The 57671-nt window shown below is 35.7% G+C and carries 56 protein-coding genes and 1 pseudogene (1 of these 57 running past the window's edge); 15 read left to right on the forward strand and 42 right to left on the reverse strand.

The genetic code is table 11. The features are described 5' to 3' along the window. Positions 1–119: 119 nt before the first annotated feature. Positions 120–3608 carry a DUF2723 domain-containing protein gene (locus ASG31_RS09705; RefSeq protein ID WP_056031438.1) on the reverse strand — a complete coding sequence of 1163 codons (3489 nt, stop codon included), beginning with the start codon at positions 3606–3608 and terminating at the stop codon, positions 120–122. Between the two features lie 223 nt (positions 3609–3831). Between ASG31_RS09705 and ASG31_RS09710 the strand changes: the two genes are divergently transcribed. The 5 genes from ASG31_RS09710 (at position 3832) to ASG31_RS09730 (ending at position 10284) form a co-directional block, all read left to right on the forward strand. Then, on the forward strand, positions 3832–4869 hold the full coding sequence (locus ASG31_RS09710) for a PLP-dependent cysteine synthase family protein (protein ID WP_056031441.1): 1038 nt from the start codon (positions 3832–3834) through the stop codon (positions 4867–4869). 106 nt (positions 4870–4975) lie between these two features. Beyond that, complete coding sequence (locus ASG31_RS09715) at positions 4976–6238, forward strand: aminotransferase class I/II-fold pyridoxal phosphate-dependent enzyme (protein WP_056031444.1); 1263 nt, start codon at positions 4976–4978, stop codon at positions 6236–6238. A 448-nt stretch (positions 6239–6686) separates the two neighbouring features. Next, positions 6687–7151: a glucosaminidase domain-containing protein gene (locus ASG31_RS09720; RefSeq protein ID WP_056032553.1), complete on the forward strand. Its 465-nt coding sequence runs from the start codon at positions 6687–6689 to the stop codon at positions 7149–7151. A gap of 128 nt (positions 7152–7279) precedes the next feature. After that, complete coding sequence (locus tag ASG31_RS09725) at positions 7280–8626, forward strand: hypothetical protein (RefSeq protein WP_056031447.1); 1347 nt, start codon at positions 7280–7282, stop codon at positions 8624–8626. Continuing rightward, entirely contained in the window at positions 8623–10284 is a 1662-nt protein-coding gene (locus tag ASG31_RS09730; protein WP_056031450.1) for an MBOAT family O-acyltransferase, read from the forward strand. The genes ASG31_RS09725 and ASG31_RS09730 overlap by 4 nt, the downstream gene beginning before the upstream one ends. Positions 10285–10305: 21 nt before the next feature. Here ASG31_RS09730 and ASG31_RS09735 read toward each other — a convergent pair whose 3' ends face one another. Beyond that, positions 10306–11625: a GDSL-type esterase/lipase family protein gene (locus ASG31_RS09735; protein WP_056031453.1), complete on the reverse strand. Its 1320-nt coding sequence runs from the start codon at positions 11623–11625 to the stop codon at positions 10306–10308. A gap of 93 nt (positions 11626–11718) precedes the next feature. Here ASG31_RS09735 and ASG31_RS09740 point away from each other — a divergent pair, with 93 nt between their 5' ends. Then, positions 11719–13905 (forward strand): B12-binding domain-containing radical SAM protein, encoded by a 2187-nt coding sequence (locus ASG31_RS09740; RefSeq protein WP_056031456.1) that lies wholly within the window; start codon positions 11719–11721, stop codon positions 13903–13905. Between the two features lie 219 nt (positions 13906–14124). Here ASG31_RS09740 and ASG31_RS09745 read toward each other — a convergent pair whose 3' ends face one another. The 3 genes from ASG31_RS09745 to atpD form a co-directional block, all read right to left on the reverse strand. Next, on the reverse strand, positions 14125–14955 hold the full coding sequence (locus tag ASG31_RS09745; RefSeq protein ID WP_056031459.1) for a hypothetical protein: 831 nt from the start codon (positions 14953–14955) through the stop codon (positions 14125–14127). Positions 14956–15041: 86 nt separating this feature from the next. Beyond that, on the reverse strand, positions 15042–15323 hold the full coding sequence (locus tag ASG31_RS09750; protein WP_056031463.1) for a FoF1 ATP synthase subunit delta/epsilon: 282 nt from the start codon (positions 15321–15323) through the stop codon (positions 15042–15044). Between the two features lie 82 nt (positions 15324–15405). Next, positions 15406–16914: a F0F1 ATP synthase subunit beta gene (atpD, locus tag ASG31_RS09755; protein WP_056031466.1), complete on the reverse strand. Its 1509-nt coding sequence runs from the start codon at positions 16912–16914 to the stop codon at positions 15406–15408. Positions 16915–17120: 206 nt separating this feature from the next. On the opposite strand from atpD, the gene ASG31_RS09760 reads away from it, so the two are divergent. Further along, the gene (locus ASG31_RS09760) at positions 17121–18041 is read left to right on the forward strand and encodes a bifunctional riboflavin kinase/FAD synthetase (protein ID WP_056031468.1); all 921 of its coding nucleotides are present in this window, start codon (positions 17121–17123) and stop codon (positions 18039–18041) included. A 14-nt stretch (positions 18042–18055) separates the two neighbouring features. Here ASG31_RS09760 and ASG31_RS09765 read toward each other — a convergent pair whose 3' ends face one another. After that, entirely contained in the window at positions 18056–18409 is a 354-nt protein-coding gene (locus ASG31_RS09765; protein ID WP_056031471.1) for an MmcQ/YjbR family DNA-binding protein, read from the reverse strand. Between the two features lie 157 nt (positions 18410–18566). On the opposite strand from ASG31_RS09765, the gene ASG31_RS09770 reads away from it, so the two are divergent. Beyond that, positions 18567–19073, forward strand: a complete 507-nt coding sequence (locus ASG31_RS09770) for a DUF4920 domain-containing protein (protein WP_056031474.1) — start codon at positions 18567–18569, stop codon at positions 19071–19073. 55 nt (positions 19074–19128) lie between these two features. On the opposite strand, the gene ASG31_RS09775 is transcribed toward ASG31_RS09770, so the two are convergent. After that, entirely contained in the window at positions 19129–20235 is a 1107-nt protein-coding gene (locus ASG31_RS09775) for a M14 family zinc carboxypeptidase (RefSeq protein ID WP_056031476.1), read from the reverse strand. Positions 20236–20760: 525 nt separating this feature from the next. Then, positions 20761–20895 carry a hypothetical protein gene (locus tag ASG31_RS19065; RefSeq protein WP_262483843.1) on the reverse strand — a complete coding sequence of 45 codons (135 nt, stop codon included), beginning with the start codon at positions 20893–20895 and terminating at the stop codon, positions 20761–20763. A gap of 191 nt (positions 20896–21086) precedes the next feature. Between ASG31_RS19065 and ASG31_RS09780 the strand changes: the two genes are divergently transcribed. Then, positions 21087–21620 (forward strand): helix-turn-helix domain-containing protein, encoded by a 534-nt coding sequence (locus tag ASG31_RS09780; protein ID WP_056031479.1) that lies wholly within the window; start codon positions 21087–21089, stop codon positions 21618–21620. 91 nt (positions 21621–21711) lie between these two features. Here ASG31_RS09780 and ASG31_RS09785 read toward each other — a convergent pair whose 3' ends face one another. From ASG31_RS09785 to udk, 23 genes are all read right to left on the reverse strand, one after another. Continuing rightward, positions 21712–22878, reverse strand: coding sequence for a proline dehydrogenase family protein (locus tag ASG31_RS09785; protein WP_056031482.1), 1167 nt, complete (start codon positions 22876–22878; stop codon positions 21712–21714). A gap of 63 nt (positions 22879–22941) precedes the next feature. Continuing rightward, complete coding sequence (locus ASG31_RS09790) at positions 22942–23871, reverse strand: UbiA family prenyltransferase (protein ID WP_056032556.1); 930 nt, start codon at positions 23869–23871, stop codon at positions 22942–22944. An 11-nt stretch (positions 23872–23882) separates the two neighbouring features. Then, complete coding sequence (locus tag ASG31_RS09795) at positions 23883–24809, reverse strand: mevalonate kinase (RefSeq protein ID WP_056031485.1); 927 nt, start codon at positions 24807–24809, stop codon at positions 23883–23885. Between the two features lie 73 nt (positions 24810–24882). Continuing rightward, complete coding sequence (locus tag ASG31_RS09800; protein WP_056031488.1) at positions 24883–26361, reverse strand: MFS transporter; 1479 nt, start codon at positions 26359–26361, stop codon at positions 24883–24885. A 520-nt stretch (positions 26362–26881) separates the two neighbouring features. Next, entirely contained in the window at positions 26882–28060 is a 1179-nt protein-coding gene (locus ASG31_RS09810; RefSeq protein ID WP_056031494.1) for an acetyl-CoA C-acyltransferase, read from the reverse strand. A gap of 98 nt (positions 28061–28158) precedes the next feature. Next, positions 28159–28539 (reverse strand): hypothetical protein, encoded by a 381-nt coding sequence (locus ASG31_RS09815; protein WP_056031497.1) that lies wholly within the window; start codon positions 28537–28539, stop codon positions 28159–28161. A gap of 170 nt (positions 28540–28709) precedes the next feature. Continuing rightward, entirely contained in the window at positions 28710–29792 is a 1083-nt protein-coding gene (locus ASG31_RS09820) for a hypothetical protein (RefSeq protein WP_131725530.1), read from the reverse strand. Between the two features lie 76 nt (positions 29793–29868). Then, positions 29869–30552, reverse strand: coding sequence for a hypothetical protein (locus tag ASG31_RS09825; RefSeq protein WP_056031502.1), 684 nt, complete (start codon positions 30550–30552; stop codon positions 29869–29871). Next, the gene (locus ASG31_RS09830) at positions 30518–31072 is read right to left on the reverse strand and encodes an RNA polymerase sigma factor (protein WP_056031504.1); all 555 of its coding nucleotides are present in this window, start codon (positions 31070–31072) and stop codon (positions 30518–30520) included. Before ASG31_RS09830 ends, ASG31_RS09825 begins: the two co-directional genes overlap by 35 nt. 109 nt (positions 31073–31181) lie before the next feature. Continuing rightward, positions 31182–32156: a zinc metalloprotease gene (locus ASG31_RS09835; protein ID WP_056031507.1), complete on the reverse strand. Its 975-nt coding sequence runs from the start codon at positions 32154–32156 to the stop codon at positions 31182–31184. A gap of 216 nt (positions 32157–32372) precedes the next feature. Continuing rightward, on the reverse strand, positions 32373–33755 hold the full coding sequence (locus tag ASG31_RS09840) for a nucleoside permease (protein ID WP_056031509.1): 1383 nt from the start codon (positions 33753–33755) through the stop codon (positions 32373–32375). 16 nt (positions 33756–33771) lie between these two features. After that, on the reverse strand, positions 33772–34371 hold the full coding sequence (locus ASG31_RS09845; protein ID WP_056031512.1) for a bifunctional nuclease family protein: 600 nt from the start codon (positions 34369–34371) through the stop codon (positions 33772–33774). 188 nt (positions 34372–34559) lie between these two features. Continuing rightward, positions 34560–35507 (reverse strand): electron transfer flavoprotein subunit alpha/FixB family protein, encoded by a 948-nt coding sequence (locus ASG31_RS09850; protein WP_056031515.1) that lies wholly within the window; start codon positions 35505–35507, stop codon positions 34560–34562. Positions 35508–35627: 120 nt separating this feature from the next. Beyond that, complete coding sequence (locus ASG31_RS09855; RefSeq protein ID WP_056031518.1) at positions 35628–36374, reverse strand: electron transfer flavoprotein subunit beta/FixA family protein; 747 nt, start codon at positions 36372–36374, stop codon at positions 35628–35630. A gap of 140 nt (positions 36375–36514) precedes the next feature. Then, positions 36515–37222, reverse strand: coding sequence for an SDR family oxidoreductase (locus ASG31_RS09860; RefSeq protein WP_056031522.1), 708 nt, complete (start codon positions 37220–37222; stop codon positions 36515–36517). An 80-nt stretch (positions 37223–37302) separates the two neighbouring features. Then, on the reverse strand, positions 37303–38340 hold the full coding sequence (locus ASG31_RS09865; protein ID WP_056031525.1) for a T9SS type A sorting domain-containing protein: 1038 nt from the start codon (positions 38338–38340) through the stop codon (positions 37303–37305). Positions 38341–38473: 133 nt separating this feature from the next. Next, a complete protein-coding gene (locus ASG31_RS09870) occupies positions 38474–39853 on the reverse strand; it encodes a dipeptidase (protein ID WP_056031528.1) in 1380 nt (459 codons plus the stop codon). Positions 39854–39984: 131 nt separating this feature from the next. Then, positions 39985–40257, reverse strand: a complete 273-nt coding sequence (locus ASG31_RS09875) for a hypothetical protein (protein ID WP_056032559.1) — start codon at positions 40255–40257, stop codon at positions 39985–39987. A 123-nt stretch (positions 40258–40380) separates the two neighbouring features. Continuing rightward, positions 40381–41532 carry a class I SAM-dependent methyltransferase gene (locus ASG31_RS09880; RefSeq protein WP_410493190.1) on the reverse strand — a complete coding sequence of 384 codons (1152 nt, stop codon included), beginning with the start codon at positions 41530–41532 and terminating at the stop codon, positions 40381–40383. Between the two features lies 1 nt (position 41533). Next, on the reverse strand, positions 41534–41947 hold the full coding sequence (locus tag ASG31_RS09885) for a hypothetical protein (RefSeq protein WP_131725531.1): 414 nt from the start codon (positions 41945–41947) through the stop codon (positions 41534–41536). Between the two features lie 147 nt (positions 41948–42094). After that, the gene (locus ASG31_RS09890) at positions 42095–43258 is read right to left on the reverse strand and encodes a methylmalonyl-CoA mutase family protein (protein WP_056031536.1); all 1164 of its coding nucleotides are present in this window, start codon (positions 43256–43258) and stop codon (positions 42095–42097) included. Between the two features lie 113 nt (positions 43259–43371). Beyond that, the gene (locus ASG31_RS09895) at positions 43372–43728 is read right to left on the reverse strand and encodes an FtsB family cell division protein (protein WP_056031539.1); all 357 of its coding nucleotides are present in this window, start codon (positions 43726–43728) and stop codon (positions 43372–43374) included. 10 nt (positions 43729–43738) lie between these two features. Next, on the reverse strand, positions 43739–44353 hold the full coding sequence (udk, locus tag ASG31_RS09900) for a uridine kinase (protein WP_056031542.1): 615 nt from the start codon (positions 44351–44353) through the stop codon (positions 43739–43741). A gap of 212 nt (positions 44354–44565) precedes the next feature. On the opposite strand from udk, the pseudogene ASG31_RS18915 reads away from it, so the two are divergent. Together ASG31_RS18915 and ASG31_RS09905 are read left to right on the forward strand one after the other, a co-directional pair. Continuing rightward, positions 44566–44760, forward strand: a pseudogene (locus ASG31_RS18915) (type II toxin-antitoxin system RelE/ParE family toxin); the annotation flags it as partial. Positions 44761–44845: 85 nt separating this feature from the next. Next, on the forward strand, positions 44846–45130 hold the full coding sequence (locus ASG31_RS09905) for an addiction module antidote protein (protein ID WP_056031544.1): 285 nt from the start codon (positions 44846–44848) through the stop codon (positions 45128–45130). Between the two features lie 111 nt (positions 45131–45241). Here ASG31_RS09905 and ASG31_RS09910 read toward each other — a convergent pair whose 3' ends face one another. The 9 genes from ASG31_RS09910 to ASG31_RS09950 all read right to left on the reverse strand — a co-directional run bounded on the left by ASG31_RS09910 (position 45242) and on the right by ASG31_RS09950 (position 52637). Continuing rightward, positions 45242–45547, reverse strand: coding sequence for an ATP-dependent Clp protease adaptor ClpS (locus ASG31_RS09910; RefSeq protein ID WP_056031546.1), 306 nt, complete (start codon positions 45545–45547; stop codon positions 45242–45244). Positions 45548–45557: 10 nt separating this feature from the next. After that, positions 45558–46919 (reverse strand): hemolysin family protein, encoded by a 1362-nt coding sequence (locus ASG31_RS09915; RefSeq protein WP_056031548.1) that lies wholly within the window; start codon positions 46917–46919, stop codon positions 45558–45560. Between the two features lie 300 nt (positions 46920–47219). Beyond that, positions 47220–48083: an ATP synthase F1 subunit gamma gene (gene atpG, locus ASG31_RS09920; RefSeq protein ID WP_056031550.1), complete on the reverse strand. Its 864-nt coding sequence runs from the start codon at positions 48081–48083 to the stop codon at positions 47220–47222. A 72-nt stretch (positions 48084–48155) separates the two neighbouring features. Next, a complete protein-coding gene (gene atpA, locus ASG31_RS09925; RefSeq protein WP_056031553.1) occupies positions 48156–49733 on the reverse strand; it encodes a F0F1 ATP synthase subunit alpha in 1578 nt (525 codons plus the stop codon). 72 nt (positions 49734–49805) lie between these two features. Then, positions 49806–50345 carry an ATP synthase F1 subunit delta gene (gene atpH, locus ASG31_RS09930; protein ID WP_056031555.1) on the reverse strand — a complete coding sequence of 180 codons (540 nt, stop codon included), beginning with the start codon at positions 50343–50345 and terminating at the stop codon, positions 49806–49808. Positions 50346–50347: 2 nt separating this feature from the next. Next, a complete protein-coding gene (locus tag ASG31_RS09935; RefSeq protein WP_056031557.1) occupies positions 50348–50842 on the reverse strand; it encodes a F0F1 ATP synthase subunit B in 495 nt (164 codons plus the stop codon). Positions 50843–50939: 97 nt separating this feature from the next. Further along, positions 50940–51158 carry an ATP synthase F0 subunit C gene (locus ASG31_RS09940; RefSeq protein ID WP_056031560.1) on the reverse strand — a complete coding sequence of 73 codons (219 nt, stop codon included), beginning with the start codon at positions 51156–51158 and terminating at the stop codon, positions 50940–50942. 47 nt (positions 51159–51205) lie between these two features. Continuing rightward, positions 51206–52321, reverse strand: a complete 1116-nt coding sequence (atpB, locus tag ASG31_RS09945; protein ID WP_056031563.1) for a F0F1 ATP synthase subunit A — start codon at positions 52319–52321, stop codon at positions 51206–51208. Positions 52322–52403: 82 nt separating this feature from the next. Continuing rightward, positions 52404–52637: a hypothetical protein gene (locus ASG31_RS09950; protein WP_185113206.1), complete on the reverse strand. Its 234-nt coding sequence runs from the start codon at positions 52635–52637 to the stop codon at positions 52404–52406. A gap of 134 nt (positions 52638–52771) precedes the next feature. On the opposite strand from ASG31_RS09950, the gene ffh reads away from it, so the two are divergent. From ffh to ASG31_RS09970, 4 genes are all read left to right on the forward strand, one after another. Beyond that, the gene (ffh, locus tag ASG31_RS09955; protein WP_056031569.1) at positions 52772–54133 is read left to right on the forward strand and encodes a signal recognition particle protein; all 1362 of its coding nucleotides are present in this window, start codon (positions 52772–52774) and stop codon (positions 54131–54133) included. A gap of 374 nt (positions 54134–54507) precedes the next feature. Further along, a complete protein-coding gene (locus ASG31_RS09960) occupies positions 54508–54687 on the forward strand; it encodes a hypothetical protein (RefSeq protein WP_131725533.1) in 180 nt (59 codons plus the stop codon). A gap of 274 nt (positions 54688–54961) precedes the next feature. Continuing rightward, entirely contained in the window at positions 54962–55852 is an 891-nt protein-coding gene (locus ASG31_RS09965; protein ID WP_131725534.1) for a hypothetical protein, read from the forward strand. A 57-nt stretch (positions 55853–55909) separates the two neighbouring features. Beyond that, positions 55910–56203 carry a hypothetical protein gene (locus ASG31_RS09970; protein ID WP_056031577.1) on the forward strand — a complete coding sequence of 98 codons (294 nt, stop codon included), beginning with the start codon at positions 55910–55912 and terminating at the stop codon, positions 56201–56203. Between the two features lie 263 nt (positions 56204–56466). Here the strand turns inward: ASG31_RS09970 and ASG31_RS09975 are convergent, their stop codons facing one another. Continuing rightward, positions 56467–57096, reverse strand: coding sequence for an outer membrane beta-barrel protein (locus ASG31_RS09975; protein ID WP_056031580.1), 630 nt, complete (start codon positions 57094–57096; stop codon positions 56467–56469). A gap of 211 nt (positions 57097–57307) precedes the next feature. Next, positions 57308–57671: the 3' portion of a hypothetical protein gene (locus ASG31_RS09980; RefSeq protein ID WP_056031583.1), read on the reverse strand. The gene runs 143 nt beyond the window's last position; the window shows 364 of its 507 coding nt (coding positions 144–507); the start codon falls outside the window, past its right edge; its stop codon occupies positions 57308–57310.

Genomic DNA, 57671 nt, shown 5'->3' on the forward strand with positions numbered 1-57671 from the left:
GATTTTGATTATAATGCTTAAAATTCATAAACAACTGTCTGATTATCAGATATAAATATACGAAATCCTGCAATAATTACCAAAAAAACCGCCTCAGTTGTGAGACGGATTCTAAAGTATTACTGAATAGCTTTAATCAACTGATCGTTAATTTGCTGCTCTTTCTGTCTGGCAAAATTAGAATCAATGGGCTCAATCACATCCATTAAATAAGAATAATATGAAGTAATTTTCTGAGCATTGTTCTCTATTTCATTCTTCGCCTTATCCTTACCCATAGACTGAGCTTTTTTTACGAAGGCATTGAATTTCTTATCAATTGGCTCCATAGACTTTAGAAGGTAATTGTACGCTTTCTGATTCTGACCTAATTTTTTGTAGGCATCTGTCACCGCCGTTACCACAAGAGAATATTCAGCAGGTTTTGATCTCATCTGTCTGCCGAGGTTTCTCTGTTCCGAAGCATTCATAGCAAGGTAATAATCATATTCTTCGAAGATGTCTTTCTTTAAATTTTCAGCTAAATCTAAAGCTTTTTTCTCCTCCCCGACCATAATGTAACCATTCACCATTGAACTTAAAGATCTCGGATCATTGTATTTAGAGGCAGGAATTTCTCTCGAAGCCAAATCAAGAATTTCCAAAGCTCTTTTCCTGTCACCTTTTAAAGCCAAGGCTGCGGCGGCTCTGCTCGCTGCACTTCTGTAACCGATGATATTGGAAGTAGCAGTTTCATCAAAATGAACATTCAGGTCTTTAAAATTGCCCCATCTGTAATTTTTTACAATGTTGTAGAGAGAGTTTGCATCTACTCTTCCCATCTCACCATCCTGACCTCTGCGTGTTTTAATAGGAACCAGTCTGTAGCTGAAACCGTCAAACTGCAGATAGTCGTCCAGGAAGAAGATGTTTTCACTTTCGTAAATACCGCCTGTTGAAAAGTTCAGCGTTCTTTTCCAATTAAAATTGGCCAGAATATCAAACATAATCAGATTTCCTTTGTACAAAGTATTGGCTTTGTAATCTACAGTAATGTGATCAACTACATTGGGTAAATCTGCTGCTGTTACAGTTCCGGATTTTACAGCATTAGCTTTATTTACAGGAATTACAAATTTGCTTACCGGTAAGAAATTGTATTTTTCATATTTATCTCCACCAAAGATTTCTTTTAAAACTTCATCTTTTTCGGGTGACTGAATTTTTATAAATTCTACGGCCTCTTTTACTGTCATTGAATCCTTTTCCAGATATCCCTGAAATGCTTTGAAAACACTGTCACCAGTTCCTTTCTCCTGTAAATTGGCAAAAACATTTTTCCAGTCGCTGGGTTTCATAATGTAAATCTGATCATTCACTCCGTCACGGTAGTCTTCATGCTTCAGCTGTCCCGGTACAGGCATTGCGTTGTACGTTCTTCTTTTTACCTGATCAATATTCCAGGGTGTTGAAAGAAGAGTGAAATTCACTACTTTAACATCATCTCTGAATCTTTCTGTTTCCTGCATCGCCCAAACCGGATATGTATCGTTATCTCCGTAAACAAATAAAATATCGTCCTTAGGCAGAGATTTTAACATGGAATAAGAATAATCGTAAGCCGTGTAACGACCGCTTCTATCATGAACATTATAGTTCTGAAAGCCCATCATCAAAGGAATTCCCAGTAAAACAACACCAAAACCGATATTGGCTAAATTAGATTTCACTTTAGACTGAAGGTACCATAAAATTCCTCCAGCTCCAAGACCTATCCAGATTGCAAAAGCGTAGAAGGAGCCTACAGTTGCGTAATCTCTTTCACGCGGTTCGTAAGGTTTCATCCCTGTGTAGAAAACAATTCCGATACTTGTTAAAATAAATAAAGATAATAAAGCATAGAATCTTCCGAAATCTCTGTTCAGCTGAAAATAACATCCTAAAACTCCCAACAGCATCGGTAGGAAAAAGAATGCCACCGTACTTTCATTTCTGAATTTTGCAGGCATTGCATCCTGATCACCATACAAGGTATTATCGATAAAAGGTATTCCTGAAATCCAGTTCCCGTTTGTATCTTCACCATGTCCTTCAAGGTCATTCTGTCTACCGGCAAAATTCCAGAAAAGGTATCTTACAAAATAATATCCGTTTTGAAATGTGATAAAATAATGCATATTATCCACAAACGAAGGCCTCTGAACTTTAATTAAATTATAAGGTCTCACTTTCAGGTAATCTGAAACTGTAATGTCTTTGTTGTCGTATTTTGCTCTCAGCTCATTATAAATTTCCTGAGCTTCTGGACTATCTGCAACGTCTGGATTATCAAAATTAAATGCAAAATCCGGCGCACCGTACATAGACATATAATTAGACATCACAGCTTTGTCCTCATTAAACATTCTCGGCATAAGGCTTACATGATCCTTATTGAAAACGTAATTGAATCTTTCTCCGGTCTTTCTGTACGTACCGGTCTTTTCGTCCTTTTCGTAGATCTCTCCGGTCTTGGTGGTTTTAAAGCTGTTGTCTTCATTCTTCTCGATACCGTTAGCATCCAGAAATGCAGTGTAGTTCTGACCGTAAATCGTTGGCCAGTCACCATATTGTTCTCTGTTGTAATAATCCAGCATACCGATAGCAGTATCCGGATCGTTAAGGTTCATCGGCGGGTTTGCATTCGCTCTTACAGGAATTACCATCCAGCATGAAAATCCAATCACCATAAATACCGCAGAAAGTGCAATCGTCTGATAAATTTTCTTTTTGGCTCTTCTTGCATACTTAATGATGAAGTAAGAAACCGCAACCATAACCAGAAATCCTACGATTGTTCCTGAGTGGAAAGGCAATCCCACACCATTCACCATAAAGATTTCAAGCTTCCCAAACATGGTCATGATAAATGGGAAAATAAGTTTAAAAACTATGATTAAGATCAGCAGCGTAACTCCGTTGGCAACCAGAAAATTCTTCCAGGTAAATTGATAATGTCTCGCATAATACACCAGACACACTGCAGGAATTGCCAGCATACACATCATGTGAACTCCTACTGAAAGCCCCACGATGAAGAATATTAAAACAATCCAGCGGTCAGAATCTGCGGCAAGATATTCGTTTTCCCATTTTGTGATCAGCCACACCAACAGTGCGATAAACATGGAAGCCATAGAATACACCTCACCTTCCACAGCCGAAAACCAGAATGTGTCTGAAAATGTGAAACACAGAGAACCAATTACACCAGCAAAAAGAATAGCAATCTCCTGATGTTTGTTAATCTCTTCGAATTCTTTATTCAAAAGTCTTCTCACAAAATGAGTAATTGTCCAGAAAAGAAAGAGAATAGTAAAAGCACTGAAAAGTGCAGACATTCCATTAATCACAATAGAATAATTTTCGCCTTTACCGAAAGCAAAAATTCCTGCCACAGCACCAACGATTTGAAAAAGTGCGGCACCCGGAGCGTGCGTTACTTCAAGTTTTACGGCAGAGGAAATATACTCTCCACAATCCCAAAAACTAAAGTTGGGTTCTATAGTTGAGAGATACGTGATAAATGCAATGGCGAATATCACCCATCCGAGAACGGTATTCCATTGCCTGAAAGTCCAGTTTTTCATAGTAATAAATCAATCATGCGAAAATAAGATTTTTAGATGATTTTATGCTGTTTTTAACAAAATTTAAAAAAAATGGCGTAAATTTTGGGTGCGAAATCAGAAAACAGTAAAATCTGCAAAAGAATTTTAACCCTCATTGCTGTAGTTTCAAACAAAAGTTTAGAGATTATTTATTTTTTTGTATTTTTGCGGTCAGATTTTTTATTGAAAAATTAATAAAATAATGAGTAATGTTTACGATAATATTCTTGGCCTTATAGGAAACACTCCTATGGTGAAGCTTAATAATGTCACAAAAGACATCCCAGCAACCGTATATGCCAAGTTAGAATCTTGTAATCCTGGACATTCAACCAAAGATAGAATTGCTCTTCATATTATAGAAAACGCAGAGAAAAAAGGTTTATTGAACAGTGAATCTGTAGTAGTGGAAACCACTTCCGGAAATACCGGGTTTTCTATTGCTATGGTTTGTATTATTAAAGGATATAAATGTATTCTCGCAGTAAGTGATAAAACGAAAGCAGAGAAAATTGCTTACCTGAAATCTTTGGGAGCGCAAGTTTATATATGCCCAGCGAATGTTCCGGCAAATGACCCGAGATCATACTATGAAGTTGCAAAAAGAATTGCAGCAGAAACACCCAACTCGGTTTACATCAATCAGTATTTCAATGAGCTTAATGTAGATGCCCATTATCAGACCACCGGTCCTGAAATCTGGGAGCAGACTCAGGGAAAAATTACACACCTTTTTGCCTGCACGGGAACGGGAGGAACTTTATCTGGATCTGCAAAATTTTTAAAGGAGAAAAATCCAGACATCAAAATTATCGGTGTGGATGCTGACGGTTCTATTTTGAAAAGCTTCCACGAGACTGGTGAAATTCACAAAGAAGACGTACATCCTTATCAGATTGAAGGAATGGGAAAAAATTTAATTCCTTCTGCCCTTTTATTCGATAAAATTGACGAGTTTGTAAGGGTAAACGACGAAATGTCTGCCTACAGAACCAGAGAAATCGCTTTGAAAGAAGCCATTATGGGAGGATACACTACAGGGGCGGTTACACAAGGACTTATTCAGTATGCCAACTCTCATCAGTTTGCAGAAAATGACCTTGTTGTCTTAATTTATCCCGACCACGGCTCAAGATACATCACAAAAGTATATAGCGACAAGTGGATGGAAGAACAGGGATTCATCAACAATTGCTTTCATAATTATGATGAAGTTTTCAAAACAGAAATCATTAAATAAGAAATAAAATAAAAGCCTTTTGAAAAAAAACAAAAGGCTTTTTTCATTCTATATAATTTAACTAAATTTGTTCGTTAAAATTTACAATTAAACCCTTTATTTAAAAATGGTAGATATATTTGAAAGAATAAAACAAAATCCGGGACCACTGGGTCAGTTTGCAGATTACGCAGAAGGATATTTTGTTTTCCCAAAACTGGAAGGACCTATTGGCCCAAGAATGAAATTTCAGGGAAAAGACGTTATTTTCTGGAGTGCCAACGATTATCTGGGACTGTGTAATCATCCTGAAGTTTTGGAAGCTGATGCAAAAGCAGCGGCAGAATTCGGAATGTTTTATCCGATGGGAGCAAGAGCAATGTCAGGTGAAACCCAGCAGCACCAGCAGCTGGAAAAAGAGCTGGCAGAGTTTACACAAAAAGAAGCTGCTTATCTTTTGAATTTTGGGTATCAGGGAATGGTTTCTTGTATCGATGCGTTGGTAACGAGACACGACGTCATCGTTTATGACGCAGACTCTCACGCCTGTATTGTTGACGGTGTACGTCTTCACATGGGAAAAAGTTTTACTTTTAAACACAATGATATTGAAAGTTTAGAGAAAAACCTTACAAGAGCAACAAAAGTAGCTGAAGAAAACGGCGGCGGAATTTTAGTAATTACCGAAGGGGTTTTCGGAATGAGAGGAATGCAGGGTAAACTGAAAGAAATCTGTAATTTAAAATCTAAATTCAATTTCAGACTTTTGGTGGATGACGCACACGGTTTCGGAACTTTGGGTAAAACCGGAGCTGGAGCTGGTGAGGAACAAGGTTGTCAGGATCAGATTGATGTGTACTTCTCTACTTTCGCCAAATCAATGGCTGGTTTCGGAGCATTTTTGTCAGGAGATCAGAAAATTATTCAGTTTTTAAAATACAATCTTCGTTCTCAGATTTTTGCTAAATCTTTAACAATGCCAATGGTAATCGGAGGTTTGAAGAGACTGGAATTATTAAGAACCCGTCCGGAAATTAAAGACAAGTTATGGGAAAACGTAACTAAACTTCAGAACGGATTAAAAGAAAGAGGTTTCAACCTTGGAAATACGGATACCTGTGTAACGCCGGTTTTCATTAAAGGAACAACAATTGAAGCAACACTTTTAGCAAAAGATTTAAGAGAAAATTACGGGGTATTTACTTCTGTGGTGGTATATCCGGTGATTCCAAAGGGTATGATTTTATTGAGATTAATACCTACTGCATCGCATACCGATTCAGAAATCAACGAAACTTTGGCAGCTTTTGAAGGCATCAAAGAAAAACTGGAATCTGGTGTTTACGCAGAAATGGAAAAAGAAATGAACATCGAGTACAAGCAAAACTAAACTTGATTTTTCATCAATATAAATGACCATCGGAGTTTCCGGTGGTTTTTTTTATCTGAATGAAATTTAGGATAACAAAACCTAATTTATTTAATATCAACTGGTTTTACATGATTAATGACAGTAAAATTTGAACAGAATGATTAAAATTCTGACATAGAATAAAGAATGAATTTCTAAAATTTTGAAAAAGCTGAAATATCACAAAATCAGTTAAATTCATTACAAAAATTATTTATATAATAATATTCAATTAAAAATAAAATTATATTCACATAAATTCAATTTTATTAAGTAAAAATTTTAAATATTTAACAAAACCTAATTTTTAACATTTTTTAACTAATAATGTTCACAGGACGGCGATTGGGCGTTATATTCTGTTAAAAATTAGGCTGTTAGTTGTGGTAGGGGTAAATTTGCAACCATGATTTCAAAACATACAATTATGAAACACAGTTTTACGTACTTAAGAATTGTACTTTTGAGTTTGGTATTCAGCTTTGTATCTTTAACTGCCAACGCACAGACACAGGGTTACATACAAAATAACAAAACTCTCGCAGAAAAATTATCAACAAAGTACGGCATACCAAGCTCTGTAATACTTGCAATAGCATTCGTAGAAACAGGAGGCGGAACCAGCAGAAATTCCAAAGCATTAAATAATCATTTTGGGATTGTAGGCAAAAACAGCATTGGATCCAGATACAAGCAATTTGAATCAAAGGAAGAAAGTTACGAAGCATTTTGCAAACTGATCGTAAAAAAGAAATACTACACCGCCCTGAAAGGTACCGAGGATTTTGGAAAATGGGTAAAAGCAATTGCTAATGCAGGATACTCTACACAGCCCGGAGAATGGATGAGAAGAATTAATTCTATCATTCACAAATACAAACTCAAGGACTAAATTCTCAAAATCTGAGATTGAAAAAGAAAAACTAAAGCTTCAAAAATATTTGAAGCTTTTTTTTATTTCATCTTGTAAGGAATACGGAATCTGATTAAATTAGCATCCTCAATTTCCCCTAAAATTTTATGTTTGAAAATAAAAATTGGCGGGTGGTATCTTTGATTACCATTTGCTTTGCTGTATACTTTGCCGTCTCGGTTATCTGCCTTGCCTTTGGGTGGAAATGGGAACCTTTAGACAAAGTAAATTTAATCACCGATGTATTTAAAATTGATGAAAATACAGAAAAAACTGCCCAAAAATCTACAGTAAAAAATTCCGGTAATCAAAACTTACCAACTGATTTTGAGCTTTATAAGAAGCCGGATCTGATTACCCGGTTTTATAAAGACCAGAACGTCACTGCCCTCGCCCACCTTGCTGAAAAACTGCATCAGCTGAAAGCAACCGGAAAGGGAAAAATACGTATCGCTTATTTCGGCGACAGCATGATTGAAGGTGATATGCTTACCCAAACTTTGCGCAGGCTGATGCAGAAAGAGTTTGGAGGTTATGGTGTGGGATTTCTTCCTATTCACACCAATGTGGGAAATTTCAGACAGACTGCATCCGTTACGGGCAATGGCTGGAACACTGTTAATTTTATGGATAAAAGTGTCAAAAATATGTACATTTCCGGGTTTGCCTTCAGCGGAACCGGAAATTCAAAATTTGTTGATAAATCTGTGAACGCAGGTTCTTCCCTTCAAAAATTCCTGCTGTATGGAAATTCAAACGGAGCAAGTGTTAACTTCAATGGATCTAATATTTCACTTAAAGGAAATTTTGCGGTCAATTCTCAGATGCTTTCTTCAGATACTTTGGCGACCGTTAATTTTAAAAGCAATTCTGCAAATCTCCCTTTGTACGGGATGAGTTTTGAATCTGAAAACGGAATTATTCTCGACAACTTTTCTTTCCGGGGAATTACGGGAATTGAATTTAAAAAAATTAATGAAGACTTTTTAAAAGCTGTTCAGAATGCCAATCATTACGATCTCGTTGTGATGCAATATGGCGTAAACCTTCTCTGGAAGCCTGATACAAAAGATTTCTCTTTCTATACCAAAAATATGAATCCTGTTCTGGAAAAATTCAACAGAGCTTTCCCCAATACCGATATTTTGATGGTAAGCAGCGCAGACAGAGCGTTTATGTACAACGGCAGCTGGCAAACTGCAACCGGACTGCCAAATGTTCTTGAAACTCAGGCAAAACTTGCATTTGATAATCATCTGGCGTTTTTTAATCTATTTGAAACAATGGGTGGTGAAAATTCAATCGTAGACTGGGCCAATCAAAATCCACCATTGGCCAATAAAGATTACATCCATCCCAATGCCCGCGGAACCGATATTTTAGCAGATAAAATTTTTAAAGCATTAATGAAAGACTATAAAAAATACAAACCAAAAACACAGACTGAGAAATGAAACAATTAGAAAATCTTTTTACTTCATTTGACTGGAACGCATTTCTAAGCCAGTTTCTGTATGATCCAAAAAATCCTTTACTCTTCAATAATGGTTTTTTCGTGTATTTTTTCACTCTTTTTATTCTGCTTTTTTTCCTCCTGAAAAATCATCATACCGCAAGAAGATATGTTTTCACATTTTTTTCCCTTTACTTTTTTTATAAAGCAAGTGGATGGTTTGTAGGTTTGGTGGTGGTTTCGGCACTGATCAATTTTGCATTGTCTAATATGATCTACAGAACCAAAGGAAAATCATGGAAAACTTCGCTTTTGGTTTTAAGCATCGTTGTTAATCTCGCCATCCTGTTTTATTATAAGTACACCAACTTTTTCATTACAGTTTCCAATGAGATTTTCAGTACAGAATTTAATCCGCTGCATATTATTTTACCGATTGGAATTTCCTTTTTCACGTTCGAAAATTTAAGTTATACTATTGACGTGTACCGGGACGAATTTGAACCTGCCAAAAAGTTTACAGATTATCTGCTGTTTCTCTCATTTTTCCCAAAACTGATGATGGGTCCGATTGTAAGGGCGCACGATTTTGTTCCGCAGATCAATAAACCCTACATCATTTCTGAAAGGGACTTTGCCATGGGATTTTATCTGATTATTTCAGGTCTGATTAAAAAACTGGTGATTTCAGATTACATTACTTTAAATCTTGTAAACTATATTTTTGATACACCTTCGCTTCATGCCGGGCTTGAAAATCTATTTGCCGTCTACGGTTATGCAATGGTCATTTACTGCGATTTCAGTGGTTACAGCGATATTGCGATAGGAATTGCACTTTGGTTAGGTTTTAAAATTCCTGCCAATTTTTTCTCTCCTTATCAAAGTACAAGCATCACAGAATTCTGGCGAAGATGGCATATTTCGCTCTCCTCATGGCTGAAAGATTATCTTTATATCCCTTTGGGAGGAAACAGAAAATTCTCAGTCGGTTCATTTATTTTTGTGACGTTGTTTTTAACCGGAGCGTTTTTAATGTCAGTCAATCTTTTTAAGCTGAATTACTTTTACTCTGCCGGAATTTCTGGTGTTCTTTTATTGATTTTTATCCTTCCGGCGATGATTACAAAAGATTCCAAAGGGATTGCAGCGAATTTTAACCTTTTAACAACCATGCTTTTGGGCGGCTTCTGGCACGGAGCCAGCTGGAATTTTATTATTTGGGGAGCAATCCACGGAATCGGACTTGGACTACACAAAATCTGGATATTGCTGACAGGAAAAGCACTCTCCGGAATCAATAATTCTTTGGTTTACAGGATCATTATGGGAATTTTCACATTCCATTTTGTATGTTTTGGATGGATATTTTTCAGAGCTGAAAACTTTGATGCTGCAATGACGATGATTAATCAGATTATCTACAATTTTGACGCAGACGTTTTTGGTCCGTTTTACGAAAACTACAAAAAAGTAATCTGGATGATCGTTTTAGCGATGATCATTCACCTTATTCCGGATGATGTTGCTGAAAAGGCTGTTGTTAAAATAAAAACAATACCTCTTGCAGCATATATCATTGTGTTTTTTGGATTTCTGATTTTGTACGGATATTTCAAGTCTGCCGAGCAGGTTTTACCAATCTACCTTCAGTTTTAAAAATAAAAAAAAACTGCAGAATCAATTCTCTGCAGTTTTTTTTATCGCTTTCCAAATGGCTTCAGCCTGTTTTTCGTAACCGGGTTTCAGATAATGAACGCCATCGGCACTTGCCTCTTTTCTTGACTGCGCTTTTTTAAATGAACCTTTTCCACCTGTTGCTTCAAAGAGATTAAAAAAAGCAGTGTTGTTTTGTCGCGCACTTTCTTCAATCCAGCTGATCACCTCAATAGTTCTGCTTTCTTTAGGCGAATTATCCGGCGGACCAATCAGCAGAATCGGCAAATTTGGATTTTCATTTCTGAATTTTAAGATCACATCGGAAACATTTTTTTGAAATTCTTCTTTTTCAATTTTTCCGAAAGCCTCGTTTGTTCCCAAAGCAATGATGAGAACATCAGATTTCATTTTTGAAAGCTGCTCCAGCTGGAGTGGGAATTTTAAAAAGTCAGAATAAGTGGCTCCGTTCACGCCGACCGTATTGAAAACAATTCCTTTTTTTACATTTTTAAGGAACTGAAAACCATAAAATGTATTCCCCTGAGGATTATTTGTTTTAATTAAAAATATATTCTGAGGACTTTTAAAATCAATTTCAGTTTTATAACTGTCAAATTTATATGAAGCAATTTCTTTTATATTTTGTTCGAAATCAGGATTATAGTTTAAATAATTTCTTTCAACCATATAAACTGAGCCTGCTTTCGGATTTAAAATTTTGTCGCCGTTCAATGCACGCAATTTTGTAGTAGTTGTATTGTATTGAGAAACAATTTCATGAAAAGTTTGATTCTCTGAAGCCGTATGACTCATTCTTTCAGATTTTTTCTGAACAAAATCTTTTAGCGGCTTATTTTCATTAAACAAAAAAAAGCTTCCGCCTTTCATTTTAGCATCATTGTAAATCAACACTTTATCAAAACTGTCTTCAGGATTTTTAAAACTGATTTCTAAAAAAGAATCTGCTTTATTTCCAATCACAAATCCGGCAGCTCCAATTTGTGGAAAAACCTTTTGTTCATGCACCAATCGAAATGTTTCCCAGGGTTGGTTGCTCACAGATGAAAAATCTTCAGCACCATTGGTATTGGCAACCTGATAAGGAAAAACCAAACCGCGACCTGCATTTCCATGTTGATCCTGAAAGTTCTTCCGAAGGTAACCCGTCAGATGATCTGCCTGAATGTGTGAATCTCCTATAAAAAGAATCTGAGTAACCTGATTTTTATTTAAATTGTCAAAGAAAGGTTTTAAAACTATTTCATTTTCAATGTTTTGCGCCATAACACCAACTGAAAACGCCAAAAAAGCTGAGGATAAAATCGTAAGAGAAAATTTCATGTTGTGAATTTAGAAATTTTTTAATGAAATTTATTCTATCTGAAAGGAATATGTATGTTTCATTTTAAACCGTAAATTTGCAAAAAATTTTTGTTGAAAGATCTCCTTCTAATTACTCCGCCTTTTACGCAACTCAATACGCCGTATCCTGCAACAGCTTATATCAAAGGTTTTTTAAATACGAAAAACATTTCGAGCTACCAGACGGATTTGGGTATTGAGGTAATTCTGGAATTATTTTCGAAAAAAGGTCTGACAAAAATATTCAGTGAGGAAATTTCAATTCAGTCTCTTTCAGAAAATTCGCAGCGGATTTTCAGTTTAAAAGATGAGTACATCAAAACCATCCATCAGGTAATTTCTTTTCTTCAGGGAAAAACTCCAACCTTGGCAAGACAGATCTGTTCGATGAATTTTTTACCTGAAGCTTCAAGATTCAGTCAGCTGGATGATATGGAATTTGCTTTCGGGAATATGGGACTTCAGGACAAGGCTAAACACTTGGCTACTTTATATTTAGAGGATTTATCTGATTATATAGTTGAAGCTGTCGATTCTGATTTTGGTTTCAGCAGATATGCCGAAAGATTGGGTAAATCTGCCAATTCTTTTGATGAATTGTACGCTAAAATTTCAGGCGAAAAAACTTTTATCGACAAAATTACTTTAGAAATTTTGGATAAAAAACTGAAATTTGCAGAGCCCAAATTAGTCTGTTTTTCAATTCCGTTTCCTGGAAATCTGTACTCTGCGTTTCGGTGTGCAAAGTTCATTAAAGAAAAATATCCTCACATAAAAACTGCCATGGGCGGCGGTTTTCCGAATACGGAATTGAGGGATATAAAAGACAAAAGAGTTTTTGAATTTTTCGATTTCATCACTTTGGATGACGGAGAAGTTCCTTTGGAATTGCTATGTGAAAATTTAGATAAAACAGAAAATTTAGAATTCAAAAGAACTTTCCTAATTGAAAATGAGGAAGTTATCTATAAAAACAATTCCAAACGCCACGACTACAAACAGGCAGACATCGGAACTCCCGATTACACTGATTTACAGTTAGATCAATACATTTCCGTGATTGAAATTGCCAATCCGATGCACAGTTTGTGGAGCGACGGACGATGGAATAAGCTCACGATGGCACACGGCTGCTATTGGGGAAAATGTACTTTTTGCGACATTTCTCTTGATTATATTAAAATTTACGAACCTATCTCAGCTAAAATTCTTGTCGACAGAATGGAAGAACTGGTTGCTCAAACCGGTGAAACGGGATTTCATTTTGTGGATGAAGCTGCTCCACCCGCTTTGATGCGTGAAGTTGCTATTGAAATCCTGAGAAGAAATCTGGTGGTAACCTGGTGGACAAATATTCGTTTTGAAAAAAGTTTTACCCGCGACTTATGTTTTTTATTAAAACTTTCAGGTTGTGTTGCTGTTTCAGGTGGCCTTGAAGTCGCAAGTGACAGACTTTTAAAATTGATCGACAAAGGAATTTCTGTGGAACAGGTTGCCAAAGTGACAAGAAATTTCACGGAAGCTGGAGTTATGATTCATGCTTATCTGATGTATGGTTACCCCACTCAAACGGTTCAGGAAACTGTTGATTCTCTGGAAATGGTTCGCCAGCTTTTTGAAATGGGAATTCTGCAAAGTGCATTTTGGCATCAATTTGCAATGACGGCACATTCTCCGGTTGGGCTCAACCCTGAAGAATTCGGAGTGACACCAATCAAACAGGAAATTTTGTTTGCCAATAACGATATCGATTTTACAGACAAAACCGGGATCGATCATGGGAAATTCAGTTTTGGACTAAAAAAATCCTTGTTCAATTATATGCATGGAATTAATTTTGAAATTCCTCTGCAGGATTGGTTTGATTTTAAAATTCCAAAAACGACTGTTCATCCAGATTATATTCATGACTGTTTGCTGGAAGAAGAGGATTTTAAATTTAAAAGCAATTCAAAGGTTCTATTTTTGGCGAAAAATGTAATTGCTGAGAATCGTTTAAAGAAGAAAAAACAAACTGAATATCCGTACACCAAAATTACAGTCCATCTGAAAACAAATGTTGTAAGTCTCGATCTGGAGCCTGATCACGCAAAATGGCTGATGAAAATGATGCAGGAAAATTATGTAGATCAGTCGCAAAAGATTACACTTCAGCAACTTAAAAATCAGTTTGAAGAAAATTTTGAAGACTTTGAATTATTCTGGTTTTCAAAACAGATGCAAATGTTGAAAGAAAATGGTGTGATCTTGAGTTTGTAAGCTACGATCTAAAATTCAAGATTTAAGGTTTAAAATAATTAAAGTATTTTCATTTCTAATTTTTATAATTAGATTAAAAATAATTTTAAGATTCGTGCTGAATTACAGAAAAAAATTGTGAAGAATGTTCTCAGAATTTTTTATTTTGCAGAAGCTCAATACTTTGTTTGTAATCGAATGGAGTACTATCTACATTTATTCAGTTGAATTAAAAACTAATTATTTTTTATCTTTCTCAATTCCATCTCTCACCACTTCGCCTACCGTTACTTTTTCCTGAATTTTTATAAAATTGGGATCCATGATTGCCATTCTTTCGGCGATGGCTTTGTAAGTGGGAAATTTCAAAATTGATGCCCGGCCAGACATTTCTCTGTATAAAGTAAAAGTTTTTCCGCCTGCACTTTTGAGTTGTTTTGTCGTTGTAATGTATTTTCCGATATACTTGCTTTTGGCATCGTAAATTTCGATATCTACAAATGTTTTATCTGAAATGGTCTCCTCAGAACCAAAACTTACGGGAAGATTTGTAAAATAACCTACTGGTTTACCGTTACTTAATATTTCTCCCACATTGTTGACTGTAATATTTAATCTGTCAACTTTAGACTTGATGCTGTATGCGTCTTTCGTACGGTTATCAAATTTACGTTTTGGAGAATTTGTAAAAATGGCATCCAGATTTTTAATATTGATTCCTCTGTTGTCGATAACTTTCAGTTCTTTGATACAGGTAAAAACTGCAGATTTTTCTTCACCTGAAAATGCTGAAGGAGAAACATAATCCAGTTCCAGAGTTTTCTCCTGGTTGTATAGCCGCTTGAGTTTTATATAACTGTCTCGAACAGAGTCTGTAATACTTTTATCTACAAACTCGACTGTGTAAACCGGACTTTCTTTGAGATCCATAAACGTATAAATTCCGTTTTTGTAATTTACTTTCGCAACGTGCTCACCGTCTATGGTTACAATTCCTCTTTTTGTTTTTATGATTTGCCCCTGTAAAAACGAGCTGCAGACCGAAAATACGATTAGAAAAATTATTCTCATGAAAAAATATTATGATTTGAGTAGAATAAAAAAAAGTGTAACAAAGTTACACTTTCCCTGAAAATATATTTAGCTTTTCAATTTAATTATTCGCAAAGGATGATTCCTTTGTCATGATTAAACTCTACAACACCGCTTTTGATGGGGAAAGAGAAAATAGAATCTTTATCATTTTCTTTGGTAAAGTTTTTGGCAAAAGCTTCGTCCACATTCTGTGTAAAAAGTTTTACTTTACCACCAATAAGAGAAGAAACAATTCCTGCGTGATTTTTCATAATATGAAATTCACCATTTTTTCCTGGAAGCAAAACTGAATTTACCTCTCCTTCAAAAACTACGTGTTCCGGTGTTAAAATTTTTATATTCATCTAAACAAATTTGAAATTTGATGTTTGAAATTTGAAATTACATATCGAATCTCAAATTTCAAATCTCAAATTGTTATTAATTTTAAGCGTTGTCTGCCAACATTTTTTCTCCGGCTTCAATTGCCTCTTCGATAGTTCCTTTCAGGTTGAAAGCAGCTTCCGGTAAGTGATCCAATTCACCATCCATAATCATGTTGAACCCTTTGATGGTATCTTTAATATCTACCAAAGATCCTTTAAGACCTGTAAACTGTTCTGCAACGTGGAATGGCTGAGAAAGGAATCTCTGAACTTTTCTTGCTCTGTAAACTACAGATTTGTCTTCTTCAGAAAGTTCTTCCATACCTAAGATTGCAATAATATCCTGAAGTGCTTTGTATCTCTGAAGAATTTCTTTTACTCTCTGTGCACAGTCATAATGCTCATCACCGATAATTTCCGGAGCGAGGATTCTTGACGTAGAAGCCAATGGATCTACCGCTGGATAGATACCTAATGAAGCAATTTTTCTATCTAATACAGTGGTTGCATCTAAGTGAGCAAACGTTGTAGCAGGAGCCGGGTCAGTTAAATCATCCGCAGGTACGTAAACCGCCTGTACTGAAGTAATTGAACCGTTTTTAGTAGAAGTAATTCTTTCCTGCATAGCACCCATTTCAGATGCCAAAGTTGGTTGGTAACCTACCGCAGAAGGCATACGGCCTAAAAGTGCAGATACCTCAGAACCAGCCTGTGTAAAACGGAAGATGTTGTCAACGAAGAAAAGTACGTCTCTACCCTGTCCTGTTTCACCACCGTCTCTGTAGTATTCAGCTAAAGTAAGACCAGAAAGTGCTACTCTCGCTCTTGCTCCTGGCGGCTCATTCATCTGTCCGAAAACGAATGCTGCTTTAGAATCTTTCATTGCTTCTAAATCTACTTTAGAAAGATCCCAACCTCCGTTTTCCATAGAGTGCATAAAATCATCACCGTATTTAATAATACCAGATTCAAGCATCTCCCTCAAAAGGTCATTTCCTTCTCTCGTTCTTTCACCTACACCGGCAAAAACAGAAAGACCACCGTGTCCTTTCGCAATATTGTTAATCAACTCCTGAATCAATACTGTTTTACCTACACCGGCACCACCGAACAATCCAATTTTACCTCCCTTTGCGTAAGGCTCAACCAAATCGATTACTTTAATACCTGTGAATAAAACTTCTGCAGAAGTTGAAAGCTGATCAAATTTTGGAGCTGGTCTGTGAATAGGAAGACCACCTTCCTTAGAAATATTCTGAAGCCCGTCGATAGCATCACCTACAACGTTGAAAAGTCTTCCGTTTACAGCATCACCTACCGGCATCATGATAGGATTACCATATCCTATTACTTCCTGACCTCTCTGAAGACCGTCAGTAGCGTCCATAGCGATACATCTTACAGTGTCTTCGCCAATGTGCTGCTCAACTTCCAATACTACTTTTTCACCGTTTTGTTTAATAATTTCCAGTGCATCATAAATGCTTGGTACTGCTTCTACGTTTGAAAACACAACGTCGATTACCGGACCAATAATTTGAGAAATTTTACCTTTTATTTGGTTTGCCATTGCTAAATTTTTTCTTGGTGCAAATATAATGATTCTTCATAAACACGCAATTGCTAAAAAAAAGATTTTTATCATATTTTTTTACTAATTTACCAATGTACCAATCGAGCAATTTACCAATCATTTAGAAACCAAAAACATTGGTACATTATTACATTGGTACATTGTTACATTATCTTTATATTTGCAGTCAAATTTTTTTCGGGTTGAAAGTTTTCAAAAATTTTAGCGATTATCAGTCTCATAAGCCTTTGGCATTGTCATTAGGAATGTTTGACGGGGTGCATTTGGGTCATAAAAGTATCATTGATGAGCTTACAAAAATTGGTTTCGAGAAAAATCTTGATACAGCGATTCTTACTTTCTGGCCTCATCCAAGATTTGTTTTTAATCCTGACGAAAACTTAAAACTCCTCAACACTTTAGCAGAAAAAAAATTCCTGATAGACAAATACGGAATTCAGAATTTATTTTTAAAAGAATTTGACGAAGAATTCAGAAATCTTACAGGAGAAGAATTTGTGAGACAGATTTTGGTTGAAAAACTCAATGTAAAATATCTGATTGTAGGCTACGATCACGTTTTCGGAAAAAATAAAAGCGGAAACTTTGAATTGCTTCAAAAACTTTCAAAAGAACTCGGTTTTGAAGTCGAACAGATGGAAGCCATTAACATTCACGAGAACAATATCAGCTCTACAAAAATTCGAAATGCTTTATTAAATGGAAACATTACTGAAGCTAACGAAATGCTCGGTTATTCCTACTCTGTTTCCGGAACTGTGGTTCACGGGAAAAAACTGGGAAGAACGATCGGTTATCCTACAGCCAATATTGAAACAGAAACTCTGAAACTTTTACCTAAAAAAGGTGCTTACATTGTTGAAGTTTTTGTAAAAGATCAACAATACAGAGGAATGCTAAGCGTAGGAACAAATCCTACAGTAAATGGAGAGAAATTAACCGTTGAAGTTTATATTCTTGATTTTGAAGGCAATATTTATGATGAAAAAATCACTGTAAAATTCAGGGATTTTCTTCATAAGGAAATTAAATTTGAAGGGATTGAAAAGTTGGTTGAGAGATTGGATGAGGATAAGAGGTTGACTGAGGAGTTTGGGTTTTAAAATATTATCTTCTTTCACAGTTTTTCAATTTCTTCTCTCATTTTTTTCGTTAGAGATTTAAACACCAAATCATACGAGTGATCAATCAGTTTTAAAATCAAATCCTTTTTCAAACCATCTAAAGAAACAGAATTCCAGTGGGTTTTGTTCATGTGATAAGCTCCTGTAATCTGTGGATGCTGCTCGCGAAGTTCTTCACTCCATTCAGGATTGGTTTTTACTGAGATTTGAAGTGGCTGTTTTTCCAGAGACATCAGCAGAAACATTTTTGTACCTACCTTCAAGACCAGCGTTTCATTATCAAAAGGAAAACTTTCACTTACTCCCTTTTTTCCTAAACAGTAATCTAAAATATCGTTGGCATCCATCTTCTAATTTTTTGACGAATGTATTAAAATATGAATAATAATACACATTGAAATATTCCAAAACAGAATTTTTTCTGAAAATTCACTGGAAAAGCATCAGATTAATTTTTTTTTTCGAACAATCATAATAATTAGTATTTTTGTAAAAATTATTTTTATGAAAATTAAATCATTAATAGCAGTTTTTGCAGTAAGTTTATCCAGTATTGCTTTTGCACAGGAAGCTCCGAAAGCAGGTCCACCTGCAGGAAATGCAATTGTGGGCGATACATACGGTTCTGCAGTTGGGGCTAAGTCTGAATCAAACGCACTTACGGTTAATAAACTAAGCAAGAAGCTGAAAAAAGCTAAAAAAGTTGAAAACGTTGCGATAAAAGGTACTGTAGCTGAAGTTTGCGAGAAAAAAGGTTGCTGGCTGAAGATTAAAACTGACAATAATTCTGAATTTTTTGTAAAAATGCAGGATTACGGCTTTTTTGTTCCTACCGCTTTGAAAGGTAAGAATGTAGTGATGGACGGTACTGCAGAGGTGAAAACTGTTTCTGTAGACGAGCAGAAACATTATGCAACTGACGCGAAAAAATCTCAGAAAGAGATTGATGCCATCAAAAATCCTAAAGAAGAAATCAGATTTGTGGCTACCGGAATTAAAGTAGTGAACTGATTTTAAAACAATACATATTGAAGACCGGCGGAACAAAATGTTTCGCCGTTTTTTTTTATTCGATTGAGAATCTTACCGGCTCATCAAGTTTTGGAAATTTTGTTTCAGATACAAAACGTTTTCCGGAACAGTCAAATTCTTTCCAGCCTTTTTTATTTTTAACATCACCTACTGCAACTACGTAAGGTACAAATGTAATATCATCATTTCCACTCTCATAGAATTCTTTATATTGAACGGCGATGTCTAAGATACACTCGTGGTCAGTATTTAGTTTTACATTTCTGTAAATAATATCGTAATGAGTTTCTTTATTTTCGGGAATTTTAAAATAATCTTCCCAGCCTTCTATCCCGGAATTTAGCTCTGCCATTGCTTCCAAAGCGTAGTACAGTGCAATGGTGTAATATTTTCTGGTTTCTTTTCTCAGATAATCGTTTTCAAAATGTCCTCCTTCAAAAAGCACTGTTGGAAGCCCGGCTTTCATAAAATTATCGCCTGTAGAAGTGGGGTAGAATTCATCAGAATATCTTCCGATCTGATTTGGTATTAAGTTCTCAAGCTTAGCAAAGATTTCTGAAATCACTGCCATGCATTTTTTCCGGTTTTCTGTAATATTTCTTTCCTGATCTTCTGATGGCGAAAGAAAAGACAGTGTGGCAGGATGAATACCGTCTGTAGTAAATATGGTTCTCTGCTCGTGAAGGTTTAAGCCATAATGATAGCCTCCCTTCTCAATTGTTTCCTTCAAAAATTTCAGTTCTGCTGAGTGATTGTTATGGAAATCACGGTTGAGATCCAATTCCTGTGCATTGAGTCTCGTCCATTTTTTTGAGCCGTCAGGATTCAGCATAAAAATAAAATCCAAATGAATTCTACTTTCAAGATTCCTTTTCTGCTCAGTATCGTTTTCCAGACTAAACAGTAAATCAATCATAGCAAGAGTAGCATTAGACTCGTTACCGTGCATCTGTGACCACGCTATGATTTTAACAGGGCCAGTACCAAAACTCAATTTATAAATAGGTTGTTTAAGGTAAGAAATTCCGATTTTGAAAATCTGACCTGCGAAATTTTCACGGAGATAATGAAACAGCCTTTCCGGAAAAATATACCGGCTTTTAAAGTGCTGATTAGATTTGTATATGGCTTCAAAATTCATTCTGTAACGATTTTACATCCGTCAAAAATACCAATTATTTCATTAAAATTTCAATTAACATTTGTAACAATTCTAAACGATGCAAAATGTCACTTTGTCTGTGGATAAAATTGTTAATTAAGTATAATTTAATTTATTTTACGTAAAATATTATAATTCAATTATTTAAAATATTTATTTAAAGTTGTTAATTATATCTACTTTAACTGTGTTACTGTGATGTTTTGTACATTTGAGTGTAATTAAACTAAACATTCCGGTTGTGGATTACATTGTAATCATATTACTTGTTACAATTGTAAATGACTAAAAAATTTGGTGAAAACATCAAATTTACGAGCTGAAAATCCCTTAAAATAAAAATGCTAAAATTGATTAAAAAAATGTTGTTAAGGGATTATAAGAGATATCAAATATGAGCAGAAATGCTTTGTTTATGGTCTTCTGTAGATTGAATTATCTAAACTGACGGAAAATTGCACTTCAAAATGCGTTTTAAACTGACTTGTAAGGCCGTCTCCTACTCTACAGATCATCAATCTGTATAAAACCTTTAGTGGTGGTGCATCGCAGAGATTTAAGATCGAATCTTTCTGCCATAACAGTATTTTTAAAAATTCTAAAACCTTCTACTTCATCTTTTACTTTAACATTTATCATGATTTTGAATTTTGTGGAAATGAGATAATAATTACAGTGTTAAAACGGCGAATTTTATGTAACTTTTTGTTTATATGTTGTTTATGTGATTTACTTTTGTATTCTAAAAGAATATTTGTACGTTTACAAATGTATTTGTTTGATGTAAATTAATTATTTACATTTGTAATTACTAATTTGATGCTTATTTTATGAGTTTAAATGACAGAATCTCAAAAGTGATAGAATATTCAGGTCTCACGTCCTCAGAATTTGCGGATGAGATTGATGTGCAGCGTTCCTCTATCTCTCACGTAACTTCAGGAAGAAATAAACCTTCTTTAGAATTTATCATAAAAATAAAATCCCGCTTTCCTGAAATCTTATGGGATTGGCTGGTGAATGGTGATGGTGAAATGCTGAAATCTGAACTTCCGGCAGAAAATATTATTGATGAAGAACAATCTAAGCCTACTTCTCTACCCGATCTTTTTACTCTTATCAATGAGGACGAAGAAAAAAAAACTGAGGACGAGCCAAAACGGGATAAATCTGTTGTAGCAAAAGCGCCGCCAGAATCATTTAAAACGTACGGGAGTAAAGCAAACACCGAAATATCCGATTCTCAGCGTTTAGAAAAAACAGGCGAACAAATCATCAATCAAGTTATTGAAAATCAAACACATAAGATAAAACGCATCGTTCTGTTCTACGAAAACGGAAAATTTGAGAGTTTTGAACCCTGAGATTAATTTTAATTCAGAAAAGCGGTCATCAACAAAAAAGCTCAGTCTATGACAGACTAAGCTTTTCTTTTTTTATTTTGAGGAAGAAGAATCATTTCTTTCTTCTGTCTAATTCTTTTTTAATTAATCCCAGTTCTCTTCCGGTTTGTCCGGCAACTGAAGTGTTTTCTCTGGCTCTTCTCGTAAGATACGGAACAACATCTTTCACAGGTCCGTAAGGTAGATATTTAGCTGCATTGTAGCCTTTGTCAGACAGATAGAATGTAATGTTATCACTCATGCCGTAAAGCTGCCCAAAATAGATGTTTGGATGGTTATTTTCCAAACCTTTTGCTTTCATTTTATCTATCACCAGCTCAGAAGAAACTTCGTTGTGTGTACCGAAAAATGCGGAAACTTTATCAAGGTGATTCATCACAAAATCGATTCCTGCATTGTAGTTTTTATCAGATGCATCTTTCGTTGGCTGAATGGGATCTGCATACCCTTTTTCGGCAGCTCTTGCGCGCTCTTTTTCCATGTAAGCACCACGTACAATCTTGTAACCGATAAAGTAATTTTTTTCCTTCGCACGCTGAAGATTCTGATTCATATATTCCAGACGACCGGTTCTATACATTTGAATAGTGTTCCAGACAATCGGTTTTTCCTGATTATATTTTTCCATCATCTCCTCGCAAAGCTGGTCTGCTGCGTCCTGCATCCAGGTTTCTTCTGCATCCACCATTACTTTTTTGTTGTTTTCATGGCAGAGCTTACACACTTCGTCAAACCTTTTTACCACTCTTGCCCATTCTTCTTTTTGGCTTGAAGTGAGTTCAGAACCGTTTCCCACGGCGTCATACAAATCAATTCTTCCGAATGCTGTAGGTTTAAAAACGATAAAAGGAATGGCTGGATTTCCCACAGAAAATTTAATGATATCTTTAATTTCCTGGCAGACCGCATCAAAAGTTTCTTCATCCTCCTTCCCTTCAATGGAGTAATCAAAGATACTTCCAACGCCTCTTTTAAAGAGCTGTTTCACTGCTTTCATACTTTCTTCACGCGTTTCGCCACCACAAAACTGCTCAAAAAGAGTATTTTTTACAATCGTATTGACGAACGGGAAATTATTATGAACAGTAAAATTAAGGACAGAAGTTCCAAGACTTGTTAAAGCCGGCTGCTCAATCATTTTGAACATCCAATACGCTTTTCTTAACTGCGCATCTGTTTTGTCTGCAAATGCAACTTTTGTATCGTTAAAAATGGGCATCCTTTTTAGTAAATTTATTTTGGCAAATGTAAGAATAACCTAAGCTTTATTAAAGCTTTTTTTCTATAATTTACCCTCGATTCCGTTTAAAAGCATGGCTATAATTCCTACAAAAACCCAGAACCTCAAAATATTGAGCGTGAAAAACTTAGTACGCCCTGACGTATTTAAAAGTAAATATATACAGATAATCAACACAAACAGACCTCCTGTGAAATAATAAGACATAAATCCCGAAATTCCCGTCCTGTCTACAAGTTTTGCCGAAACAGCCATTGTAATGATCAGCAGGGAGACCAGAATAATTTTAGTATTTTTACTTCTGAAATAGTTTGGAATTGTAACATACCCCAGAGCCTTATCCACACTTTTTGTTAATGTATCTTTCACAATATCAATACATAAAAGAATGAGAAAAAGAAAAATGGCCATTAAAAAAACTTTCATAGAGAATGTTTCATAATACACCATCATTCCGAAAAACGGATATAAAGTTAAACTTACAAACGTGAGATTATTTAAAATCAAAATCCGGCTCAGCTTGTGACTGTAAAACCACATAAAGAACTGATAAACAATAAAAAAAAGGAGAACGCGATAAGAAATCATGCTTGCAATTCCCAACGATATTAAGGTTAAAACCAAATAAGCGTAGAGAAAATATTTCTGTTTGATAAAGCTTTGAATTCTTGTACGGAAAGGTTTTACCACGTAATCTTTTTCAAAATCATAGAACTGATTAATGATTCCGCCTGCAAGAATGCTTAAAACAGTACAGAAAATAATCCCGTGAACCTTGAAATCGAAAACAAAATTTCTGAAATTTTCTTCCTGATTAAAAAGGAAAAAAGTAGAAACATAAAGGGCAAATGTGAGCAGCGCAGCCACAAAGAAACGTGCGCCAAATAAGAAGCCCACGAATTGTGACAGTCTGTAAAACAGAGATTTCTGGAAATAATTTTTCTGCTGGAAACTTTCTTTTTCAGAATTCATTCCATGCAGCATTAGAATCTGTATATTACTTCTTTTTCAAAACCTTCAAGCATTTTTTCAGCTTTACCGTAATCTTTTGTAAATCCTAAAATGTAACCACCGCCACCACTACCACAAAGTTTGAGGTAATAAGCATTAGAATCAAGACCTTTTTTCCAGATATTAAAAATACTTTCCGGAATCATCGGGCGAAAATGTTCATAAGCCCAATGAGAAAGCTTTTTAAGATTTCTGAAGAACGGATTCATATCTTTTTTAAGGAAAGAATCGATGCAGGCATTGTTGTAACGGATAAATTCTTCTTTCAAAGTTTTACGGAAACCTTCAGTCTTCATTTTTTCAAAGAAGATCTGAATCATCGGTCCAGTTTCGCCTGTAATTCCCGAATCGATAAGGAAAATTGCACCTTTGCCTTCTTCGCCTTTTGGGATTGCAACTTTGTCTAAATTTTCTTTGTCTTCAATGAGAATCGGAAGGTTCATGTAGCAGATCAGAGGATCCATACCGGAACTTTTTCCGTGGAAATAGCTTTCCATTTCACCAAAAACGGCTTTAATATTTTTTAAGTCGTCTTTTGAAATACTGTCGGGATTGTGTTTTGTGAAACAGTATTTTTCAAAAATAGCTGCCACCAAAGCACCAGAACTGCCCACCCCATAACCTTGAGGAATGTTGGAGTCAAAGAAAAGTCCGTTTGAGATATCTTTTTTAAAACGCTTCACATCCAGTCTGAATTGCTCAGGAAGACTCAAATTTTCTAGAAAAGCAGCGTATTTATTGAGGTGGAAATTAGATTTTTTTTCAAATTCTGAATCGGAATCTGAAAATTTCAATGTGCCCTTATAAAAGCTGTAAGGAACTACAAGACCCTGAGAGTCTTCTATCATTCCGTATTCTCCGAAAAGGATAATTTTAGCGTAAAACAGAGGGTTCGTCATTGTGTGTTAAAATCTTTGTGCAAAGTTACTATTATTCTGCTGAATATTAACAAATTTTAAGCCAATAAAACGCTTATATCTTGGTTTTTAGGAATCTGATCAAAATTGCACCCGTGGCAAAAAATGCAGACATTGAGATAAACGCATACTGCATATTGTGAAACTTCTGGATAAATATACTGAAGATCAACATTCCACAGATGATAGCCAATTTTTCCAGCACGTCATAGAAACTGAAATACGTTGTATTTTCCATTGAATTTTCCGGTAAAAGTTTTGAATAGGTAGATCTTGACATCGCCTGAAGTCCGCCCATTACCAAACCGATTAAACCTGCCAAGCCATAAAACTGAAGCTGTACATTTGGGTTTTCTTTGTTTAATGAATAAGCCGAAAGACAACATCCAATCCAAATAATTACGGCAATTGTGATCACGTTTTTATTTCCAATTTTTTTTGATAATCTTGAGAATAAAAATGCTCCGAAAATCGCAATAATCTGAATAACCAGAATTGTAATGATTAATTTATACTTATCTGCTTCCTTAGGAAAAATCACCGTACTTCCAAACGGGACTGCCATTAAAAATATGGTCTGCATTCCGACGCTGTAAAAGAAAAAACTTGAGAGGAAAAACTTAAGTGCTTTATCTGAAAAAAGTTTGTTTCCAACTCTGAATAATTCTCTGAAACTCTCTTTCGCAATGTCTTTATAGAAGCTGATATTATCTTTTAAAACCTCAAAAAATCCGCCCTGCTCCTCGTGTCTTTTGAAGATATTTTTATAATTTAAAAGCACTAAATCTTTAGGCAATTTATCTTTAACATCTCCAAACTGAGGCAAATGTTTGAAAGTATACTGTGAAAAACCAAACCACCAGGCACCTGTAAGCAAGAAGCTCACTCTGATGTAAATTTTAGCCTGCTCCGGACCTTCTGCAACCACCTGAATTAAAACCAGACAGATAATTAAAAGAACCACGGAACCTATATAACCGTAAATATAACCTCTGGCAGAGAGGGAATCCTGCTTATCGGGAGTGGCGATGTCGGGTAAAAATGAATTGTAAAAAACCAAACTTCCCCAAAAGCCTACACTTGCCGTTATGCTGAAAAGTAATCCTAAGAAAACGTTTTCCATTCCTGTAAACATCGCTAATCCCATACAGGACGTTGCTCCCAGATAACAGAAAAACTGAAGGAATGATTTTTTATTTCCAATAGTATCTGCCAATGAAGATAAAAACGGGGATAAAAGCACCACTAAAAAGAACGAAATTGCGTAAGAAAAACTTAAAACCGCTTCCGGTTCATACCCTTCCCCAAAAACCTTAATCATGTGACGCACAGGAATTTCCTGCACTTCGCCAGCTTCTGCAACAAACTCTTTTTTATTGTAAGCAGTTGTGAGAATCGTATAATAAATTGGGAAAATTGCAGAGGTAATAACCAAAGAATAAACAGAATTTGCCCAGTCGTAAACTGCCCAGGCTTTCATGATTTTCGGGTTATTTTTTATATTTGGAGTCGGTTGAATTTGAGTTTCAGACATTTTCTAACTAATTAGTTGCACAAAAATAGAAAAACCGCTGAACATTCGGCAATTTTTATTTTTATAAGGTAGAATTTTATTGGTTTATTAAAATAATGATTTAAATTGAAACAGGTATTTTTATAAAGGTGTCGCTCCTACGGAGCTTTCTTGGGTTACCGATGTGTTAGCTACAAAGGTTTGGCTTCTCTGAAGCCTTCAATATTTCGACGAAATCCGTCAAACTTTTAATTTTATTTAAAGATTTAGAATAAAAAAACCAGAAACATGGAAGCTTCTGGTTTTTAAAATTTATGTCTGAACATTTATTTTTATAGAAATTCTAACTTTTTCTTCTCATTAACATTTGAACTATCAGAACTATAATCCCCATAACCTGAAAGAATGTACCTAATGTTAAAACTATGTTTCCATTGAAAGGTCCCAGTGTGATATGTGTGATTTTCAGCCAGGCGCCAACAAGCGTGATTAAAAATCCAATCAGAAAAATAATGATACCGAGTTTAAATTTCATAAAAAATTACATGTTTTCAATAACGATAGCAGAAGCACCACCGCCACCGTTACAGATTGCAGCAGCACCGTATTTACCGTTGTTTTGCTTCAAAACATTGATCAAAGTAACAATGATTCTTGAGCCAGAACTTCCCAGTGGATGACCTAAAGCCACTGCTCCACCATTTACGTTTACTTTTGCAGCATCCAATCCTAAGATTTTATTGTTGGCCAGACCTACTACAGAAAACGCTTCGTTAAATTCAAAGAAATCAATATCTGAAACTTCCAAACCTGCCTTTTTAAGAGCGATTGGTAAAGCTTTTGAAGGCGCTGTTGTGAAGTTTTCAGGCTCGTGGGCAGCGTCTGCATAAGAAACGATTTTAGCTAAAGGTTTTAGACCTAGTTCTTCCATTTTCTCTTTTGAAACAAGAATCAAAGCAGAAGCACCGTCATTTAAAGTTGATGCATTAGCAGCAGTAACCGTTCCTTCCTCTTTTTTGAAAACTGTTGGAAGCGTTGGCATTCTTTCGAAATTTACCGCTTTATATTCTTCATCTTCAGCGAAAATGATTGGGTCACCTTTTCTCTGAGGAATGGATACAGGAATAACTTCTTCAGCAAATTTCCCTTCGCTCCAGGCTTTAGCAGATCTTTTGTAAGATTCTATCGCAAAATTATCCTGATCTTCTCTTGAAAAACTGTAATCTGTAGCACATTTTTCTGCGCAAACCCCCATGTGAACTTTGTTGTAAACGTCTGTAAGTCCGTCTAAAACCATTCCGTCCTGCATTTTTACGTCGCCTAATTTGGTAGCGTTTCTTGCATTATAATAGTGAGGAACCATCGACATATTTTCCATCCCACCTGCCACGATAACGTCTGCATCACCAGCTTTAATAGCCTGTGCAGCCATTGTCACAGCCTTCATTCCTGAAGCACAGACTTTGTTAATGGTTGTAGAAGGCGTTTCATTTGAAAGTCCTGCACCTAAAGCAACCTGACGAGCCGGAGCCTGACCCTCGCCTGCCTGAAGAACGTTCCCCATGTAGATTTCCTGAACGTTTTTCGGGTCAAGATTAATTTTGTCTAATGCTCCTTTTACCGCTGCAGCTCCCAGTTTTGTAGCAGGAACTGTAGATAAACTTCCCATAAAACTTCCCATTGGAGTTCTTACTGCGGAAACGATGAATACTTCTTTCATATCTTTTTTAATTTTAATTTAATTTTTCTAAACACAATTGCTCATAATTTCTTAAAAACTCAATGTTTTGATCTTTTACCCTCGCCTATCTCTACTTTTCACCTGGCTCTTTTTGTAAATAACATAATCAAAGCTCCCAAAAACTCAACAGTCCATCCCCATTGTAGTTTAACGGTTCCGGCCAAAGCTTTTGTCCATGATTTAAAAGGAAGAAAACTGAAGTAGCTTGAGGCCTGATATTTCACTGCAAATAATGTGAATACAAAAAGAATCAGCAGAAATACAGCGAAAGTATTCACAAGTTTACTTCTGTTGTTCACAATCCCAAAAAGTGCACAGGCAGAGAATATCCAGCAGAAAATTGCCAGAAAGTGATCGAGCTGCCAGTAGTTCCAGTTTCCGATGATGGGAACGTGAACGAGTGGAAGAAAGCTTCCTACAACCACCAAAATTAATCCTAAAAGCTGTAAATTTTTCATTAATAACTGTGAAATTTATTATCAATCTCAGAATGCCAAAGTACAAAAAAAAACATACTTTTTGTGAGTATGCTTTAAAATCAAATAATTGAAAATGCGAATCTGTTTTAGATAAAAATTATATTTAAATATTATCAGTTATTTAATATTAATTTAATTTTATTGTTAATTTAAAAATTAACACTCACCAATTCCAAACCAATTTGAATACCATATTTATTGTTTAGCAACGCATCATTGTTAAAAGTTGGGGTAAAATCTTTCTGAATGAATAATGCAACACCTCCATATCCCACACCAATTTTCGCCCCGGCAATGAAGTTATTTACGCCAACCATTACTCTCTCTCTTTCCACAATTTTTTTTGTGTAATCTGTGGAATATTTATTATAGATTGCACTCCGGGTTCTAATGCCACTGTAAAATCCACCTATCAGATAAAACTGTGTTTTTCTGTTATCGAGATATTTCACACCTTCATAATCTACATATTTAGGATTTAAAACCCATCTCAATTCTAAGGGAATCGTTATGTATGTATTATAAATTAATGTTTTTTTCAACTGCCCTTTTGCAAAATCCTGCAGAAATAAATTTTTGCCGTCCTGTGCAAATACTTTGTTATTCTCTGGCGTAAAATAATCGGTACGCAATCCCAAACCTAAGCGATAAAAAACCGGACTTGTAAACTTACCCAATTGATTTTCATACCTAAGAGTGGCATAGGCTGACAAATTATTACTGGCGCGTTTCACATCAGAATCTTTATTATAAAAACCAAACGGTTTATCTTCAGAAGTAAGTGACGGAGAAACAAAACTTGCGGTAAGTCTTACAGAATGCAGATAATCTTTCGGTAATTTCACTCGTTTATTGAAGATACCCAAGAGTCCACTTTGTGGGTCAATTCCGAGACTGTAACGTTTATCAGGATTTAAAATAATATTTCTGACCATCTCTTTTGTAGAATCTTCCAAACTGCCTTTTTCATTTTCAATCTTTTCATTGAGAATATTTTGATATCTTTCAGCTATTTCCGCTTTTCTTTTCTGCTTTTCTTCTGCGGAAGATTTTCCATTAAAATCTTTATCAAGTTGATCCAGCTCAATATTCATCTTCATTTTTTCTGATAGAATAATACTGTCGATTTTTTTGGTATACACATCCATTTCAGAATGAATATTCTTGTTACTTTGACTAAAAGCCTGCATAGATAGTATAAGTGCAGAAAATAAGGCGATTTTTGTTTTCATATCATGATTATTTTTAGACGTAATTGTATCACCGTTTAGCTGTAAACAGTTATTTATTTATAGAAATTAATTTTAATTATTCTGAAACGATGGAATCAGCAAATACATGAACTCCAAATATCTGCAAAGAGCTCGGACGTTTAAATTTTAATTTTGAAGCATCTACAACTCCGAACTGTCGGTCGTTTTTCATTTCAACTCTGGTCTTATCTAATTCTCTTCCTAAAAGTAAATCATCAGCGTTGATGTAAGATGATTTTTTACTTTCTGTTTTGCTCGGTTTTAAACCTGCAAATTCAGAATTTTGGAGAGTGGGATTTTGAGCAATTATTTCATCAGTTTTTTTGTTAAATACTATGATTTCAGTTGGTTCGATAAATTCTGTTGGTGTTTTATAAATTTTTTCAGACGAAACATTTTGATTTTTTTTAAAACTAATAATAGAATTTTCAAATTTTTCCTTACTTGAAATTACTGTTTCAAATTTTTCTGTTGGTTTTAAATGATTTTCATAAGGAAATTTTTTAACAATAATCTTGTCATTTTCTATAGGTTTGTTGGAATTAAAGTAAAAAAGACTTCCTACAGAGATCAAAAAAAGGATAACCGCAGCGTATTTCCACCATCTAAAAGTTGGTTTTTTACCTGTTTCAGAACCTGATTCCAATCCATTGTCTATCTGATTCCAAAGGTTGGCAGAAGGCTTTATTACAAGGTCTTCGTAATCACTTTTTAACTGTTTCAGTATGTTTTTGTCCATTCTCTTTTGCTTTTAAATAATCTGCAATCCATTTCTTGGCTTTGCTGAGCTGGCTTTTGCTGGTTCCTTCAGAAATATTCAGAATTTCAGCTATTTCCTGATGCTTTTTGTCTTCAAATACATACAGATTAAAAATCAGTCTGTAACCTGCCGGCATTTGAGAAAAAATTTCTTCGATATTGATCTTGTGAAAATTTTCGTCCGGATCTTCTTCAAAATAATCATCAGCGATTTCGATATCAGAATACAGAATATTTTTGTTTTTCCTGATAAATGTAATGGAATCATTGACCACAATTTTTCTCAGCCAAAACGAAAAACTTTTCCATTCTTTACAGTCATCAATTTTATTGAAACACTTGAGAAAAGCATTTAACAATACATCTTCTGCATCATGAATGTTATTTGTGTAAGAATTGGCAACCGCCAGCATTTTAGCTGAAAACAAGTCGAAAAGCGCTTTCTGAGCTCTCCGGTTTTGCTTTTTGGCGAGTTTAAAATTCTCTTCTAAATGATTCATTAATGGGTTTCTATTTATAAGACTGCAAATTGTGAAAATGGTTGCTTTAACAGCAAAAAAAATGCACTTTTTTTTAAAGTGCATTTCAGTGATCTGTTTTAAGATCTTTTTATTGAGCAAAAGAGTATCTAGGTCCGCCAGACTGGAAGATTGCGAGCATTCTGCTTTTTTGATTATTTGAAAACATATACATTGCTCTGTCATCTACGTAATCCATGTAGTTCATTGTCATTTCTACAGGAGTTCCCGCACAGGTGCTGTAATGTGGATAGGCCGGAGCGCCATAATTGGCTGTATTGTGAGAAGGAGTATCAGCTACAAGGTCGTTACCGCAAGTAGCATCGCCCCAGATATGACGGAGATTCATCCAGTGGCCAACCTCATGGGTGGCAGTTCTGCCCAGATTATACGGATAGGTTGCTGTACCTGTAGTTCCCAGATATTTTGAATCTATCACCACACCATCCGTTGCTGAAGATCCACCAGGAAACTGTGCGTAACCTAAAATCCCGCCGCCAATGGTACAGACCCAAAGGTTGAGTTTAGTAGTGGGAGAAAGCGGACTTAAACCTCCCTGATTGGATTTCTTCATGGCATCTCTGGTTCCCCAGGATGATTTGTTGGTAGCTTTTCTTACCACCTGATCCAGTACGAATCTGATTCCAACATTGGCTTTTACATTGGCAAATAGTGTGGGAACATTATTATAATCAGTGTTTGTAGCGTTAAAATCTCTGTTTAAAACATCAATCTGAGACTGAATCTGTGCGGCAGAGATATTTTCTGCTGCAGTTTTATACAAAACATTTACCACAACGGGTATTTCTATAACACCATTTACCAGTCTGGAATCAAAATTTTCATGCATTCTGGCAGCTGTAAATGATTCTATCTGCTGCATTTTACTGGCGAGTTCGGGATCTGAAGCCAGTTGCTGTTTTAAAACTTCATCAGAAGCACAGTTTCTTTTGAAAGCTGAACTTTCAGTTTGACTGTCTCCCATTTGCTGATCCATTTTTTCGTCAGACTCACAGCTTGTGGCAAAAAGCCCAACAAGACCTAACATTAAAATCGTTTTTTTCATATCAAATTCATATTAATTATTACTTTTGATTTATATATCTTTAAAGAATATTTAAATCTTAAACAAATATAATAAATTTACTAATCTGAAAAATTATTTGACCAAAAATTTATGATAACCTACCCTAATATTCTGAAAGTCAATATAAAAAAATGCTTTAGCTACAAAAAAAACGCATCTTTAAAAGGATGCGTTTTCTATGATAAGTGAGTGAAGTTAATGATTTATTTCTTTGAGTTCTACCGGATTGTGTTTGTGCTTAAAAAGTACCCAGAACAGAATGGCTAAAACCAATGCATAAGCTGCAAAAGACAGCCAGATATTTTGCCAGTCTTTCATCATCACAACAGACGATAAGCTTCCGTCAGGATTTACTGATGAATGGAAACTCTCTTTCAGAATACTTATAAATGACGGATTATCCGGAGTTGTTTCCAGATAGGTCGACAATTCCGTAACGGTCGTAAACTTATGCGTAAAAAATTTATCAATCGCCCAACCTGCGATGTAACTTCCGAAAACAGCACCAAAACCGTTGGTCATCATCATAAACAAGCCTTGTGCGGAAGAACGGATCTTTTTATCTGTAGTGGTTTCCACGAAAAGAGAGCCCGAAATATTAAAGAAATCGAAAGCCATTCCGTAAACGATACAGGACATGATGATCAGTCCTAAACCATATCCTTCAGGGATTCCGTAGGCAAAAAATCCGAATCTTAAGACCCATGCAAACATGGAGAACAGCATTACTTTTTTAATTCCAAATCTTTTCAGGAAAAACGGAATTGCCAGAATAAATAAAGTCTCTGAAACCTGAGAAATCGACATGATGATCGTTGATCTCTGCACTACGAAAGAATCTGCATACTTTGGAAAGTGCGAAAATTCACTTAAAAATACATCTCCGTAAGCATTTGTAAGCTGTAAAGCAGCTCCTAAAAGCATTGAAAACAAAAAGAAAAGTGCTGTTTTATAGTTTTTGAAGAGCTTAAAAGCATTTAAACCCAATTGTTCTGATAAAGGTGCGTCTTTATCAATAAGCTTCTGTGGTGGACACTTAGGCAATGTTAAAGCATAAATACCAAGCAGGATTGCAGCTACTCCGGCAATGTAAAACTGTCCTTCAGTAGCTTTGTTTCCCGTAAGATTGGTTATCCACATAGCAACAATAAAACCTACCGTTCCCCAAACTCTGATAGGCGGAAAATCTTTTACCACATCCAGATTACTGTTCTTTAAAACTGTGTAGGAAATTGAATTTGCCAGTGCAATCGTCGGCATGTAAAAACACATCGCAACTAGCATTACCGTAAAAAATGAATTTGGATTATCGCTCTGAGGTAGAAAGAAAAGCGTAATACCGTAAAGAATTTGGAGGATTGAGAATATTTTCTCTGCATTCACCCATCTGTCGGCAATAATTCCGGTAATTGTAGGCATAAAAATCGAAGCGATACCCATAGTTCCGAAAACGGCTCCAAACTGGGTTCCGTCCCACTGTTTTGTGCCGAACCAGAAATTTGCCATCGTTATAAGCCACGCTCCCCACACGAAAAACTGCAGAAAGCTCAGGACGGTCAATCGTAATTTTAAATTCATTATTTATGTTAAATTCTTAATCTATTTTCTTTTTTCTCCTTTTGATTTCCTCCTGAATTTCGAGAGCGGTATCAAAATCCTCTTCTTTTACAGCGTCTTCAAGCAATTTCTGCAGCTCTTCCATCGAAATTGAAGTCAAACTGTCTTCGGAAGCTCCAATTTCAGAAAAAGCCTCGTCTTCTTTGGCCACTTCTTCCAGTTCAAGCAATATTCCGGCTTCGTTTAAAACCTGCTGAGTAGTGTATATTGGGGCATCGAAACGTACAGCCATTGCAACTGCATCAGAAGTTCTTGCATCGAGAATTAATTCTTCTTCTGTTTCTGAATTTTTAAAGTTTATATTTGAAAAAAATACGCCGTCTACGATCTGATAAATGATCACAGAAACCAGTTTATAATTCGTGGAAACAATAAATTTTGTAAATAAATCGTGCGTAAGAGGACGCGGCGGATGAATATCTTTTTCCAGACCTAATGAAATGGATTGTGCTTCAAAATTCCCGATCACAACGGGCAGTTTAACGTTTGTTTCTTCATGTTCCAATAACAATGCGTAGGCGCCAGATTGGGTCTGGCTGTACGATATTCCGCGTATGATTAGCTGTTTATAATCCATGGCTACAAATATAAATTAATTTTTTATTGTAGGTTTTATTTTAGACAAAAATAAAAGCCCGGAAGCCGAGCTTTTATGTATAAATGTTGATGTCTCTCAAAAGTCAATTGTGAATTTTGCTTTGCAAGTGAATTAAATTATTTGAAAACTGACAAGCAAAGCGAACTGACCATTCACAATTCGCATTCTTATCCTTTGATAGCTCTAATCTTTTCGGTTAATGCAGGAATAATCTGGAAAGCGTCTCCCACCACACCATAATCTGCTGACTTGAAGAACGGCGCTTCTGCATCACTGTTGATAACTACAATTGTTTTAGAAGAGTTCACACCCGCCAAATGCTGAATTGCCCCAGAAATACCGATTGCGATATATAAGTTTGGAGAAATTGCCTTACCGGTTTGCCCCACGTGCTCGTTATGACCTCTCCATCCAATGTCTGAAACCGGTTTTGAACAAGCTGTTGCAGCACCTAAAACGTTGGCCAAATCTTCTACCATTCCCCAGTTTTCTGGACCTTTTAATCCTCTTCCGGCAGAAACTACTACTTCCGCTTCTTTTAAATCTAATTTCCCTGAACTTTGTTCGTGAGAAATCACTTTTGTATCTTCATTAGCTACAGAAAGATTTTTCACTTCTTCAGAACCTGAAACTGCATTTTCTTTAACACCGAAAGCGTTTTGAGAAACTGTTAAAATAACTCCTTCTCCTTCGGCTTTTGCGTGCATGAAACCTTTTCCTGAGAATGCCTTTCTTTTCACCTGAAATGGCGACTGACTTTCCGGAGCTTCCAAAACATTGGTAATTAAAGAATAATTTTTCATTACAGCCAACATTGGCGCAACTGAAGAAGCATCTGTGGTATGAGGGAAAACAAGAATATTTCCGTCTGCCACTTCACTTACAGCCTGTGCATAAGCTTTTGCCGAGAAATTTTTAAGACCTTCGTCTTTGATGTTGATCACGTTTGTTGCTCCATATTTATACAATAAATCTGAAGAATCTGTTGGGTTTACAGAAATTGCTGTAACGGTAGTTCCCGCCTGGTCAGCCACTGCTTTAGCGTAAGAAACTGCCTCAAAAGCTGCTTTTTTGTAAACTCCGTTTATATTTTCTGCGTATACGAATACTGACATTTTAATTTTTGTTTAAAGTTTAAGGTTTTATGTTCAAATTTGAGATTTGAGGTTTGAAATTTTACATTTTAACTTCGAATCACGTTACTTGAATCTTTTTACTTTTTACTTGGCTCTTTATTAGATCACTTTTGCTTCCTCGTGAAGAAGTCTTACCAATTCGTCCAAATTATCCGGAGAAACGATTTTCACAGCTGCCCTTGGCGGAACTGAATCATAAGAAACGCCCTGAACTTTCACTTCAGAAGAAGTGGGCTCAACAACCTGTAACGGTTTTGTTCTTGCAGACATAATCCCTCTCATGTTTGGGATAATCAAATCTTTTTCGTCTACCAAACCTTTCTGACCAGCGATTACTGCAGGTAATTTCACAGAAATAGTTTCCTTACCTCCTTCAATCTCTCTTACAGCGGTAGCTTCACCCGCGTTTACGTCTAAACCAACCGAAGCGTTTACGAAAGGCTGATTCAACATCTGAGCAACCATTCCCGGTACAGAACCACCGTTGTAGTCGATAGATTCTTTTCCACAAAGAATTAAATCATATCCACCATTTTGAGCTACAGAAGCAATTTCTTTTGCAGTAGAATAGCTGTCTTTTGGGTCAAGATTTACTCTTACACCGTCGTTTGCACCGATTGCCAATGCTTTTCTGATTACCGGCTCTGTTCCGGCATCACCTACATTCATCACAGTAACTGTTGCGCCCTGAGATTCCTGTAATTTGATTGCTTTTGTTAAAGCAAATTCATCCAAAGGGTTTATTACCCACTGAATACCGTTTTTGTCGAATGCAGATTTGTCTGCTGTAAAGTTAATTTTAGAAGTAGTATCAGGAACACTACTAATACAAACTAATATTTTCATAAGTATACTATATTTTCTTTTTGCTGTATCCAAAAAAATCAGAGAAGCAATTTTGTTTGTTAAGTTTTGTAAATATAAATAAAAAATATATTATGCATGCATAATACTTATTTAATTATTATTCAGTGCATTATAAGTTTTTAACTCTTTGGTCTTGATGCCCTAAACTCTATCTTGCTTGGCAAAACTCTGGGATTCATTTTTAAAACATCGAGTACCAGATTTCCTATATCTTCGGGTTGAATTTTCCATTCATCTTTCTCTGAAGGAATGTTTCCGTTGAAATTTGTAGCTACAGAACCCGGCATTATTACCGTTGATTTGATATTGTATTTCCTTAAATCAATCATCGCAGCCTGAGTAAAGCCCACAACTCCAAACTTTGAAGCGTTGTAGCCCGTTCCGTTTTCAAAGAAATTGGCACCGGCTAAACTTGCAATTGTGATGTAGTAACCTTCACTCTTTTTCAATTCTTCCACTGATGCTTTTAAGGTATAAAAAACTCCGGTAAGGTTGGTTTCAATCATATCATTCCATTCCTCGGCTGTAAGTTCGTCCACTGGTTTAAAAATCCCCAGACCAGCGTTGGCAATCACGAAATCTAACTGTCCGAACTTTTCTTTAATTTTTTTTACAGCTTCATTTTCATTCTCCAGACTTTTTACATCAGAAACAATACCTAAAACATTTTCTGAGATTTTCTTTAGATCCTGCTCAGCTTTTTCCACATCTTCCTGTTTTCTTCCCGAAAATGCAATCGAGACACCGTTTTTCAATAATATTTCGGCAATGCCCAAACCAATTCCTTTGGTTCCCCCCGTAATGTAAGCTACTTTATTTTGAATCATTATTTAAAATTTTTGATTTCTCTAAAATAAAAAAAATCGTTCCATAAGAACGATTTTTATCTGCTGAAATTAATCAGTTATTATTTTTTGATGAATTTTTCAACTGAAACTCCATCTTTTGTTTCGATATTAATCAAATAATTGCCCGCAGGAATTGCACTTACATCTATTTTGTTTTCGTTTAATCTCACATTTACTTTTTTGCCTGTGAAATCTGAAACGGAAACATTTATAATTTTTGAGTCCGCCACAATATTTAGAATTTCTGAAGTAGGATTAGGATAAATTTTTACCGCAGGCGTTGCTTTCACGTATGCACTTAAATCATTCGTAGAAAGAAGTCCCGCATTTGTAAATTCGACGGTTATATTGTCGAAACCTGCCGTTTTGCTTACCGTATTTCCTGCTGCTGTTACATTAAACAGGTATAAATCCTGACCTTCTAAACCTGGAATTAAGCCCAGTGTTGCTGTATCTGCCGATATAGATCCGGAACCAGTGGGCCAAAACCATGTAAAAGCACCTGTTGTCTTGTTATATCTAAATTCCAGGGTTACCCATGTATTTGCTGTTAAAAGTACTCCTGGAGCTGCGGCAAAACCTATTGAATAGACTGTGGGAGCTAATGTAGTTTGATTGGTAAAAAGACCAATTCCTCTAATCTCTTTTGTTGCTACATCATAAGCAAAACCTCCAATCGCTGTAGAAGTAGTGCCATTAAGACCTAAAACTCTCATTTGAATTGTTCCCGTACCTGTGGAAGGCCCTGTATACAAATCAAATTTTCCACGTAATATGTTGTTTGAGGCAGTGGCTACAACAGAGGTCTCCTTAGTTGCTAATCTCGTGTTTAAGGTAGTATTTGTAACTGAACTGTAGCTATTGTAACTTGCAATCGTTAGAGATTTTCCGTGTGCTGCATCAATATTCGCAATCTGATAATCAGCGTTGGCTCCATAATACGTATACCAGCCGTTTTGTCCTCCTGTATTACCTGTGACGTCTGTCCCTAAATTACCGTTCGTATAGGAAGTTTCAAAATTTTCGGTAACCAAAGTTTGTCCAAACACCGTCCCTGTTGCAGAAATCACCAATAGAGAGAATAGAATTTTTTTCATATTAAATTATTTTTAACATTAATTGTAGTAAATGTAATAATAATCAATCAATTGACCTCAAAAATTTTGTTAAAAAACCAAAAAAACCCAGAAATCGCTTTCTGGGGATATAAAATTGGCGTTTTATTAAAATTTATTTTACATAATTCTCAAAGAACAATGGAATACTTTCAATTCCTTTGTAAAAGTTGAACAAGCCATAATGTTCATTTGGAGAGTGTATCGCATCAGAATCCAAGCCGAAGCCCATCAAAACTGATTTAGCTCCTAAAACCTGCTCAAACATCGCAGTAATAGGAATACTTCCACCACCTCTGTAAGGAAGAACTTCTTTACCAAAAGCAGTTTCCATAGCCGTTTTTGCGGCTAAAAATTCTTTGGTTTCTGTTGGTAAAACGTAAGGCATTCCGCCATGGTGAGGTGTAACTTTCACTTTTACATTTTCAGGAGCGATTTTTTCAAAATATTTTGTGAATTTTTCTGTAATCTCTTCCGGAGTCTGATAAGGCACCAAACGCATTGATATTTTAGCAGAAGCCTTCGAAGGGATTACCGTTTTTGCACCTTCGCCAGTGTAACCACCCCAAATCCCGTTGCAGTCAAGCGTCGGGCGGATGGAAGTTCTTTCTAAAGTTGTGTAGCCTTTTTCGCCTTCAACACCACTCAGTCCTATTGATCTTTTAAATTCTTCCGGATTGTCTTTAAGCTTATTCATATCTGCTCTTTCTTCGTCAGAAACCACATCTACATTGTCATAAAAACCGTCAATAGTTATTCTTCCGTCATCGTCAATTAATTTGGCAATCATTCTTGAAAGCACATGAATCGGGTTTGGAACCGCACCTCCGTAAAGCCCGGAATGCAGGTCTCTGTTTGGCCCCTCCACTTCTACTTCTACATAGCTCAAACCTCTCAGACCTGTGGTAACAGTTGGCTGTTCGTTGCTGTAAATGTGTGTGTCTGAGATTAAAATACAGTCACAGGCAAGTTTTTCTTTATTCTCATTTACCCAAGCTCCCAAACTTACAGAACCCACTTCTTCTTCCCCTTCCAAAATAAATTTCACGTTACAGGGAAGTGTATTGGTCTGCATCATAGCTTCAAAAGCTTTTAAATGCATAAAGAACTGGCCTTTGTCATCAGCAGAACCTCTCGCAAAGACAGCCCCGTCAGGATGAAGATCCGTTTTCTCAATATATGGCTCAAATGGCGGTCTTCTCCACAACTCTACAGGGTCTGCAGGCTGAACGTCGTAGTGCCCGTAGACTAAAACCGTGGGCAATTCAGGGTTAATCAGTTTTTCACCATAAACTATAGGATAACCGGCAGTTTCGCAGATTTCTACCTGATCTGCACCAGCGTTTTTCAAATGGGAAGCCACTACTTCCGCACATTTCAAAACATCATTTTTATATGCCGGATCTGCTGAGATTGAAGGGATTCTTAATAATTCGAACAATTCATCCACGAAACGGAGTTTGTTTTCGCTGATGTATTTTAAAGTCTCTTGCATTGTAAATTTTTATTTTGCTAAAAGTAAAAAATTTGCAGGTGTGGCACAAAGAAATCTCTATCTTTTTGCTCAGACACCAAACAAAAAGTCCCACAAAAGTATTGCAGGACTATTATATTTTGAAGGTAAGGCTAGTGAGCTGCCGCCGGAGCCGCTGCTTCCACAGGTTTTTCTGCTGCAGCACTGTCGGTTTTCGGAGCTTCAGTTTTGTGTGCTTCGTGAGCGGGCTCAGCGTGAGCAGGTGCTGCTGCGTGACCGTGAGCATCTCCGCCACCCTGATGATCGTCTGAGTATCTTTCTACTCCTTCTTCAAGTTTCAGCGTACTTTTGTTTCCTCCCGCCGAAATTTTCTTACAGCTTACCGCAACTGATGCAATCGCCAAGACTACCACTAATTTTTTCATATACAGATTTATATTTATTAATGTCAAATGAAAAGCGTTTTCAATAGTTTTTAAATGAAACGATCTCAGATTTAATTTTATAATTGTCAAAAATAAGAAATATTGCATTTTTTGGCAAAGATTTCAGACTGATTTTAAAATAATTTTTCCTTTTTTGGACTGTGTAAAAATAAGATACGATTCTCCGCCATCTTTCAGCTGGTATTTTTTCCTTATTTCTTCCGGTTTAAGAGGATGATTTTTTGATATAATATTAAACTGACCTTTCTTTTTAATCTGTTTTGATTCAATTACTTCCATTTCCAAAATTCTTCCGGGGAAGTGATGTTTTTTTTCTGATGCCGTATAAATATGAGTGTTGGGATGTAATTTTTTAATATTAAATCTTTGAGATATTAAATTGAACACTCCTGATTTTAAAATGGTATTATTTGGAATATAAATGTATTTTTCCGGCTCGCCGTACTCTGAAACTGCATTTTCTTCGTCCCCAAAACTGAAACTGAAAATTTCTTCACCACTCTCAAGGTTTATACAGTTGCAGGCAATTTGATCCTGAGCCACTTTAGAAAGAAAGATAACGATCTCTTTCACATCATTTTTCACCGCAATAATTTCGATTCCGGAAACATTTTTTAAAACGGAAATGAGGTATTTTAAATCAATTAATGGTGAAAGTTTAATGATTACTTTTTCAGCTATTGAAAGCAGATGATCCTGAATTTCAAGAATATTTGGTGAAAGATCTTCGAGGAGAAAGACTTTGTTTTTATTCTGATCTCTTCGTGCGGGATCGAGATAAATTGTGTCAAAATTTTCTGTATTTTCCCTCAGAAAATCTTCTAATTTCTGATTGACAAATTCTGCTTTTCTTTCTAAAACCGTCCAATTGTGTTTTACAATCTCTAAAAGTTCCGTGTTTTGTTCAACCAATGTGACTTTCTCAAAATTTTTGGATAAATAATAAGCATCAATGCCAAAGCCGCTAGTCAAATCAATGAATTTCTTTCCTTTCAAAATTTCTGATTTGTAAAGGGCTGTTTTTTCAGACGATGCTTGCTCCAGATTGAGCTGTGGAGGGAAAATAATTCCCTCTTTCAAAAGAAACGGAAACTTTTTCTGCGCAACCTGTTTTCCTCTGATTTGCTGAACGATTTCCTGCATCGAAATCTCAGGAAACGGGGATTTTTTTAATAGTAACGAATGCAAGTCTGAATTGAGATTTGCGTTGATGAATTGCTGAATACTTTCAGAAAAATCAGAAATTTCCAAAATGTTAATTATTATACCTTAAAATAGCAGAAATTTTTTTCACATTTTTCCTGTCTTTATATAACGTAATTGGTTGACCATTTGGTCTACTATTCACTAAGTATTTATTTCCAATAAGTATAATTGTTATTACTTCTCCCCAAGAAAAACCTGTCAATTGAGTGTTGATGATTATAACTCCCATTTTTTCATCAAAATGTAGATCTGTAGGTTTAAAATTATTTTCCAATTTGGATCTTAAATCCACTAAGTTAAAGTTATTATAATTTTCTATAGCTAAAAATTTAATGTTCTCACCTAACCTCTTAAAAGTAAAGTACATAAGTATAATCCCAACGAAAATCATTAAAAATGAAATAAATATTAATTCATTTTTCGCATCATTTTTAATATAAGAATTCAGCACGGAAAGTCCCATTACTAAAAACAAAGTTGGGAAGAACAAAAAAAAATAATTGGTGTAGTCATAGAATTTCCTCTTCGATCTTTCGAATTGCTTTATATATTCTACATCACTTTTGCTAAGCATTGAAATTTTATATAATTATAAAAATTTTGTTAATAATCACTCAAACATTTCAGCCCAACGAACCGCCTTTATCTCAGCTGGATTGTATAAGTCGTCAACAGATTTCTTAACTTCTAATTTCGGATATAAATTCACGCCAATGAGTTTTATTTTGCCTTCTTCAACCCACTTTTGCTCTTCTACAGCCTGATCATATATTTTTTTCTGAAGAATTCCTTGCTTTAAAGATTCCAAATATCCACCTGCTTCTTCAATTTCAAAGAAAAACTTCCAGGATTTATCTGCAATCTGCTGGGTGATGTCTTCAACATAATAACTGCCGTTTGAGGCGTCTTCGAAGACATTGATGATGCTTTCGTAAGCTAAAACAATCTGTTGTTTAAATGAAATTTCCTCTGAATTTTCAGTACTTTTTCCTATCTGATAATTGTTGCTGTAAACGGCATCGGCACCGCCAATCATCGCAGAGGCCAGCTCTAAAGTAGATCGGATTAAGTTATTTTCGCTGTCAGAAACCGATTTATTTCTCAACGAAGTTTCTGCAAAAATGTAGGGAATTAAATTTAAATCAAATTCTTTTGAAAGCTGATTAAAAACTAATTTGAAAGCACGGATTTTTGACATTTCGAAGAAATAATTTCCTCCGACAGCGATTTTAAATACCAGTTTATCTAAAATTTCTGCACCGTACATTTCGGTTAACTCTTTTGTTTTTGCCAAAGCGATTCCCAGTTGCTGTACAACCGATGCTCCGGAGTTCTGGTGAAGAGAAATGTCTACACCAATATTTCTTTTAAACTGTTTTGCCAGCAATTCTTTTACAAGCTGATCGTTGATCTCAGAAGTTTTTTCGTCAAATACGTCGATAAGAGAAAAATACTGATCTTCATCCGCAGGACTGATGTGCTCTGCCAAATCTCTGTTATTGATAAAAATGGTTTTTTCAACCAGATTTTCAACATTCTCATTGAGCAGAAAAGCAAAAACATCTTCTTCCAAACTTTCGTGATAATTTGCCACCAAATGAGTGCTCTCCTCAATTTTCGGAAGATTTACCAAAGGTTTCTGAACATCTGTGTAGAAAGCTTTTACCTCAATTCCTTCTAAATTTTCTTTCCTTAAAACAGATTCAATATTATCAGTTTTAAGTTGTTTTTTAACAAGATTTTCCCAGTTGGTGAAGGTTTCTGTATTTGACATAGGTATTGGTAGTAAGTAATCAGTAGTGGGTAAAGGGTAATTGGTAATAATTTTCGCTGACTTATTTTAAAATTGACGGCAAAGCTATTTGACTATTCACAATTCACAGTAAATCATTTTTTAGCGACTTTTGAGCTGTCTGCAACGAGGATGAAGATTTCTTCGTTGGGCTTTTTCATAAAATAGTTTTCGCGGGCATATTTTTCTTTCTCATCCTTATTATTCATGAGTTTTTTGTAGAATTTGTCATTCTTTTCGTACTCAGATTTGTAATAGATGAGCTGCTCCTCGTATTTATCGATTTCCCCGTTGATTTCGTTGATCACGAGGAATGAAGTTTTATCAAAGAAAATCATCCAGACCAAAAAAAGACCGATGGTGATCGTGTACTTATTCAACACATATTTTCTGATGAATTTAATCGCATCAGGCTGTGGTTTTATGTCTTTGATCAGTTTATTCTCTTTCATAAGAAGTTTTTTAATGTTTTTTAAGAGAGTTTTTAATCACTGTAGTTAAGAAATCAATGGCTACAGAATTCTGCCTCATATTTGGAATAATCAAATCCGCTTCATTTTTTGAAGGCTCGATAAATTCCTGATGCATTGGCTTCAAAGTGGTCTGATAACGGTGGAGAACTTCATTCAGATCTCTTCCACGCTCCTGCGTATCTCTTTTAATTCTTCTGATTAATCTTTCATCAGAATCTGCATGAACAAAGACTTTAAGGTCAAATTCTTTTAACAATTCTTTGTTGGTTAAAACCAAAATTCCTTCCACCACCAAAACGTTTTTAGGCTCCACGGTAACGTGATCTCCGGTTCTTCCGTGGGTTACAAAACTGTAAATCGGCTGTTCGATGGCTTCATTGTTTTTCAAAGCTTTTACATGCTTAATCAACAGATCAAAATCAATGGATTTCGGATGATCATAGTTTAAAGCTTCTCTTTCCGTGAGGGTAAGGCTGTGATTATCATGATAATAATTGTCCTGAGACAGCATATTCATCCCATCAATATCAAGTTGCTGGATGATCTTATCCACAACTGTAGTTTTGCCGGATCCTGTACCTCCCGCAATTCCTATTACAAGCATTTTTCTTTAAAGTTTTGACAAAGATAGTATTTTTATTAAAAGCTGGAAGATGGAAGTGGGAAGTTGGAAGGTTGATTCCTGTAAATTTGAGGTTTGAGGTTTGAGCAACTCTTTTAAAATCACATTTGCTAATTTAAAATTTTCTGCGTAATTTTTTATCCAAACGAATACAATTTTAAGATATGTATTTTATTTAGAAGACTCCCGAATTTGATAAGTGGCTTAGGAAACTGAGTGATTTAAGGGCGAAAGCAAAAATTTTACTCCGTATTCAAAAAATAGAGAATGATGAGCATTTTGGAGAATGGAAAACTGTGGGTGACGGAATAAACGCACTAAAAATAAATTACGCAAAAGGATACAGGATTTATTTTAATGAAACAAACGGAAAAATTATAATTCTGTAGATTGGAGGCGACAAATCGACTCAGCAAAAAGACATTCAAAAAGCGAAAGAAATTGCAGCGCAAATCAGTAAAAATAAAAAGTAAAATGGAAACATCAAAATTTGATATAACAGATTATTTAGGCAGCAGTGAAATGATTGCTGAATATTTAAATACTGTTTTGGAGGAAGGAAATGACATTCAAATTATAGCTGCCCTCGGAAATATCGCTAAGGCAGTAGGTATGACAAAAATTGCTGAAGAAGCCGGAATGAGCCGACCAAGCTTATACAAAGCATTATCTGAAGGTTCCAAGCCTCAGTTTTCTACCATTATGAAAGTTTTGAAAGCTGTTGGTGGACAAATTAGAATTGAGCCGTTACCTTCATAACAAATCGTAAATTGTGGAGGATTCCGATAAAATTTGAGATTTGAAGTTTGAAGTTTGAGTTTGGCTTTACAGTAAAAAAACTCCGACGTGTTTGCAGGAGTTTTCTTTATTTTAAACGATTTCGCTGGTTAAGCTTCTTGAAATCAGTTTTTCGTGCATGGGTTTCAGAAGATCCATTGAGCCTGTTTTTACGGTGCATTTACCTTTGAAATGGACCAACATAGTGCATTGCTCTGCCTGTATCGGATCATGGTTGCAAATCTGGATCAAGGCTTCAATAACGTCATCAAATGTGTGAATATCGTCGTTATGAAGAATCAGTTTGTAAACTTCATCAGTTTCATCCAAAACCAGAACTTCTTCTTCGTACTGACGCTTCGGATCTTCGTAATCTTTTATTGTATTATAAAAAATCATGGCCTAAATTTTAATCTTCTCCTAATTTGTCTAAAATATCGTCTACAATGTTATTGGCTTCAATATAAACCAATTCTACCATCTCAACACTTTTGTTATTCATTTTTAAGATCTTGAAATGATAATTTTCAAGGTCAAATTCCTGATTTTCTTCCGGAATATCTTCCAGTGCGTGCAGTATAAATCCTGCGAGAGTATTGTACTCGCTCTCTTCAGACAGAGTTAGTTTCTTCGGTAAAGAATCATTGATTTCGTCCAACGGCTGTGTAGCTTTTACCCAAAAGGTATTTTCACCTACTTTATCAACCAGTTTTTCTTCATCATCTTCTTCATCCTGGATTTCACCTACCAGTTCTTCCAGAATATCTTCCAAAGTAATAATTCCTTCAGTACCTCCAAATTCGTCGATAACAATGGCTAAATGCTGCTTTTTCTGCTGGAAAATCTTGAGTAAATCTGAAATTTTCTTGCTTCCCACCACAAAAAACGAATCGCGCATCAGTTCTCGCAAATCATCGTGACTTAAAACGCCTTTACGCTTCACAAATTCTCTGATAATTTCTTTGGTGTAAAGAATCCCGATGATATTGTCTATAGAATTTTCGTAAACCGGAATACGGGAATAGCCGCTGTCCATAATTTCGTTGATGATTGAATTGACGTCATCGCTGAAATTAATGGAGGTGATATTCTGTCTCGGAACCATAATCTGTTTTGCCGAGTGATCGGTAAAATCAAATGCATTTTTAATGATTTCGTAGTTCTCCTCTTCAATTTCCCCGCTGTCGGCAGACTGTTTCACCAAAAGCTGAAGCTCTTCTGTAGAGTGAATTTCCTGTTCGGAAGCCGGATGAATTTTAATTAACCTTAAAAATCCGTTAGACATTAAGTTCATCAACCAGATAAATGGTTTGAAAACCGTATAAAAAACTCTCAGGGGAACGGCTGTAGCCATTGTTGTCGCTTCAGCCTTTCTGATTGCAATAGATTTAGGAATTAATTCTCCAAATACAATGTGCATCACCGTAATAATCAGGAAACTGATCACTACAGAAATGGTAGTCACAGTAGATTCAGCAAAATTAATATTTAAAGAGTGGAATAAGTTGTCTATCACATGGTGCATCGCACTTTCACCTACCCAACCTAAAGCAAGCGAAGCAAGAGTGATCCCGAGCTGAGTTGCAGAAAGATACTCATCAAGATGTTTGATAATGTGCTCTGCCTGTTTTGCCATAGAGTCTCCCTCAGCGGCTTTGAGTTGAATTTGGGAATAACGAACTTTAACAATTGAAAATTCTGCGGCTACGAAAAAGCCATTGAGTAATACAAGAAATAAGGCCAGCAAAAGCCTGACTATGTCCGAGTCCATTTAGAAATTATAATTTATCTTACAAAGATAGGTAAAATATGAATACGATTAAAAATGATTTTGGGATCCGGCATGCGAGATGCAGGATGCTGGGTGCGGGATTTACGATTTGTATACTTAACAGGATTTTTTAAAAAAAAGGTCGGCAACATTTAATATTCAAGACTCAAAGTTCAATATTAAATGCTCATTTCCCATCATCCATCATCCATCATTAATCAATCATCATTTATCAATTATCATTAATACAAAAAGCACCGATTTTCATCGATGCTTTTAAAATATTTTAAGGAAAACTTCTTATGAATTTTTCAGTGCTTCTGCTCCTGATACTATTTCTAAAATCTCGTTGGTGATGGCTGCCTGTCTTGCTTTGTTGTAGAAAATCTTCAGATCATTTCTAAGCGCTTCTGCATTATCTGTTGCTTTGTGCATTGCCGTCATTCTAGCTCCGTGTTCTGATGCTACAGAATCTAAAACAGCTTTGAACATCTGCGTTTTGATAGATTTAGGAATAAGATTATCCAGAATCTCTGCTCTGTCCGGTTCAAAGATATAATCAGTTTCTACCACTGGCTCAGTGTTTTCCGGCATTGAAATGGGCAACAGTTTTTCTGTAGTTACTTCCTGAGTGGCAGCATTTACAAATTTGTTGTAGATTAAATAAACTTCATCGAAAGTACCTTCTCTAAAGCTTTTCATAACCCCTTCAGCAACATTTGAAACAGAGTCAAAGTTCAGATTTTCAAAAATAGCACTGTCATTAGAATATACTTTACGGCTTCTTCTAACGGCATCGTACGCTTTTTTACCAATGGTAAGCACTTCGATTTCGTGGTGAGAATTATTCTGAAACTGAATATTAAGCTCTTTTACGATTGATGAGTTGAAAGCACCTGCCAAACCTCTGTTTGAAGTCACGGCGATGTACAGTACTTTTTTCACCTCTCTTTTCTGAGCATAAATAGAAACCTGATCAGGATCTGAACTTGCATTCACATTCTGAATAATCTCCTGTAGTTTCTCTGAATACGGTCTCAGCATTACAATTGCGTCCTGTGCTTTCTTGAGTTTCGCTGCCGAAACCATTTTCATTGCACGTGTAATCTGCATTGTAGATGAGATTGACGTAATTCTGCCTCGTATTTCTTTTAAGTTTGCCATTCTACGGATTCAAGATTTAATATTCCGAATTCAAAATTTTTTCAACTTTGAATTCGGAATTTTGAATTGATTTTAGTTATATTTTGAAGCTAAATCATTAGCTGCCTGCTTAAGAACAGAAGTAATATCGTTATCGATTTTTCCGGTTTTGATAGCAGCCATAGTTTCAGGATGCTTAGATCTCAGGAAAGAAATATATTCTTCCTGGAATTCTTTTACTTTTTTCACAGGAACGTTTCTCATTAAATTCTCTGTACCAGCATAAATCATCGCCACCTGAGTATCTACAGGAAGTGGAGAGTTTACCGGCTGCTTCAGCAATTCAACGTTTCTTTCTCCTTTAGAGATTACTGCTAAAGTAGAAGCATCAAGGTCTGAACCGAATTTAGCAAACGCTTCCAGTTCTTTATACTGAGCCTGGTCTAATTTAAGAGTACCGGAAACTTTCTTCATAGATTTAATCTGAGCGTTACCTCCAACACGTGATACAGAAATACCTACGTTAATTGCCGGACGAACACCAGAGTTAAACAAGTCGGTTTCAAGGAAAATCTGTCCGTCAGTAATTGAAATTACGTTCGTTGGGATATATGCAGAAACGTCACCTGCCTGAGTTTCGATAATTGGAAGTGCAGTTAATGATCCGCCACCTTTTACCAAAGGTCTTAAAGATTCAGGTAAATCATTCATCTGGCTTGCGATATTGTCATCAGCAATCACTTTCGCAGCTCTTTCCAATAATCTTGAGTGAAGATAGAAAACGTCTCCCGGGTAAGCTTCACGGCCTGGTGGTCTTCTCAAAAGTAGAGAAAGCTCACGGTAAGCAACAGCCTGTTTAGATAAATCATCATAAACTATCAAAGCCGGTCTACCGGAATCTCTGAAGAATTCTCCGATAGAAGCACCAGCCATTGCAGAATATACCTGCATAGGAACTGGATCTGAAGCATTAGCTGCAACAATTACTGTATAAGCCAAGGCACCTTTATCTGATAATGTTTTTACGATTTGTGCAACAGTAGAAGCTTTCTGACCAATTGCAACATAGATACAATATACTGGCTGCCCAGCGTCAAAAAATTCTTTCTGGTTGATAATGGTATCAATAGCAACAGTAGTTTTACCTGTCTGTCTGTCACCAATGATTAGCTCTCTCTGACCTCTTCCTACAGGGATCATAGAGTCAATAGCAACGATACCTGTCTGTAGAGGCTCGGTTACCGGCTGTCTGTAGATAACACCTGGAGCTTTTCTTTCCAATGGCATCTCGTACAATTCACCTGTAATAGGTCCTTTACCGTCGATAGGGTTACCAAGAGTATCAACTACTCTACCCAACATCCCTTCTCCTACTTTGATAGAAGAGATTCTGTTTGTTCTTCTTACAGTGTCTCCTTCTTTTACCAATTTACTTTCACCCAAAAGAGCAACACCTACGTTGTCTTCTTCTAAGTTTAGTACAATACCTTCTACATCGCTAGCAAATTTTACCAATTCTCCGTATTGTACATTTTCTAACCCGTAAACACGGGCAATACCATCACCGATGGTAAGAACTGTACCTACTTCCTCAACGTTTGATTGAGTATCGAAGTTGGCCAATTGCTGTTTTAAGATCGCAGATACTTCTGCTGGATTTATTTCTGCCATTGTATGGTTGTTTTTTCTTTTTTAAATAATTTTTTATCAATCTAAATTGATAAAGATTACTTCAGTTAAAATTTAATTTAAATGAAAATCTTTCTTGATATTATTAAGTTTAGACTTCACAGAGGCATCTACCTGCTGATCTCCTACTCTTAAAATGTAACCTCCCAAAATTTCAGGTTTTACGATTACATTGATATCAAAGTTTGAATTTGGTTTAACCAGGTTTGATGATTTTAAAATCTCATTCAGATTTTCATTGGTAAGCTGAGTCGCAGTAGTAAGAGTAACTCTCTGTACACCGTTGATATCTTCAACTTTATTGATAAATTCCTGAGCGATATTTTTCAAATGATTTTCTCTGCCGTGTTTGATCACCAAAGTAATCAAATTCTGGGAAACCGGCGATAAACCTTTAAATATTTCTTTTGCTACCTCTACTTTCTTTTTTGCATCGATGTAAGGTGTTTTGAAAAATTTGTTTAAATCTTCAGATTCAGACATCAGTTTCTTCACATCTTTCATTTCAGAAAATACAGTAGCTGTCTGCCCGGATTCGTTGGTGAAATCGAGCAATCCCTGTGCGTATCTTTTAGCTACTTTAGATGTAAGCATTCTTAGTTAAGGTTTGATTTGTTTAAATAATTCTGAACCAGCTCGTTTTGTGCTTCGCTGTTATCCAGTTTTTGTTTAAGAATAGATTCTGCGATGTTTACAGACAAAGTACCGATTTGAGATTTGATGTCTGCCATGGCAGCATTTTTCTCAGAAGTAATGGTTTGTTTTGCAGCTTCGATTAGTTTTTCACCTTCAGATTTAGCGATATCTTTAGCCTCAGTAACAATTCTTTCTTTGATCTCTCTTGCTTCTTTCAGGATACCGTCTCTTTCGATTTTAGCCTCACGGATAATTCTTTCGTTATCAGCTTTAAGATCTTCCATTTCTTTTTTAGCCAGTTTTGCTTGGTTCAATGCATCAACAATAGATGTTTCTCTGTCGTTTACTGCATTTACAATTGGTTTCCATGCAAATTTCCCTAAGAGAAATAAAAGGATCACAAACGTAAGCGTCATCCAAAACAAAAGTCCAATTCCAGGTTCTATAATTCCCATATCTGTAAGTTCTTTTTAAATGTTATTTTATGGATCATTTTAAAATTCTTAGCAGCTGCCAACCGCAAGACTGCTAAGAATGTTTTTTGAGGATAGATTACTTGATGAAAGCACCAAAGATAATCGCGATAAGACCAGCACCTTCGATAAGACCTGCAGCAATAAGCATTGCTCCCTGAATCTTACCTGCTTGCTCTGGCTGTCTTGCGATAGCATCCATTGCGTGACCTCCGATTTTACCAATACCAAGACCAACGCCTAATACTGCTAAACCAATTCCTACGTAAACTAAACCTGCTCCTGTTGACATGTCCATAATAAATAAATTATATTAGTTAAAATTATTTTTTAAATTCCGTTTAATTAGTGAGCGTGCTCCTCATGATGATGATCCTGTACTGCGATACCAATAAATAATGCTGATAATACAGTAAAGATATATGCCTGTAAAGCTGCTACCAATAATTCAAGTACCGATACAAACAATGCCAATGGTACAGATGCAAATCCTAGTAAAGGAGATTTGAAGATGAAGATCAAAGAGATGATCGCCAAAATCATAATGTGACCTGCCGTTACGTTGGCAAAAAGTCGCATCATCAATGCAAAAGGCTTTGTGAAGATTCCGATGATTTCAATTGGAACCATGATCGGGTATAATAATAAAGGTACCGGTGGCATAAATATGTGTTTCCAGTAATCTTTATTCGCACTGAATAATGTAATTAATAAAGTAATGATTGCCAACACTGCCGTAATCGCAATGTTTCCTGTAAGGTTAGCTCCGAACGGAAAGAAAGGAATCAATCCGAAAAGGTTATTGAACCAGATAAAGAAAAATGCAGTCAATAAATAAGGCATATATCTTTTATACTTTACAGATCCGATGTTTGGAATAGCTACTTCGTCTCTTATGAAAACGATCACAGGCTCCAGTAGTCTACCCGCTCCTTTTGGTAACTGAGATTTTTTATAGTTTCTTGCCATTCCGATGAAAATTACAGCCATGAAAATAACTGAAAGAAGCATCGATGCAGTATTTTTAGTAATAGAAAGATCAAAGTAAGAATCAGCTGCAGATTGTTTTCCTGAAATCATTCCGAAAAGTCTTGCTTCCTGGATTCCTTTTGTAGAAACTACTTTACCGTGCTGTAAAGTATAACCTTCGTGCTCGTGACCGTGTGCGATATCACTTGAAAGGAAAGTATGCCATCCAGCATTGTCCTTAATAATAATTGGAAGAGGAACAGAAACGTGATGCTCTACACCGTTATCATCTTTAGTAGTCCATAAATGCCATTCATTTGAATCACCGATGTGCTCCATGATCATTTCTGTAGCATTGAAGCCTTTTTCGCCCTCTTTGTGCTCTACTTTTTCAGCAGATTTTTCACCTTCAGATTCGTGCTGTGCAGAAGCAAAACTACCGACAAGTACAAATAAAAATGTGAAAAATAATGAAGAAATCTTTCTGTTCATATCTCTTTTTTAATCGTGTGCAAATATATCGAATTTATTACAGTCTGCAAATATTAAAAATTGATTTTTATCATCAAAAAAGTCACGATTTGTTAATCAGTTTTATCACACTCCAGTACATCAGACAAGACGAAATAACAAAACATACCACAAGAAAAATAAAATTGGGTCTCGCTTTTTCTATCAGCATGAGTGAAATTGCCATCCACAAAACATCTTTGGTGATATTTACCACAAGAAACTTCATCGCAGCATCATCTTTTTTATACATGTATCTTTTAAATATAATGTAGACCATCAGGTTTAAAATCAGCATTAAAAGAATTACAATAAAACAATCAAAAAAATACATTTTGCAAAAATAAAATTATAATTGAAAAACAGCGACATAACGATGTTTTAAATTCTTAAAAAAAAGCTTATTTTTGCAAACCTTATATATTATTTTTTATGTTTAATAGTTTACAGGATAAATTAGATAAAGCACTGCACAACATTTCCGGAAGAGGAAAAATCACCGAAATCAACGTTGCAGAGACCGTAAAAGAAATCAGAAGAGCGTTGGTGGATGCTGACGTTAACTATAAAGTTGCCAAAGACCTTACCAAAAGAGTTCAGGACAAAGCTTTGGGACAAAACGTTCTTACATCGCTTACTCCGGGACAGCTGATGACGAAAATCGTTCACGACGAGTTGGTAGAATTGATGGGAGGTTCTCAGGAAGGCATCAATCTTTCAGGTAAACCGTCTGTGATTCTTATCGCAGGTCTTCAGGGTTCAGGTAAAACCACTTTTTCCGGAAAACTTGCCAATTACCTTAAAACAAAAAGAAGCAAAAAACCTTTATTGGTAGCGTGCGACGTTTACCGTCCTGCTGCAATTGATCAGCTGAAAGTTCTTGGTGGACAGATCGGAGTTCCGGTTTTCACCGAAGAAGGTTCCACAGATCCTGCAGGTATTGCTAAAAATGCCATTGCCTATGCCAAATCTAATGGTCACGATATTGTAATCGTTGATACGGCGGGCCGTTTGGCGATTGATGAGCAGATGATGAACGAGATTAAAGTTGTTCACACTACTATTCAGCCTAATGAAACACTTTTCGTAGTTGACTCAATGACAGGTCAGGATGCTGTAAATACGGCAAAAGCCTTCAACGATACTTTGAATTTTGATGGGGTTGTTTTAACGAAATTAGACGGTGATACCCGTGGTGGAGCTGCTTTAACGATTCGTTCGGTAGTTGAAAAGCCAATTAAATTCATTTCTACAGGAGAGAAAATGGAAGCTTTAGACCTTTTCTACCCGGAAAGGATGGCCGACAGAATCCTGGGAATGGGAGACGTTGTTTCCTTAGTAGAAAGAGCTCAGGAGCAGTTTGACGAAGAGGAAGCAAAAAAACTTCACAAAAAAATTGCTAAAAATGAGTTTGGTTTTGATGACTTCTTGAAGCAAATCAACCAGATCAAAAAAATGGGTAACATGAAAGACCTTATGGGAATGATCCCGGGAGTAGGAAAAGCCATTAAAGATGTTGAGATCAGCGACGATGCATTTAAACATATCGAAGCGATTATTCATTCTATGACTCCGGATGAAAGAAGAAGACCCTCTATCATCAATACGCAGAGAAAAAACAGAATTGCCAAGGGTGCAGGTAGAAAAATTGAAGACGTGAACGCTTTGATGAAACAGTTTGACCAAATGGGGAAAATGATGAAAATGATGCAGGGGCCACAGGGAAAACAAATGATGCAGATGATGAGCAAAATGCCAAATATGCCGGGAATGGGCGGAATGTTTGGAAAATAGGTTGGCTTATGGCTTATGGCTTATGGCTTATGGCTTAAAAATACAAAACTCTCAGATTTTCTGGGAGTTTTTTTTGTGATTCCCAGAAGGTTTTAAAAATATTCTCATTTTTAAGAGACTGTTTACAAATTATTATAATAGTTTGATTATATTGATTTTTAAAGGCTTGCTTAATTGAGTCTTCGACAGGCTCAGAATGACAAATGTAATACTAACCGCTTAATTTAACGGTGTCACTAGGAGCTCGTCGAAGAGTTTTTGAATCAGAATTACTTTTTTGATAAAATTTAAACAGGATCTTAGAATTGTTTGCTATTTTTATGGAATTAAATAAAGATCGACGAAGTGCCCGAAGACAAAAGTTGTGCGACTTCATGAAAAACGAAACACTGAAAGAAATATCACAAAATTATCCGAATGAAATTATGCTTAACAACATCGATGATTTTGAAAATTTTGATGAACGTTTATCTGTTATTGATTGTATCGTAGTCAATACAATTGGTGTGGAAGAGGATATTTTGAATTTACTCCAGACAATAATCCACCGTTAGAAGATGAAATTTTTATGTTGGATTTGGGCATTCAGACCTGACTCAACAGATGAAATTCTCGAAATTACTTAGAATGAAGATTTAAAATTTGCTTTAAATTCATATTTAAACAATTCCCTGGATAAATTTTGGGATTATATCAGCTAAATTATGACCAAAAGCCATATTCGACATGCCAGAGGTAAAAAAATATTGATTTTTCCCATATTGATTTTACCCATGTCGAACCTTGTCTTCCGCTAAAACAGCATCTAATAGCATAAAAAAAAGCAAAATGAAAAAACTGATTTTACTCTTAGTAATTCTCACATTTAATTTTTCTGCGAAAGCCGAATGCTCGTTTTCAGGTATTAATGTTTGGCCAAATCAACAAAATATTGCACCAAATTCAATATTTGTGGTGGAAGGTTATGCTCAGTCTCAGGAATTAATCTTACAGCTTAACAAAAAAAATAGAATTTATTTAACAGGCAACGCAGTAAGGATTCCATTAAAAGTTTTAAGGATTTTAAAAGGTCAATTTGGGCTTACACAGGCAATTTTACAGCCGGAAAGAGAACTTCAGACCGGAAAAACTTACGAACTTCAAATTGGCGGTCTGGGAGAATATGAAAAACAGGACTACAAAGTTGCAAAATGGACAGTCAGCTCAAAAAAAGACCTCGACAAGCCTGTTTGGGAATGTTTGCCAATTTACAACAGCCGAAGTTACACATCATTTGGATGTGGCCCGGAAATGCATGTAAACTTTTGTGGAATATTTAAAGACAACTCACCTACTCTGATTTATGCCAAAGTCTTTAACCGAAAAAACAAAACACATTCTGACTATTTTTTAACAAGTGAAGGTCAAAATATTTCAATCGGACATGGTATGTGCAGCGGTGCATTTGCTTTTGATAAAGACACTGATTACGAAGTTCAGTTTGGTCTGATGGATGCAAGCGGAAATGAAAATATGAAATTAACTGAACCTGTTAAATTTACTAGTCCGACATCAAAAGATGAATCTGACAGTGAATCTGTCTGCAACTGCACAACAAAGTCTACAGTAAGTAATAAAACAGCTGGCAAATCAAACCTTTTAATTTACTCATTATTGGGAGGAGTGATAGCTGCTATTGGCATAGTAGTTTATCTAAAACAAAAAAATGCTGTCAGCTAAAAAGTATTTTCAGAAACGGAGCTGACTTACTTACATTAATAAAGAGATAAATTGCTCATGAAAACCAAACCACAAAACTTTAATTACAGCGATTTTGAAGCAGTAAAAAACATTGCCCTCACTTTCCCTGGAACTGAAGAAAGCACGTCTCACGAGGGCACGCCTTCAGTTAAAATGCGTGGCAAACTGATGTGCAGACTTCATGACAGTGGAGAATTTATTCCGATACGGCTTGATTTTGAATTCAGAGACAGGTATCTGAAAACCTATCCTGAGATTTTCATTTACCTGACCATTTTAAAAATTACCCTTACATCTGTATGTGGATTCATAATCACAATCACAAATTAATCACTGAAGTTCTCGAACTGAGCTGGAAAGGTCTTGCCACTAAAAGGCAAATCAAGGAATATGATGAAAATAACTTGGCAAATGATTTGTGAAATTGAAAAAACATGCTACAACTCCCGTTTTAATACAATATCACACTTTACCTTTACGCAGAATTATAGACAATTGTAAATGAGATATTTGAAAATATTTCCGGTACATTAATCATACAAAAAAATCCTGAGAAAAAAATCTCAGGATTTATATCAAATAATGTTTACTGATTATTTAGAGAAAACATATTTAACACCGATACCCACGTTAGTAAGGTTTAATCCAAAGTTAAAGTTGTTTACATTTTTAGCTCCATCCACATCATATTTAGATGTATTGTAACCGAATTCTCCAATTGTAGCTTCGATCGTCCAGTTTTTGTTTAAGAAATAATCCAAACCTGGCTTAATTGAAACACCTACTGCATTATATTTTACTTTGTCTGAAGTTGTAGAATTATTAAAATTTTCTTCAGCTTTTTCGGTACCGAATTCCATAGGAACTGAAAGTTGACCAAAAAAGTATAACTTATCACCTAAAGTCCAGTATTTTCTTACGAAAGGCTCTACAACAAATGCAGATCGAGTATATTTATCATAACTATTTGTATCTGTTTCCTTAACGCTTCTTGAAGCATATCCTAAACCTGCACCAATAGCAAGGTTTGGAGCAACAAAATATCCTACGGTAGGTACAATTTCGAAGTCGTCAACTTTTGTATCACTGTTATTATCTTCAATTGAAGAATAACGTACAGTACCCGAAACATAAGTAGTTCCCTTAGCGATTGGTCCTGGAGTTGTCTGAGCGTTTCCTAAACCGAAAAGTGCAACAGCACTTGCAACTAATAATTTTTTCATTTTTGATTAATTTTATACTTTCTGGGAGCAAATGTATAGTGACAATTTTCAAAATTAAAATTTGTTAATATGATTGATATCACGCATCATTATTGAGTTTTTACGGGAAAAATTCACAGTGTGATGTTTAAAATGACTATTTCACAATGAACACAAAAAAAAATTCCGATTTTGCAACCGGAAAAAATTTATTGTTATTTTTTTATCAATTCTACTTTAAGAAGAAATTTACACCAAGATTAATGGCTCCAAAATTCGAATCTATTCTTCTGTCTCTTCTTTCCCAGTCTCCTCTTTCGCTTCCAATATTCTGATATCCTAGATACAGTTCTGCTTTAGGCAACTGAAATCCAACTTTTGGATACACATAAAGCCCACTGTTGATACCTTCTTTGGTTGAAATCGCTCCACCCAAATCCAAGCCCACAAACAGAGGAAGCCCGTTAAATCTGTATTTTCCTGAAGCAGCCAACGGAATAAATCCGAAATCATCCCATCTGTCTTTCCCGAAAAAATGGGAATATCCGGAAGCGATACCCACATCGAGACCTTTCATAACTGTCCACATATAAGCT

Source organism: Chryseobacterium sp. Leaf404, assembly GCF_001424145.1.
Lineage (GTDB): Bacteria > Bacteroidota > Bacteroidia > Flavobacteriales > Weeksellaceae > Chryseobacterium.

Excerpts from the sequence above, each read along its gene's own strand:
- ASG31_RS09705 (WP_056031438.1), bottom strand. The coding sequence starts at position 3,608 with ATGAAAAACTGGACTTTCAGGCAATGGAATACCGTTCTCGGATGGGTG.
- ASG31_RS09710 (WP_056031441.1), top strand. The coding sequence starts at position 3,832 with ATGAGTAATGTTTACGATAATATTCTTGGCCTTATAGGAAACACTCCT.
- ASG31_RS09715 (WP_056031444.1), top strand. The coding sequence starts at position 4,976 with ATGGTAGATATATTTGAAAGAATAAAACAAAATCCGGGACCACTGGGT.
- ASG31_RS09720 (WP_056032553.1), top strand. The coding sequence starts at position 6,687 with ATGAAACACAGTTTTACGTACTTAAGAATTGTACTTTTGAGTTTGGTA.
- ASG31_RS09725 (WP_056031447.1), top strand. The coding sequence starts at position 7,280 with ATGTTTGAAAATAAAAATTGGCGGGTGGTATCTTTGATTACCATTTGC.
- ASG31_RS09730 (WP_056031450.1), top strand. The coding sequence starts at position 8,623 with ATGAAACAATTAGAAAATCTTTTTACTTCATTTGACTGGAACGCATTT.
- ASG31_RS09735 (WP_056031453.1), bottom strand. The coding sequence starts at position 11,625 with ATGAAATTTTCTCTTACGATTTTATCCTCAGCTTTTTTGGCGTTTTCA.
- ASG31_RS09745 (WP_056031459.1), bottom strand. The coding sequence starts at position 14,955 with ATGAGAATAATTTTTCTAATCGTATTTTCGGTCTGCAGCTCGTTTTTA.
- ASG31_RS09750 (WP_056031463.1), bottom strand. The coding sequence starts at position 15,323 with ATGAATATAAAAATTTTAACACCGGAACACGTAGTTTTTGAAGGAGAG.
- atpD (WP_056031466.1), bottom strand. The coding sequence starts at position 16,914 with ATGGCAAACCAAATAAAAGGTAAAATTTCTCAAATTATTGGTCCGGTA.
- ASG31_RS09765 (WP_056031471.1), bottom strand. The coding sequence starts at position 18,409 with ATGGATGCCAACGATATTTTAGATTACTGTTTAGGAAAAAAGGGAGTA.
- ASG31_RS09770 (WP_056031474.1), top strand. The coding sequence starts at position 18,567 with ATGAAAATTAAATCATTAATAGCAGTTTTTGCAGTAAGTTTATCCAGT.
- ASG31_RS09775 (WP_056031476.1), bottom strand. The coding sequence starts at position 20,235 with ATGAATTTTGAAGCCATATACAAATCTAATCAGCACTTTAAAAGCCGG.
- ASG31_RS19065 (WP_262483843.1), bottom strand. The coding sequence starts at position 20,895 with ATGATAAATGTTAAAGTAAAAGATGAAGTAGAAGGTTTTAGAATTTTT.
- ASG31_RS09780 (WP_056031479.1), top strand. The coding sequence starts at position 21,087 with ATGAGTTTAAATGACAGAATCTCAAAAGTGATAGAATATTCAGGTCTC.
- ASG31_RS09785 (WP_056031482.1), bottom strand. The coding sequence starts at position 22,878 with ATGCCCATTTTTAACGATACAAAAGTTGCATTTGCAGACAAAACAGAT.
- ASG31_RS09790 (WP_056032556.1), bottom strand. The coding sequence starts at position 23,871 with ATGAATTCTGAAAAAGAAAGTTTCCAGCAGAAAAATTATTTCCAGAAA.
- ASG31_RS09795 (WP_056031485.1), bottom strand. The coding sequence starts at position 24,809 with ATGACGAACCCTCTGTTTTACGCTAAAATTATCCTTTTCGGAGAATAC.
- ASG31_RS09800 (WP_056031488.1), bottom strand. The coding sequence starts at position 26,361 with ATGTCTGAAACTCAAATTCAACCGACTCCAAATATAAAAAATAACCCG.
- ASG31_RS09810 (WP_056031494.1), bottom strand. The coding sequence starts at position 28,060 with ATGAAAGAAGTATTCATCGTTTCCGCAGTAAGAACTCCAATGGGAAGT.
- ASG31_RS09815 (WP_056031497.1), bottom strand. The coding sequence starts at position 28,539 with ATGAAAAATTTACAGCTTTTAGGATTAATTTTGGTGGTTGTAGGAAGC.
- ASG31_RS09820 (WP_131725530.1), bottom strand. The coding sequence starts at position 29,792 with ATGAAAACAAAAATCGCCTTATTTTCTGCACTTATACTATCTATGCAG.
- ASG31_RS09825 (WP_056031502.1), bottom strand. The coding sequence starts at position 30,552 with ATGGACAAAAACATACTGAAACAGTTAAAAAGTGATTACGAAGACCTT.
- ASG31_RS09830 (WP_056031504.1), bottom strand. The coding sequence starts at position 31,072 with ATGAATCATTTAGAAGAGAATTTTAAACTCGCCAAAAAGCAAAACCGG.
- ASG31_RS09835 (WP_056031507.1), bottom strand. The coding sequence starts at position 32,156 with ATGAAAAAAACGATTTTAATGTTAGGTCTTGTTGGGCTTTTTGCCACA.
- ASG31_RS09840 (WP_056031509.1), bottom strand. The coding sequence starts at position 33,755 with ATGAATTTAAAATTACGATTGACCGTCCTGAGCTTTCTGCAGTTTTTC.
- ASG31_RS09845 (WP_056031512.1), bottom strand. The coding sequence starts at position 34,371 with ATGGATTATAAACAGCTAATCATACGCGGAATATCGTACAGCCAGACC.
- ASG31_RS09850 (WP_056031515.1), bottom strand. The coding sequence starts at position 35,507 with ATGTCAGTATTCGTATACGCAGAAAATATAAACGGAGTTTACAAAAAA.
- ASG31_RS09855 (WP_056031518.1), bottom strand. The coding sequence starts at position 36,374 with ATGAAAATATTAGTTTGTATTAGTAGTGTTCCTGATACTACTTCTAAA.
- ASG31_RS09860 (WP_056031522.1), bottom strand. The coding sequence starts at position 37,222 with ATGATTCAAAATAAAGTAGCTTACATTACGGGGGGAACCAAAGGAATT.
- ASG31_RS09865 (WP_056031525.1), bottom strand. The coding sequence starts at position 38,340 with ATGAAAAAAATTCTATTCTCTCTATTGGTGATTTCTGCAACAGGGACG.
- ASG31_RS09870 (WP_056031528.1), bottom strand. The coding sequence starts at position 39,853 with ATGCAAGAGACTTTAAAATACATCAGCGAAAACAAACTCCGTTTCGTG.
- ASG31_RS09875 (WP_056032559.1), bottom strand. The coding sequence starts at position 40,257 with ATGAAAAAATTAGTGGTAGTCTTGGCGATTGCATCAGTTGCGGTAAGC.
- ASG31_RS09885 (WP_131725531.1), bottom strand. The coding sequence starts at position 41,947 with ATGGGACTTTCCGTGCTGAATTCTTATATTAAAAATGATGCGAAAAAT.
- ASG31_RS09890 (WP_056031536.1), bottom strand. The coding sequence starts at position 43,258 with ATGTCAAATACAGAAACCTTCACCAACTGGGAAAATCTTGTTAAAAAA.
- ASG31_RS09895 (WP_056031539.1), bottom strand. The coding sequence starts at position 43,728 with ATGAAAGAGAATAAACTGATCAAAGACATAAAACCACAGCCTGATGCG.
- udk (WP_056031542.1), bottom strand. The coding sequence starts at position 44,353 with ATGCTTGTAATAGGAATTGCGGGAGGTACAGGATCCGGCAAAACTACA.
- ASG31_RS09905 (WP_056031544.1), top strand. The coding sequence starts at position 44,846 with ATGGAAACATCAAAATTTGATATAACAGATTATTTAGGCAGCAGTGAA.
- ASG31_RS09910 (WP_056031546.1), bottom strand. The coding sequence starts at position 45,547 with ATGATTTTTTATAATACAATAAAAGATTACGAAGATCCGAAGCGTCAG.
- ASG31_RS09915 (WP_056031548.1), bottom strand. The coding sequence starts at position 46,919 with ATGGACTCGGACATAGTCAGGCTTTTGCTGGCCTTATTTCTTGTATTA.
- atpG (WP_056031550.1), bottom strand. The coding sequence starts at position 48,083 with ATGGCAAACTTAAAAGAAATACGAGGCAGAATTACGTCAATCTCATCT.
- atpA (WP_056031553.1), bottom strand. The coding sequence starts at position 49,733 with ATGGCAGAAATAAATCCAGCAGAAGTATCTGCGATCTTAAAACAGCAA.
- atpH (WP_056031555.1), bottom strand. The coding sequence starts at position 50,345 with ATGCTTACATCTAAAGTAGCTAAAAGATACGCACAGGGATTGCTCGAT.
- ASG31_RS09935 (WP_056031557.1), bottom strand. The coding sequence starts at position 50,842 with ATGGGAATTATAGAACCTGGAATTGGACTTTTGTTTTGGATGACGCTT.
- ASG31_RS09940 (WP_056031560.1), bottom strand. The coding sequence starts at position 51,158 with ATGGACATGTCAACAGGAGCAGGTTTAGTTTACGTAGGAATTGGTTTA.
- atpB (WP_056031563.1), bottom strand. The coding sequence starts at position 52,321 with ATGAACAGAAAGATTTCTTCATTATTTTTCACATTTTTATTTGTACTT.
- ASG31_RS09950 (WP_185113206.1), bottom strand. The coding sequence starts at position 52,637 with ATGCTGATTTTAAACCTGATGGTCTACATTATATTTAAAAGATACATG.
- ffh (WP_056031569.1), top strand. The coding sequence starts at position 52,772 with ATGTTTAATAGTTTACAGGATAAATTAGATAAAGCACTGCACAACATT.
- ASG31_RS09960 (WP_131725533.1), top strand. The coding sequence starts at position 54,508 with ATGAAAAACGAAACACTGAAAGAAATATCACAAAATTATCCGAATGAA.
- ASG31_RS09965 (WP_131725534.1), top strand. The coding sequence starts at position 54,962 with ATGAAAAAACTGATTTTACTCTTAGTAATTCTCACATTTAATTTTTCT.
- ASG31_RS09970 (WP_056031577.1), top strand. The coding sequence starts at position 55,910 with ATGAAAACCAAACCACAAAACTTTAATTACAGCGATTTTGAAGCAGTA.
- ASG31_RS09975 (WP_056031580.1), bottom strand. The coding sequence starts at position 57,096 with ATGAAAAAATTATTAGTTGCAAGTGCTGTTGCACTTTTCGGTTTAGGA.